The sequence below is a fragment of the Rhizobium sp. Rhizsp82 genome (assembly GCF_047325115.1).
Classification (GTDB): domain Bacteria; phylum Pseudomonadota; class Alphaproteobacteria; order Rhizobiales; family Rhizobiaceae; genus Rhizobium.
On sequence record NZ_CP168570.1, the window covers coordinates 1,838,870 to 1,891,902 of the forward strand.

General features: G+C 64.9%; 60 protein-coding genes (2 of these 60 running past the window's edge). 39 read left to right on the forward strand and 21 right to left on the reverse strand.

What is annotated here, in order from left to right:
• Positions 1 to 198 carry the final stretch of an MDR family MFS transporter gene (locus tag ACEN84_RS13860; RefSeq protein ID WP_413711181.1) on the forward strand. 1,257 nt of this gene lie to the left of the window's left edge, so only the last 198 of its 1,455 coding nucleotides appear in the window; its start codon lies beyond the left edge, outside the window; its stop codon occupies positions 196 to 198.
• A gap of 40 nt (positions 199 to 238) precedes the next feature.
• On the opposite strand, the gene ACEN84_RS13865 is transcribed toward ACEN84_RS13860, so the two are convergent.
• Together ACEN84_RS13865 and ACEN84_RS13870 are read right to left on the reverse strand one after the other, a co-directional pair.
• Positions 239 to 433 (reverse strand): hypothetical protein, encoded by a 195-nt coding sequence (locus ACEN84_RS13865; RefSeq protein ID WP_413711182.1) that lies wholly within the window; start codon positions 431 to 433, stop codon positions 239 to 241.
• Between the two features lie 11 nt (positions 434 to 444).
• On the reverse strand, positions 445 to 1,398 hold the full coding sequence (locus tag ACEN84_RS13870; protein ID WP_413711183.1) for a homocysteine S-methyltransferase family protein: 954 nt from the start codon (positions 1,396 to 1,398) through the stop codon (positions 445 to 447).
• A gap of 226 nt (positions 1,399 to 1,624) precedes the next feature.
• On the opposite strand from ACEN84_RS13870, the gene ACEN84_RS13875 reads away from it, so the two are divergent.
• Together ACEN84_RS13875 and ACEN84_RS13880 are read left to right on the forward strand one after the other, a co-directional pair.
• On the forward strand, positions 1,625 to 2,263 hold the full coding sequence (locus ACEN84_RS13875) for a TetR/AcrR family transcriptional regulator (RefSeq protein ID WP_413711184.1): 639 nt from the start codon (positions 1,625 to 1,627) through the stop codon (positions 2,261 to 2,263).
• Positions 2,264 to 2,336: 73 nt separating this feature from the next.
• Positions 2,337 to 3,257: an EamA family transporter gene (locus ACEN84_RS13880; protein WP_413711185.1), complete on the forward strand. Its 921-nt coding sequence runs from the start codon at positions 2,337 to 2,339 to the stop codon at positions 3,255 to 3,257.
• An 8-nt stretch (positions 3,258 to 3,265) separates the two neighbouring features.
• On the opposite strand, the gene ACEN84_RS13885 is transcribed toward ACEN84_RS13880, so the two are convergent.
• On the reverse strand, positions 3,266 to 3,844 hold the full coding sequence (locus tag ACEN84_RS13885) for a hypothetical protein (RefSeq protein ID WP_413711186.1): 579 nt from the start codon (positions 3,842 to 3,844) through the stop codon (positions 3,266 to 3,268).
• A gap of 137 nt (positions 3,845 to 3,981) precedes the next feature.
• Between ACEN84_RS13885 and ACEN84_RS13890 the strand changes: the two genes are divergently transcribed.
• Positions 3,982 to 4,743: a sulfite exporter TauE/SafE family protein gene (locus tag ACEN84_RS13890; RefSeq protein ID WP_413711187.1), complete on the forward strand. Its 762-nt coding sequence runs from the start codon at positions 3,982 to 3,984 to the stop codon at positions 4,741 to 4,743.
• 12 nt (positions 4,744 to 4,755) lie between these two features.
• Here the strand turns inward: ACEN84_RS13890 and ACEN84_RS13895 are convergent, their stop codons facing one another.
• Positions 4,756 to 5,487: a hypothetical protein gene (locus tag ACEN84_RS13895; protein WP_130278778.1), complete on the reverse strand. Its 732-nt coding sequence runs from the start codon at positions 5,485 to 5,487 to the stop codon at positions 4,756 to 4,758.
• A gap of 96 nt (positions 5,488 to 5,583) precedes the next feature.
• Between ACEN84_RS13895 and ACEN84_RS13900 the strand changes: the two genes are divergently transcribed.
• From ACEN84_RS13900 to ACEN84_RS13920, 5 genes are all read left to right on the forward strand, one after another.
• Positions 5,584 to 6,171: a TetR/AcrR family transcriptional regulator gene (locus ACEN84_RS13900; protein WP_413711188.1), complete on the forward strand. Its 588-nt coding sequence runs from the start codon at positions 5,584 to 5,586 to the stop codon at positions 6,169 to 6,171.
• Between the two features lie 154 nt (positions 6,172 to 6,325).
• Entirely contained in the window at positions 6,326 to 7,516 is a 1,191-nt protein-coding gene (locus ACEN84_RS13905) for an arabinose transporter (protein ID WP_413711189.1), read from the forward strand.
• 144 nt (positions 7,517 to 7,660) lie between these two features.
• A complete protein-coding gene (locus ACEN84_RS13910) occupies positions 7,661 to 9,064 on the forward strand; it encodes a DUF1254 domain-containing protein (RefSeq protein WP_413711190.1) in 1,404 nt (467 codons plus the stop codon).
• 42 nt (positions 9,065 to 9,106) lie between these two features.
• A complete protein-coding gene (locus tag ACEN84_RS13915) occupies positions 9,107 to 10,153 on the forward strand; it encodes a DUF1254 domain-containing protein (RefSeq protein ID WP_413711191.1) in 1,047 nt (348 codons plus the stop codon).
• Positions 10,150 to 10,566 carry a DUF1214 domain-containing protein gene (locus ACEN84_RS13920; protein WP_413711192.1) on the forward strand — a complete coding sequence of 139 codons (417 nt, stop codon included), beginning with the start codon at positions 10,150 to 10,152 and terminating at the stop codon, positions 10,564 to 10,566. Before ACEN84_RS13915 ends, ACEN84_RS13920 begins: the two co-directional genes overlap by 4 nt.
• Positions 10,567 to 10,579: 13 nt before the next feature.
• Here ACEN84_RS13920 and ACEN84_RS13925 read toward each other — a convergent pair whose 3' ends face one another.
• Positions 10,580 to 11,110, reverse strand: a complete 531-nt coding sequence (locus ACEN84_RS13925; RefSeq protein ID WP_413711193.1) for a DUF1697 domain-containing protein — start codon at positions 11,108 to 11,110, stop codon at positions 10,580 to 10,582.
• Positions 11,111 to 11,380: 270 nt separating this feature from the next.
• Entirely contained in the window at positions 11,381 to 13,489 is a 2,109-nt protein-coding gene (locus tag ACEN84_RS13930) for a S9 family peptidase (protein ID WP_413711194.1), read from the reverse strand.
• Positions 13,490 to 13,740: 251 nt separating this feature from the next.
• On the opposite strand from ACEN84_RS13930, the gene ACEN84_RS13935 reads away from it, so the two are divergent.
• Complete coding sequence (locus ACEN84_RS13935; RefSeq protein WP_112719198.1) at positions 13,741 to 14,130, forward strand: DUF930 domain-containing protein; 390 nt, start codon at positions 13,741 to 13,743, stop codon at positions 14,128 to 14,130.
• 31 nt (positions 14,131 to 14,161) lie between these two features.
• Here ACEN84_RS13935 and ACEN84_RS13940 read toward each other — a convergent pair whose 3' ends face one another.
• Positions 14,162 to 14,605, reverse strand: coding sequence for an RrF2 family transcriptional regulator (locus tag ACEN84_RS13940; protein WP_203429353.1), 444 nt, complete (start codon positions 14,603 to 14,605; stop codon positions 14,162 to 14,164).
• A gap of 173 nt (positions 14,606 to 14,778) precedes the next feature.
• Here ACEN84_RS13940 and ACEN84_RS13945 point away from each other — a divergent pair, with 173 nt between their 5' ends.
• Positions 14,779 to 15,756 carry an alpha/beta fold hydrolase gene (locus ACEN84_RS13945; RefSeq protein WP_413711195.1) on the forward strand — a complete coding sequence of 326 codons (978 nt, stop codon included), beginning with the start codon at positions 14,779 to 14,781 and terminating at the stop codon, positions 15,754 to 15,756.
• Positions 15,757 to 15,761: 5 nt separating this feature from the next.
• Here ACEN84_RS13945 and cax read toward each other — a convergent pair whose 3' ends face one another.
• The gene (gene cax, locus ACEN84_RS13950; RefSeq protein WP_203429351.1) at positions 15,762 to 16,913 is read right to left on the reverse strand and encodes a calcium/proton exchanger; all 1,152 of its coding nucleotides are present in this window, start codon (positions 16,911 to 16,913) and stop codon (positions 15,762 to 15,764) included.
• 163 nt (positions 16,914 to 17,076) lie between these two features.
• On the opposite strand from cax, the gene ACEN84_RS13955 reads away from it, so the two are divergent.
• Positions 17,077 to 17,535 carry a potassium channel family protein gene (locus ACEN84_RS13955; RefSeq protein ID WP_130278770.1) on the forward strand — a complete coding sequence of 153 codons (459 nt, stop codon included), beginning with the start codon at positions 17,077 to 17,079 and terminating at the stop codon, positions 17,533 to 17,535.
• 35 nt (positions 17,536 to 17,570) lie between these two features.
• On the opposite strand, the gene ACEN84_RS13960 is transcribed toward ACEN84_RS13955, so the two are convergent.
• Positions 17,571 to 17,981, reverse strand: coding sequence for a universal stress protein (locus ACEN84_RS13960; RefSeq protein WP_112719193.1), 411 nt, complete (start codon positions 17,979 to 17,981; stop codon positions 17,571 to 17,573).
• A gap of 281 nt (positions 17,982 to 18,262) precedes the next feature.
• Between ACEN84_RS13960 and ACEN84_RS13965 the strand changes: the two genes are divergently transcribed.
• Positions 18,263 to 19,123: a VOC family protein gene (locus ACEN84_RS13965; protein WP_413711196.1), complete on the forward strand. Its 861-nt coding sequence runs from the start codon at positions 18,263 to 18,265 to the stop codon at positions 19,121 to 19,123.
• Between the two features lie 18 nt (positions 19,124 to 19,141).
• Here ACEN84_RS13965 and ACEN84_RS13970 read toward each other — a convergent pair whose 3' ends face one another.
• Positions 19,142 to 19,630, reverse strand: a complete 489-nt coding sequence (locus ACEN84_RS13970; RefSeq protein ID WP_413711197.1) for an HIT family protein — start codon at positions 19,628 to 19,630, stop codon at positions 19,142 to 19,144.
• A 136-nt stretch (positions 19,631 to 19,766) separates the two neighbouring features.
• Between ACEN84_RS13970 and ACEN84_RS13975 the strand changes: the two genes are divergently transcribed.
• Together ACEN84_RS13975 and ACEN84_RS13980 are read left to right on the forward strand one after the other, a co-directional pair.
• Positions 19,767 to 20,033: a DUF2277 domain-containing protein gene (locus ACEN84_RS13975; RefSeq protein WP_112719191.1), complete on the forward strand. Its 267-nt coding sequence runs from the start codon at positions 19,767 to 19,769 to the stop codon at positions 20,031 to 20,033.
• 124 nt (positions 20,034 to 20,157) lie between these two features.
• The gene (locus tag ACEN84_RS13980) at positions 20,158 to 21,498 is read left to right on the forward strand and encodes an NAD(P)/FAD-dependent oxidoreductase (protein WP_413711198.1); all 1,341 of its coding nucleotides are present in this window, start codon (positions 20,158 to 20,160) and stop codon (positions 21,496 to 21,498) included.
• Here ACEN84_RS13980 and ACEN84_RS13985 read toward each other — a convergent pair whose 3' ends face one another.
• Both ACEN84_RS13985 and ACEN84_RS13990 read right to left on the reverse strand, forming a co-directional pair.
• Positions 21,499 to 21,993 (reverse strand): GNAT family N-acetyltransferase, encoded by a 495-nt coding sequence (locus ACEN84_RS13985; RefSeq protein WP_413711199.1) that lies wholly within the window; start codon positions 21,991 to 21,993, stop codon positions 21,499 to 21,501.
• A 56-nt stretch (positions 21,994 to 22,049) separates the two neighbouring features.
• Entirely contained in the window at positions 22,050 to 22,979 is a 930-nt protein-coding gene (locus ACEN84_RS13990; RefSeq protein WP_413711200.1) for an AraC family transcriptional regulator, read from the reverse strand.
• A gap of 97 nt (positions 22,980 to 23,076) precedes the next feature.
• Here ACEN84_RS13990 and ACEN84_RS13995 point away from each other — a divergent pair, with 97 nt between their 5' ends.
• Positions 23,077 to 24,072 carry an aldo/keto reductase gene (locus ACEN84_RS13995; RefSeq protein ID WP_413711201.1) on the forward strand — a complete coding sequence of 332 codons (996 nt, stop codon included), beginning with the start codon at positions 23,077 to 23,079 and terminating at the stop codon, positions 24,070 to 24,072.
• On the opposite strand, the gene ACEN84_RS14000 is transcribed toward ACEN84_RS13995, so the two are convergent.
• The gene (locus tag ACEN84_RS14000; RefSeq protein WP_413711202.1) at positions 24,050 to 24,991 is read right to left on the reverse strand and encodes a LysR family transcriptional regulator; all 942 of its coding nucleotides are present in this window, start codon (positions 24,989 to 24,991) and stop codon (positions 24,050 to 24,052) included. The genes ACEN84_RS13995 and ACEN84_RS14000 overlap by 23 nt on opposite strands.
• 155 nt (positions 24,992 to 25,146) lie before the next feature.
• Here ACEN84_RS14000 and ACEN84_RS14005 point away from each other — a divergent pair, with 155 nt between their 5' ends.
• Positions 25,147 to 26,652 carry an MFS transporter gene (locus ACEN84_RS14005; protein WP_413711203.1) on the forward strand — a complete coding sequence of 502 codons (1,506 nt, stop codon included), beginning with the start codon at positions 25,147 to 25,149 and terminating at the stop codon, positions 26,650 to 26,652.
• 3 nt (positions 26,653 to 26,655) lie between these two features.
• Here the strand turns inward: ACEN84_RS14005 and ACEN84_RS14010 are convergent, their stop codons facing one another.
• Complete coding sequence (locus ACEN84_RS14010; protein WP_413711204.1) at positions 26,656 to 27,819, reverse strand: MFS transporter; 1,164 nt, start codon at positions 27,817 to 27,819, stop codon at positions 26,656 to 26,658.
• Between the two features lie 81 nt (positions 27,820 to 27,900).
• On the opposite strand from ACEN84_RS14010, the gene ACEN84_RS14015 reads away from it, so the two are divergent.
• Positions 27,901 to 29,427 carry a PLP-dependent aminotransferase family protein gene (locus tag ACEN84_RS14015; protein WP_413711205.1) on the forward strand — a complete coding sequence of 509 codons (1,527 nt, stop codon included), beginning with the start codon at positions 27,901 to 27,903 and terminating at the stop codon, positions 29,425 to 29,427.
• A gap of 99 nt (positions 29,428 to 29,526) precedes the next feature.
• On the opposite strand, the gene ACEN84_RS14020 is transcribed toward ACEN84_RS14015, so the two are convergent.
• Positions 29,527 to 29,913, reverse strand: coding sequence for a DUF1236 domain-containing protein (locus ACEN84_RS14020; RefSeq protein ID WP_162708749.1), 387 nt, complete (start codon positions 29,911 to 29,913; stop codon positions 29,527 to 29,529).
• Positions 29,914 to 30,184: 271 nt separating this feature from the next.
• Between ACEN84_RS14020 and ACEN84_RS14025 the strand changes: the two genes are divergently transcribed.
• The 3 genes from ACEN84_RS14025 to ACEN84_RS14035 all read left to right on the forward strand — a co-directional run bounded on the left by ACEN84_RS14025 (position 30,185) and on the right by ACEN84_RS14035 (position 33,035).
• Positions 30,185 to 30,418, forward strand: coding sequence for a hypothetical protein (locus ACEN84_RS14025; protein WP_413711206.1), 234 nt, complete (start codon positions 30,185 to 30,187; stop codon positions 30,416 to 30,418).
• A 150-nt stretch (positions 30,419 to 30,568) separates the two neighbouring features.
• A complete protein-coding gene (locus ACEN84_RS14030; RefSeq protein ID WP_413711207.1) occupies positions 30,569 to 31,735 on the forward strand; it encodes an AI-2E family transporter in 1,167 nt (388 codons plus the stop codon).
• A gap of 7 nt (positions 31,736 to 31,742) precedes the next feature.
• Positions 31,743 to 33,035: an NAD(P)/FAD-dependent oxidoreductase gene (locus tag ACEN84_RS14035; RefSeq protein ID WP_413711208.1), complete on the forward strand. Its 1,293-nt coding sequence runs from the start codon at positions 31,743 to 31,745 to the stop codon at positions 33,033 to 33,035.
• 248 nt (positions 33,036 to 33,283) lie between these two features.
• Here the strand turns inward: ACEN84_RS14035 and ACEN84_RS14040 are convergent, their stop codons facing one another.
• Positions 33,284 to 34,084: a polysaccharide deacetylase family protein gene (locus tag ACEN84_RS14040; RefSeq protein ID WP_413711209.1), complete on the reverse strand. Its 801-nt coding sequence runs from the start codon at positions 34,082 to 34,084 to the stop codon at positions 33,284 to 33,286.
• Positions 34,085 to 34,295: 211 nt separating this feature from the next.
• Between ACEN84_RS14040 and trhA the strand changes: the two genes are divergently transcribed.
• Positions 34,296 to 34,958, forward strand: coding sequence for a PAQR family membrane homeostasis protein TrhA (gene trhA / locus ACEN84_RS14045; RefSeq protein ID WP_112719178.1), 663 nt, complete (start codon positions 34,296 to 34,298; stop codon positions 34,956 to 34,958).
• On the opposite strand, the gene ACEN84_RS14050 is transcribed toward trhA, so the two are convergent.
• Complete coding sequence (locus tag ACEN84_RS14050) at positions 34,959 to 35,435, reverse strand: hypothetical protein (protein WP_413711210.1); 477 nt, start codon at positions 35,433 to 35,435, stop codon at positions 34,959 to 34,961.
• Between the two features lie 127 nt (positions 35,436 to 35,562).
• On the opposite strand from ACEN84_RS14050, the gene ACEN84_RS14055 reads away from it, so the two are divergent.
• Positions 35,563 to 36,069, forward strand: coding sequence for a GNAT family N-acetyltransferase (locus ACEN84_RS14055; RefSeq protein WP_112719176.1), 507 nt, complete (start codon positions 35,563 to 35,565; stop codon positions 36,067 to 36,069).
• Positions 36,066 to 36,575 (forward strand): AAA family ATPase, encoded by a 510-nt coding sequence (locus tag ACEN84_RS14060; RefSeq protein ID WP_413711211.1) that lies wholly within the window; start codon positions 36,066 to 36,068, stop codon positions 36,573 to 36,575. Before ACEN84_RS14055 ends, ACEN84_RS14060 begins: the two co-directional genes overlap by 4 nt.
• 4 nt (positions 36,576 to 36,579) lie before the next feature.
• On the opposite strand, the gene msrB is transcribed toward ACEN84_RS14060, so the two are convergent.
• On the reverse strand, positions 36,580 to 36,990 hold the full coding sequence (gene msrB / locus ACEN84_RS14065; RefSeq protein ID WP_112719174.1) for a peptide-methionine (R)-S-oxide reductase MsrB: 411 nt from the start codon (positions 36,988 to 36,990) through the stop codon (positions 36,580 to 36,582).
• Positions 36,991 to 37,177: 187 nt separating this feature from the next.
• Here msrB and ACEN84_RS14070 point away from each other — a divergent pair, with 187 nt between their 5' ends.
• The 9 genes from ACEN84_RS14070 to ACEN84_RS14110 all read left to right on the forward strand — a co-directional run bounded on the left by ACEN84_RS14070 (position 37,178) and on the right by ACEN84_RS14110 (position 44,640).
• Positions 37,178 to 37,417, forward strand: a complete 240-nt coding sequence (locus tag ACEN84_RS14070) for a hypothetical protein (protein WP_413711212.1) — start codon at positions 37,178 to 37,180, stop codon at positions 37,415 to 37,417.
• A 58-nt stretch (positions 37,418 to 37,475) separates the two neighbouring features.
• Positions 37,476 to 39,842 carry a putative monovalent cation/H+ antiporter subunit A gene (locus tag ACEN84_RS14075; RefSeq protein WP_413711213.1) on the forward strand — a complete coding sequence of 789 codons (2,367 nt, stop codon included), beginning with the start codon at positions 37,476 to 37,478 and terminating at the stop codon, positions 39,840 to 39,842.
• 184 nt (positions 39,843 to 40,026) lie between these two features.
• Positions 40,027 to 40,446: a Na+/H+ antiporter subunit B gene (locus ACEN84_RS14080; RefSeq protein WP_413711214.1), complete on the forward strand. Its 420-nt coding sequence runs from the start codon at positions 40,027 to 40,029 to the stop codon at positions 40,444 to 40,446.
• The gene (locus ACEN84_RS14085) at positions 40,443 to 40,823 is read left to right on the forward strand and encodes a Na+/H+ antiporter subunit C (RefSeq protein WP_413711215.1); all 381 of its coding nucleotides are present in this window, start codon (positions 40,443 to 40,445) and stop codon (positions 40,821 to 40,823) included. The genes ACEN84_RS14080 and ACEN84_RS14085 overlap by 4 nt, the downstream gene beginning before the upstream one ends.
• A 238-nt stretch (positions 40,824 to 41,061) precedes the next feature.
• A complete protein-coding gene (locus tag ACEN84_RS14090; RefSeq protein ID WP_413711216.1) occupies positions 41,062 to 42,612 on the forward strand; it encodes a Na+/H+ antiporter subunit D in 1,551 nt (516 codons plus the stop codon).
• Positions 42,609 to 43,082: a Na+/H+ antiporter subunit E gene (locus ACEN84_RS14095; RefSeq protein ID WP_112719168.1), complete on the forward strand. Its 474-nt coding sequence runs from the start codon at positions 42,609 to 42,611 to the stop codon at positions 43,080 to 43,082. The genes ACEN84_RS14090 and ACEN84_RS14095 overlap by 4 nt, the downstream gene beginning before the upstream one ends.
• Entirely contained in the window at positions 43,079 to 43,441 is a 363-nt protein-coding gene (locus ACEN84_RS14100; RefSeq protein ID WP_413711217.1) for a cation:proton antiporter, read from the forward strand. Before ACEN84_RS14095 ends, ACEN84_RS14100 begins: the two co-directional genes overlap by 4 nt.
• Positions 43,438 to 43,770: a monovalent cation/H(+) antiporter subunit G gene (gene mnhG, locus ACEN84_RS14105; RefSeq protein ID WP_112719267.1), complete on the forward strand. Its 333-nt coding sequence runs from the start codon at positions 43,438 to 43,440 to the stop codon at positions 43,768 to 43,770. The genes ACEN84_RS14100 and mnhG overlap by 4 nt, the downstream gene beginning before the upstream one ends.
• A 438-nt stretch (positions 43,771 to 44,208) precedes the next feature.
• Entirely contained in the window at positions 44,209 to 44,640 is a 432-nt protein-coding gene (locus tag ACEN84_RS14110; protein WP_112389884.1) for a MucR family transcriptional regulator, read from the forward strand.
• A 64-nt stretch (positions 44,641 to 44,704) separates the two neighbouring features.
• Here ACEN84_RS14110 and ACEN84_RS14115 read toward each other — a convergent pair whose 3' ends face one another.
• Together ACEN84_RS14115 and ACEN84_RS14120 are read right to left on the reverse strand one after the other, a co-directional pair.
• Positions 44,705 to 45,904: an MFS transporter gene (locus ACEN84_RS14115; protein WP_413711218.1), complete on the reverse strand. Its 1,200-nt coding sequence runs from the start codon at positions 45,902 to 45,904 to the stop codon at positions 44,705 to 44,707.
• A gap of 418 nt (positions 45,905 to 46,322) precedes the next feature.
• Positions 46,323 to 47,219, reverse strand: a complete 897-nt coding sequence (locus tag ACEN84_RS14120; protein ID WP_413711219.1) for an AraC family transcriptional regulator — start codon at positions 47,217 to 47,219, stop codon at positions 46,323 to 46,325.
• A gap of 98 nt (positions 47,220 to 47,317) precedes the next feature.
• On the opposite strand from ACEN84_RS14120, the gene ACEN84_RS14125 reads away from it, so the two are divergent.
• The 6 genes from ACEN84_RS14125 to ACEN84_RS14150 all read left to right on the forward strand — a co-directional run bounded on the left by ACEN84_RS14125 (position 47,318) and on the right by ACEN84_RS14150 (position 52,774).
• A complete protein-coding gene (locus ACEN84_RS14125) occupies positions 47,318 to 48,070 on the forward strand; it encodes an SDR family oxidoreductase (RefSeq protein ID WP_413711220.1) in 753 nt (250 codons plus the stop codon).
• A 244-nt stretch (positions 48,071 to 48,314) separates the two neighbouring features.
• Positions 48,315 to 49,244: an IS110 family transposase gene (locus tag ACEN84_RS14130; RefSeq protein WP_413710052.1), complete on the forward strand. Its 930-nt coding sequence runs from the start codon at positions 48,315 to 48,317 to the stop codon at positions 49,242 to 49,244.
• 238 nt (positions 49,245 to 49,482) lie between these two features.
• Positions 49,483 to 49,923, forward strand: coding sequence for a helix-turn-helix domain-containing protein (locus ACEN84_RS14135; protein ID WP_413711221.1), 441 nt, complete (start codon positions 49,483 to 49,485; stop codon positions 49,921 to 49,923).
• Entirely contained in the window at positions 49,916 to 50,719 is an 804-nt protein-coding gene (locus tag ACEN84_RS14140; protein ID WP_413711222.1) for a DUF6456 domain-containing protein, read from the forward strand. Before ACEN84_RS14135 ends, ACEN84_RS14140 begins: the two co-directional genes overlap by 8 nt.
• A gap of 52 nt (positions 50,720 to 50,771) precedes the next feature.
• Positions 50,772 to 51,740, forward strand: a complete 969-nt coding sequence (locus ACEN84_RS14145; RefSeq protein WP_413711223.1) for an ornithine cyclodeaminase family protein — start codon at positions 50,772 to 50,774, stop codon at positions 51,738 to 51,740.
• Between the two features lie 269 nt (positions 51,741 to 52,009).
• On the forward strand, positions 52,010 to 52,774 hold the full coding sequence (locus tag ACEN84_RS14150) for a siderophore-interacting protein (protein ID WP_413711306.1): 765 nt from the start codon (positions 52,010 to 52,012) through the stop codon (positions 52,772 to 52,774).
• 43 nt (positions 52,775 to 52,817) lie between these two features.
• On the opposite strand, the gene ACEN84_RS14155 is transcribed toward ACEN84_RS14150, so the two are convergent.
• A protein-coding gene (locus tag ACEN84_RS14155; RefSeq protein ID WP_413711307.1) for a LysR family transcriptional regulator crosses the window boundary here: on the reverse strand, positions 52,818 to 53,033 show its final stretch. It continues 639 nt past the right edge of the window; only the last 216 of its 855 coding nucleotides appear in the window; the start codon falls outside the window, past its right edge; its stop codon occupies positions 52,818 to 52,820.

Here is a 53,033-nt window from a genome sequence, read left to right on the forward strand (position 1 = left end):
GCCCTGGCGCTGCACGGCTCGATGACGATTTCAGGCAGCGAGCAGCCGAAGCTCCACGACTTCTCCACCGCCTTCATCGTCGTGACGATCATTTCGCTCGCCGCCACCATCTGGAACCTGCGCTTCGCCCCGAACGCCGGCTCGGAAATCAGCGGCCACCGGCGCAAGGATGCCGCTGCGGCAGCAGCCGAGCACTGACACCCCGGGCGCACCGCGCCCGGAACTACTCGCTATTCGCTCACTCACACGTCGATCGTCGCCCATGCGGCCCTATGCCGATGTCGCGCAGCAGATGGCTGTCGACGGCTTCGAAGGGCATCATGCCAGCGTCGGCGCATTGGCGGGCCTTGCTTTTGGTCTTCGGCCAGATCGGATGATGCGTCATCATCCGTATCAGCCGTCTCGGGGTCAGTTTCTTTTTCAGGCTGGTCATCGCTTTCTCCCTCAAGCGCTCATTGCCTGCGGCAGGCAGGCTTCGCAGATTGCTGCGACATGGCGGTGGTCGGTGCCGCAGCAGCCGCCGAGCACCCGTAAATGCGGCAGGGCGGCGATCAGCTGCCGGTAGCGGCGGCCGAGGTCTGCGGGGTCGCCCGCATCCAGCACCTCGCTCTCGTCGAGCTCGGCATGGCTCATCATCGAGGCATTGGCGCGGATGCCGGCGATCCGCTTCACCCAGGCGCCGCCTTGCGCCAGCACGGTGTCGAAATGCGCCGGGTGGGCACAGTTGATCATGTAATAGGCCGGCGCGCCGCCGGTTGCCGCATCGGTCGTCTCGATCGCTTCTTCGATGCTGCGGCCGGTCACCAGCCGCCCGTCGGTTTCGACGGTAAACGAGATCGCGCAGGGCATGCCGTGAGCGCGGGCGGCCCGCGCAATGCCGATTGCCTCGTCGATATTGGTGAGCGTGAAGGCGCTGACCATGTCGGCCTCGGTCCCCGCAAAGGTGGCGATCTGCTCGCCGTGATAGTCCTCGGCCTCCGCGGCATTCATTGCGCCCGCCTTGTAGCCGTCGCCGCGCGGGCCGATGGCGCCGCCGAGCACAATCGGCATGCCGCGCCGCTCATAGCTTTGCCGCAAACCCGAAATCAGCTCGATCGCCGCCTCGTTCGCCGCCTTCAGCTTGTCGGGCGAATAGCCGAGACGCGCGCCCCAATCGGCATTGGCCCGCCATGTGGCGCTGTCGAGCACGAAGCCGGTGCCGTGGCGTTTGGCGATCTCGAGATAGCGCCGGTAATAGTCTCTCAGCCTGCGCCGCCCCTCTTCGGAGGCAAGCAGCGTGAAGGCTGCAAAGTGCGGCAGCTCGACGTCCTCATGGAAGATCAGCACCGTCTCCATCCCGCCATCGGAGATGAAGGTACCGCTGCCGAGCTGCGGCAGTTTCTGTCTGTATTGTGCCATTTCAAAAGCCCGCCCCTATAGAGGCCGGTGTCACCTCTACTTGGTGCCGGCAATAGAGTTCTCGCGCTTAATTGCATGGAAAACTAGGCGACTTGCGGTATACTTCGGATTGGTCGCCGACATTGCCTATTGAAATCATGATCTTGCTCGCGTTTTCCGATTGCCGGGTTGCGGTCAGTAAAACGTTTCGGCAACTGAAAACTGTACCGGCGGTACAGGAGGGCGCATGAAAAAGGGCATCGAAACGAGGACGCGCATCCTCGATGTCGCCGAAGCTGCCGTGCTCCAGAAGGGTTTCGGCGGCACGTCGATCGAGGAGCTGATCGCCGAAACAGGCATCACCAAGAGCGGTTTCTTCTACCATTTCCGGGACAAGAACGAGCTCGCCAAGGCGCTGCTCAACCGCTACATCGAAAATGACGAGCGCATCTATGACGAGATCTTCAGCCGCGCCCGAGACCTGACGGACGATCCGCTGCAGGCCTTCCTGCTCGGCCTCAAGCTGCTCTCCGAACTGCTGGCCGATCTGCCGAACGGTCATCCCGGCTGCCTCGTCGCCACCGTCTGCTATTACGAGCGCATCTTCGACCGCGAGATCCAGGAGACCAACCGCAATGCCGTGCTCGCCTGGCGCCGCCGCTTCGGGCGGATGTTCGAGGAGATCATGGCGGTCTACCGGCCGCGCGAACCGCTGGAAGTCGATCAGCTCGCCGATATGGTTTCCACCGTTCTCGAAGGCGGCATCGTGCTGTCGCGGGCGCTGAAGCAGCCGAACAGCCTTTCCCAGCAGATCCTCGTGCTGCGCTCGCTGATCAAGCTGCTGTTCCAGCCGCAGGCAGGCGCGGTCACGGCCTTCCGGCAATAAAAGCAATTGCTAAGCAATGCATTGACAGGGCGCGGACCGGCAGCCATGGATGCCTCCCGTCCTGGAGCCCCCTATGCTGATTTCCGAAGCGCTTGCCCTTGGTTCCGCCATCTGCATGGCCCTGAGCTCGATGTTCATCAACGAGCTGAACGGCCGGGTGCCGCTGATGCGCCTTGCCCGCTGGCAGATCACCGCCGCCTTCCTGATGACGGCGCTTGCAGCGACGGCGCTCGGCGGCTGGGCAACGCTCGGCACCTGGCAGTTCTCGGCGCTCGCCGGTTCCGGCCTGTTCGGCATCGTGCTCGCCAGCACCACCTATTTCGCGGCGATCTATGCCGCCGGTCCGCGGGTCACGGCGCTGCTCTTCTCGCTGGCATCGCCCTTCGCGCTCGCCATGGGCTATGTCGTCTTCGGGGAGACCATCAGCGCCATGCAGGGCGCCGGCGTCGCCCTCATTCTCTGCGGCATCGTCATCGCCATCGGCGTGCGCCGGCGCCGCCCGGCGCCGATGATCCCGCTTGCCGATGGCGAGCCGATCGAGGCGCCCGCGCCGCAGGAAAGCCCGTCGCTGAAAGGCATCGCGCTCGGCGTCGTCACCGCCTTCGGCCAGGCCGTCGGCAGCCTTCTCGCCCGCCCGGCAATGGCCGCTGGCGTCGAGCCCTTCGCCGCCATGGCCGTCCGCTCCGGCCTTGCCGTCATCTTCTTTTGGGCGCTGCTTTTGCTGCCCGCCATCCGCCGCCAGACCGGCGAGGTCGAAAGGCGGGATTTCCCGCTCGCCGTCATCTCCGCCTTCTTCGGCACGGCGCTCGGCATGTCGCTGCTGATGGGCGCGCTGAAAACCGGCAGCGTCGGCATTGTCTCGACGCTCTCCTCCATGACCCCGATCGTCATCCTGCCAATGGTGTGGCTGAGAAGCGGAAAGATGCCGCAGCCCTATGCCTGGGCCGGTGCTGCCATGGCAATCGCCGGAACGGCGCTCGTCAGCCTCGGCTGACCGGCCCCTCACGAATCCGGTATCAGCGGATCCTGCACCAGAAAGAATTCCGGCACCGGCGTCACGTCGGTGACGAAGAAGCCGAAGCTCGCCTTGGTCTTCGGGTCGGCATGGCCTTGGTCGAAGCGCAGCCGGTCGAAGCTCTCGAACTGATTCTGGAAATGCGCAAACCGGTCGGAGGAGATGAAATCCGGATTGGGATTGGTCTGCCCGAAGGACAGGCCGTCGTAGAAGTCGCTGGGCTTGCCGCGGATTTCCTCCAGCTCGAATTCGAAACCGATCCAGGCGAGCTTGCTCTCGTTCACCGTCACCATGCGCAGGTGCATGGAGTTCTGCCGCAGCGTGTCGAGCGTGGTCGGGTTGGCGGCGCGGATGATCAGCGTCACCGGGTCGGAAGAGGTCATTGCCTCGGTGATCTCGATCGGATCGTCCCGCGTGCCGCTGCCTGAAATGGCCAGGATATGGAAGCCGCCGAGCTCGTCGGAAAAGGAGAAGTCGCCGGCATACCATCGGCCGTCGTCGGCCGGACCGGCGCTGACGAGCGCCAGTGAAAGCAGCGCAGTCAGGATCCGCCAGTGACGCCCCATCGCTCTCTCCTGAGGCGATTATCGCATTGCCGCGGCAAATCTCAAAATCGGCCTGCGGCAGAACCGTTCGCCGCCAGCAGCGGCTTGGCGGCGCGGCGCGAGACGGCTAGCAAGGGCGGGGGGATGGGGAGCCGCCGATGAGCCTGGAGATCGCAATTCTGCTGTTTGCCGCAGGCATTGCCGGCGGTGTGATCAACGCGCTGGCGGGCGGCGCAACGCTGCTCACCTTTCCCGCCATGCTGGCCGCCGGCCTGCCGCCGGTGACCGCCAACGCCTCCAATGCCGTCGCCATCGTGCCCGGACATCTGCTCGCCGTGCTCGCCGATCACCGCAAGCTGCAGCCGCTCGATCTCAAACTCGGCCTCTCGGTTCTGATCTGCCTGATCGGCGGCATTCTCGGCGCCCTTCTGCTGCTGGCCCTGCCGGAGCGGCTGTTCGTGCTGCCGGTACCGGCGCTGATCGGTGCCGCGACGCTGCTATTGCTGTTCTCGCCGCAGATCGCCGCCTGGGCGGAGCGCCGCCGCGGCGGCAGCGAGCCGTCGCAGCTTGCCGGTTCCTCGGTGCTGGCGCTGGCCTCTATCTATGGCGGCTTCTTCGGCGCCGGTCTCGGCGTCATCCTGACCGCGGTTCTGGCGATCGGCGATCCCAACGACATCCGCCGCGTCAAGGCGCTGAAGAACCTCTTGGCAACCGCCGTCAGCATCGCCGCCGTGACGATCTTCATCCTCGAGGGCGCCGTCAGCTGGCCGCAGACGCTGGTCATGCTCTCGGGCGCTCTGTTCGGCGGCTATCTCGGCGGCTACCTCGTCCGCATCCTTCCCGCCACCATCGTCCGCTGGTTCGTCATCGTCACCGGCGCGGTGATGGCGGTGGTCTATGCGGTCAAGTATTGGCTCTGAAGGCGGTCGCCCTCAGCCCTTCGTGCCGTGGAAGACGAGATCGACATAGTCGAGCAGGAAGATCGTCGTGCGCCCCGCCTGCAGCGGTCCCATGTCGACCGGGCTGACGACGCGCCTGACGATCGGCACCATGATGCCATCGAAGGAGCGGTAGTCGTAGCAATAATGATTGGCCGGTCCGCCGCCGAGAACGTCGACCGAATAGTCGAGCCGCCGCAGCAGGTGGTCGGGGCCGAAATAGAGCGTCTGCGTCGCGGTATGAACCGGGATGTCGCCGGGATAGCTGACCTCGAGCTTGCGCCAGGTCTCGCCCGCTTCGGCATGCGTGCCGAGATCGCGAAAGCGCATGCCGGGTTCGGCAAAGGTGAAGGGCACCGTCAGGTAGTTCCGAAGCGCATAGCCGATGAAATAGGTGAGGTGCAGCGCATGCCAGGGCTCCTCGCGCGGCACCTGCTTCAGCGCCTCGCGCGGCGCATCGAGCGCTGCCGTCACCGTACCGTCCGGCCGCTCGCTCCAGACCCGGTCCGGCGTATAGACGCAGAGCTCGTCGGGCGCGCCGATCCCCTGGATGACGACGCGCTGGCTGCGCAGGTCGATGGCGCAATGCGGCCGCAGGTGCCGCGGAAAGCCCTTCATTTCCAGAACGATGCCGGAAAAGTTGAGATCGAGCTCGGCCGAGCTCAGCCGGTTCCAGCGCTCCAGTCCGCCATGGGCGTCGATGATGGCCTGTAGAAATTCCTGCATGACAGTCCTCGTGATTATTGATTGCGATCGCAATCATTTGACTTTGATTGCAAATGCAATTAAAAATCCGGCCTGTCAATAGGCGGGGGAATGCAGATGGTCAGGGTGTCCAGGGAACAGGCAGCGGCAAACCGCGAAACGCTGGTGGATGCCGCCGGCCGGCTGTTCCGCGTCAGGGGTGTCGATGGCGTCGGCGTTGCCGAAGTCGCCAAGGAGGCGGGGCTCACCCACGGCGCGCTCTACGCGCATTTCCCGTCCAAGGAGATGCTGGCCGCCGAAGCGCTGAAATCCGGCATGCAGAAGAGCCTGAGCGATGTGAAGGCATCGGCAGGCGACGCAGAGCCGACGCTTGGCGGCTATCTCGATTTCCTGCTGTCGCGGCACATGCGCGACGCGATGGAGGAGGGCTGCCCGATGACCGCTTCCGGCAGCGAGATCGCCCGCGGCAGCGCCGAGGTCAGCCGCTCCTTCGCCGAAGGGTTCGAAAACATGGTGGCGGCGCTTGCCGCCGCCGCGCCGCCGCAGATGGCCGACGGCGAGCGCCGCACGCTGGCGATCACCGCGATCGCCGCCGAACTCGGCGCCATCGTCATCTCCCGCGGCATCCTGAAATCCGACCCCGCGCTTGCCGATGGCGTGCTCGACACCGTCCGCGCCAGGCTAGGCGATGTTCTCGGCGCCTGAGCCGCATTGACACCGGCCGCAATCTTTATTAGGCCATGCTTATGCCGGTTCGCTGGCCGTAAGCGTTTGACGTCAAGCAACGCACTTATCGATCCTTTGCCGGTCGGAGTGCGTTTTTTTGTGCCCGCCGCCAAGGAATAGCCAGGAGGATATCATGGCTTTCCGCATGACCCGCGATCCCGAGCAGCGCCGTCTGCTGCTTTTGGCCGCCATTCTGTTCATCTCCTATCTCTGCGTCGCAGTCGCCCTGCCTGTCGTTCCCGTTCATGTCACGGCGACGCTTAGCCTTGGCAATGGCTGGGCCGGTTTCGGCGTCGGCGTCGCCTTTCTCGCCACCATACTCAGCCGCGGTTATGCCGGGGCGCTCGCCGATAAAGAGGGCGGCAAACGCGCCGTCCAGCGCGGCCTCGGGCTCTATGTGATCGGCGCGCTGGTCTCGCTTGTCTCCGGGCTGGCGCTCGGCTCGCCCGTCCTCTCCTTCGCGGTGCTGGTCGCCGGGCGCTTGCTGATCGGCCTCGGCGAAAGCATGGTCGCCGTCGGCGTCATCTCCTGGGGCATCGGCATCGTCGGGCCGCAGAATTCCGGCCGGGTGCTGGCGCTGGTGGGGGCGGCGATCTACGGCGCGCTCGCCGTCGGCGGGCCGGTCGGCCTGCTGCTGCTCGACCGCTTCGGCTTCACCGGCACCATGGCGGCAAGCGCCATCCTGCCGCTGCTCGGGCTTCTGGCGATCCGCCCGATCCCGGCCGTCGCCGTGCATGCGGTGGCAAGCCGTCCGCCGCTCTGGAGCGTCATCGGCCGCATCTGGCCGCATGGCCTCGTCGTCTGCCTGCAGGGCATCGGCTTTGCGGCGATCGGCTCGTTCTTCACGCTCTATTTCCGCGATCAGCACTGGGCCTATGCCGGTCTCGGGCTGACGGCCTTTGGCACCGGCTTCGTGCTGGTGCGCATCCTCTTCGGCCACCTGCCGGACCGCTTCGGCGGGCTGACGGTCGCCGTCGTTTCGATGGCGGTGGAAGCGGTCGGCCAGATACTGATCTGGAGTGCCGGCAGTCCCGACCTCGCGCTTCTCGGCGCCTTCATGACCGGCCTCGGCTGCTCGATGATCTTCCCGGCCATGGGCCGCGAGGTCGTCCACCTCGTCGCCCCGCATCTGCGCGGCACCGCACTCGGCGGCTTCTCGGCCTTCCAGGATCTCGCCTATGGGCTGACCGGCCCGCTCGCCGGGCTCCTGGCCGACCGCGCCGGCTACAGCGCCGTCTTCCTCACCGGCAGCCTCACCGCAGCCTTCGGCTTCATCATCGCCGTCCTCCTGCGCAGCAGGCAGGCGGCGACTGCTGCGTCCTGAGAGAAACGGCCGCCCGCGTTCTCGCGTGGGCGGCTCCCGTTCGCCATCATGGCGGGCAATTTACGCGGCACGTTTACCGTAACGTACTTCCTTTTACGCCAAGGCGTCGCTCAACCTCCCGGCCATCTCGAAGGGGGTCCCGCGATGCGACGTTTGCCGTTTCTCCTTGCCGCCGCTGCCATCAGCCTTGTGCCAGCGCATGTCTGGGCTCTCACCGCGCAGGAGCTCCGTGACCGCTCGGTCGAGCGCCGCGCCGTCGAGGCGGTCATCTGGGGCATGCCCGCCGTCAATGCCGATCTGATGCTGCAGGAAATGCTGTCGAAAACGAAGGCCAAGGTAAACGAAGTCGTCTACTGGTCGCGGCCGGTGAACTGGCAGAACCAAACCCTGACGCCCAATCCGGATTCGATCTACCTCATGTCGTTCTGGAACGTGAAGGACGGGCCGCTGGTCATCGACGTCCCGTCGGCCGAGGGCGGATCCTTCGCGGGTAATATCGTCAATGCCTGGCAGATGCCGCTGGAAGACGCCGGCCCCGAAGGCGCCGACAAGGGAAAGGGCGGCAAATACGTGATCCTGCCGCCCGGCTATACCGGCGTGACGCCACCCGGTTACATCGTCCTGAAATCAGATACGTTCAGCGGCTTTGCCCTGCTGCGCTCCAATCTGAAGAGCCACGCCGATGCCGATATCGAAAAGTCGGTGACCTATGGCAAGCGCCTGAAGATCTATCCGCTGAAACAGGCGGCCAATCCGCCACCCACCCGATTTACCGATGCCTTCGGCACCCTGTTCGATGCGACGATCCGCTATGATGCGAGCTTCTTCGTCAATCTTGACCGGATCGTCCAGACCGAGCCGTGGCTCGACCGTGACCGCGCGATGATCGATCAGTTGAAGACGATCGGCATCGAGAAGGGCAAGCCCTACACGCCGGAACCATCGGAGAAGAAGATCCTCGATACAGCGGCCGAAGAGGCCCACGCGCTCCTTTCCGCCCGCTATGACGAGGGCTTCCCAGCGCTGAACGAGGGAATTCGCTGGTTCCCTGCCGCCATGGCCGAAATGGTCAAGGCCGCTCAGGGCGGCTACGCCGATCCCAACAGCTATCCCGTCGATGTCCGGGGCGTCACCTATACGCTCGGCTTCACCGGCATCAAACGCATCGGCACGGCGCAATTCTACCTCATGGCCAACAAGGACAAGGACGGAAACGCCTTCGACGGCGGCAAGACCTACCGGCTCGTCGTGCCGGCAGATGCGCCCGTCAAGCAATACTGGTCGGTCACCGCCTATGACCGCGAAACCCACGCCCTGATCCGCAACATGGACAAGGCAAGCGTCGCCTCGATCACCCCCGGAGTGCAGAAAGCCGCCGATGGCTCCGTCGAAGTCTTCTTCGGCGCAAAGGCTCCGGCAGGCAAGGAAGCGAACTGGGTGCCCGTCGATCCGCAGCGGAAGTTCGAGCTGCTGTTTCGCCTCTACGGCCCGGAAAAGCCGCTCTTCGACAAGAGCTGGAAACTCCCCGATGTCGAGAAGATGCCATAGCCGCAAAGCCTTCCCATCAGCTCAAGAACGGAGATCAACGTGATGCGCAGCATTTGCAGGCCTCTCTTGCTAACCGGTGCCATCCTCTGGCTCGGCGCCATCCAGACGCCCGCCATCGCGGCCGAGGCTTCACCCTACAAGTTTTCGAAGGGCTATCCGGCCGCCGAGGCCAGTACAAAAGCCCGTGACGATGCCGACCTGCAGCGCGCCATCACCGCCTACCGCTTCTGGTATCCGACGGTGTCAGTGGAAGGCATCTTCAACGGCAACCGGCAGGCCGGGCTGAAGGACAACGAGGCGGTCGGAGCCGCAGCCGCAGGCCCGAGACAGGTAGGCTTCACCCTCAATTCCGACACCCCCTATGGCTCGGCGACTCTCGACGTCGCCAAGGAGCCGATGGTGATCGAACTGCCGCCCGGCGGCTATATCGGCCTCGCCAACGATCACAATCAGAGCTGGATCCTCGATATGGGCATCCCGGGCCCGGATGGCGGCAAGGGCGGCAAGCACCTTATCGCCGGCCCTGATTACAAGGGCGCGATCGCGGACGGCTATTTCGCCGGTCACTCCGCCACCAACAAGGTGTTGATGGCCGTCCGCGCCCTGCCTGTCGGCGGCGATCAGCAGAAGGCGCTGGACGCCCTGCATGCCATCAAGATCTACCCGCTCTCCACTGCCGCCGATCCGAAGCCGATGAAGATCGTCGATACCACCAATACGGATATGGACAGCACCTCGCTCGCCTGGGAGGACAATATCAAGTTCTGGGAAGTGCTCGATCGCGTCATCCAGGAGGAGCCGCAGGTTACCAAGTTCGAGCCGATGTACGGCCTGCTCGCCACGGTCGGCATCGAGAAGGGCAAGACCTTCAAGCCCGACGCGCGCATGAAGGCAATATTGGAACGGGCGGCACGCCAGGGGCGCGACCAATTGCTGGTTTCGGCCTTCGACAGCAACCGTCCCGATCGCTTCGCCTGGCCGGATCGCAAATGGGAATGGGTAGGGCTCGTGCCCGATACCGCACAGTTCGAGACCACCGCCGGCATCGATCTCGAAGCGCGAGACCGCTGGTTCGCGCAGGGATCGTGACCTCGCCCGCCATGTTCCGCCGCAGCGCCGGCGCCGGTTCGCTCTATTGGCTCGGCGTGCGCGACCGCAAGGGCGCCTATCTCGATGGCGGCAAGACCTACAAGCTCTCCATTCCCCAGCCTATTCCGGCCAAGCTCTTCTGGTCGGTGACCGCCTATGATGCGCAGACCCGCTCGGAGGTGCAGACGGACCAGAACAAGGCCGCGCTCCGCTCGCTCTTCGAACTGAAGGACGTCAAGCCATCGGGCAACGTCGATCTCTATTTCGGCCCCAAGGCGCCGAAAAACAGCGAGGGCCGCTGGATCAAGACCGTGCCCGGCCGCGGCTGGTTCGCCTATATCCGCATCTACGGCCCCGATGGCCCGGCCTTCGAGGGCAGCTGGAAACCGGCGGATTTCGAACAGGTGAAATAGCAGGGCTGCGGGGTCAGCCCGGCCCCGCGTCCTCCAGCGCCGCCGCCATCTCCACAAGCTTGCGCACCGTGTTGATATTGCGCGACGTTCCGGCCTTCAGCGCCGAGAGCTTCAGCTTCGATTTGCCGGAGCCTATGGGATAGTGGACATAGATCTCCCGGCCGGAAACCACTGCCTCCTCGCCATCCGGTGCGCTCATCTTGTCGAGCGCATCTTTCGGTGCCGCTTCCGGCAGGAAATGCACCAGCACGAAACTCGGCTTCGCATCGGGGAAGGGGGCGTTTTCGGCGATCTCCTCCATCTCCCTGCGGCTGCGGATCATCACGCCCGGTTTCTTGCCGAGCTTCTCCCCCAGCGCCGCGTCGAGCTTCTCGCCTGCTGCCTTTTCGCCGTCAGCGGAGCGGAAGACGACGTTGCCGCTCTGGATATAGGTCTCGGCGTCCTCGAACCCGAGCGCATCGCAGATCACCTTCAGTTCCGCCATCGGCAAGGCGCCGGTGCCGCCGACATTGATGGCGCGGATGAGGGCGATGTAAACGGGCATGGGTGGTGTCCTCCATCTTGAACGCTGCGGCCAGCCGGCCCCCCTCTGCCCTGCCGGGCTACCGGCGTCGAGCCACGTGTCTCGACGCGCTCTTCGAGCCCCCCACAGGTGGGGAGATTGGGTGGGCTTAGCCGCTCGCCCGACCAGCAACAGTGGAGCACGCCGTGACGTTAATTAAAGCGCGGGGAGCCAACCACAAGCCGATCTCCCCCCTTGTGGGGGAGATGCCCGGCAGGGCAGAGGGGGGTAACCCCCACGCCCACCAACGCCCTACATCTTCCCCGCAACCTTGATCGCAAACGCATATTCGAACGCAATCTCCTCCAGCCGCTGGAAGCGTCCGGATGCACCGCCATGCCCGGCATCCATATTGGTCTTCAGCAGGATCGGCGCGTCGCCCGTCGTCTTCTCACGCAGCTTGGCCACCCATTTCGCCGGTTCCCAATAGGTCACCCGCGGGTCGGTCAGGCCGCCGAGCGCGAGCAGCGGCGGATAGGCCTTGGCGCCGATATTGTCGTAGGGCGAGTAGGCGGCGATCTGTTCGTATTCTTCCCGGCTCTCGATCGGGTTGCCCCATTCGGGCCATTCCGGCGGGGTCAGCGGCAGGGTGTCGTCGAGCATGGTGTTCAGCACATCGACGAAGGGAACGGCGGCGATGACGCCGGCGAATTTCTCCGGGGCCATGTTGGCGATCGCCCCCATCAGCATGCCGCCCGCCGATCCGCCCTCGGCGATGATACCAGCGTAGGAGGTGAACGTCTGCTGATTCAAATAGTCAGCCGCGGCGATGAAGTCCTTGAACGTATTGGTCTTGAATTCCATCTTGCCGTTTTCATACCAGGCAAAACCCTTGTCCTTGCCGCCGCGGATATGGGCGATGGCATAGACGAAGCCGCGGTCGGCGAGCGACAGGCAGTTGGTGTTGAACCCGGCCGGGATCGTAATGCCGTAGGCGCCGTAGCCATAGAGCAGGCACGGCGCCGAGCCGTCGAGCGCGGTGTCCTTGCGGTAGAGCAGGGTGACCGGCACGGTCTCGCCGTCCCAGGCGGGCGCGAAGACACGGCGGGTGACGTAATCGTCCGGGTTATGGCCCGACGGCACTTCCTGCGTCTTCAGGAGCGTCCGCTCGCGCGTCACCATGTTGTAGTCGTAAAGCTGCGAGGGCGTCGTCATCGACGAATAGGAGAAGCGGATGACGTCGGTGTCGTATTCGGCAGCACCCGAGAGACCCAGCGAATAGGCCTCCTCGGCAAAGGCGATCGCATGTTCCTCGCCCGTCTTGCGGTCGCGGATCATGATCTGCGGCAGGCCGTCCTTGCGCTCCAGCCACAGGAGATGGCGGGCAAAGGCCATGTGGTTGATGATCAGCGTGCCCGGCTTGTGCGGCACGATCTCGCGCCAGTTTGCCTTATCAGGTGCATTGACCGGCGCTTCCACGATCTTGAAATCCTTGGCATCGCCGTCATTGGTCAGGATGTAGAAGACGTCGCCGCCCTCGGTCAGCGTATATTCGATGCCTTCCTCGCGCTCGGCGACAATCTTCGGTTCGGCCGTCAGATCCTTGGTCGAGAGCAGCCGGTATTCCGAGGTCTCGTGGTCGTGGATGTCGATATAGATGAAGTCGTCGAGCAGCGAGCCGCCGACGCCCATGAAGAAGCCCGGATCTTTCTCCTCGTAGACCAGCCGGTCCTCGCTCTGCGGCGTGCCGAGAATGTGGTGGAACACCTTCGAGGGGCGGTGGTTCTCGTCGAGCGCCGAGTAGAAGAAGCTCTTGCCATCGGGCGCCCAGACGCCGCCGCCGCCGGTATTCTCGATCACATCTGCGAGATCTTCGCCGGTTGCGAGATCGCGAACCTTCAGCGTGAAGAATTCCGAGCCCTTGTCGTCATAGCCCCAGATGCCGCGGCTGTGATCGGTGGAGTGGTCGAGGCCGCCGAGGCGGAAATAGCTCTTTCCGGCGGCTTCCTTGTCGCCGTCGAGCAGCACGGCGCGGATCGTCTCGTCCTTGGTGTCGCCGTCGCGCGGGATGCGGAAATAGTGCGGCTGTTCGCCGCCGGTGACGAAGAACGTGCCATAGGCGAAACCGCCATCCTTCATCGGCACCGAGCTGTCGTCTTCCTTGATGCGCCCGCGCATCTCGGAAAACAGCACCTTCTGCAGCGGCTTGGTGTCTTCCATCGCCGCGTTCATATAGGTGTTTTCGGCTTCCAGATGCTTGCGGATCTCGGGGTCGAGGATCTCGGGATCCTTGAACATCGCCTGCCAGTTGTCGGCGCGCAGCCAGGCATAATCATCCGTCCTGGTAATGCCGTGGCGCGTGTCTGTCACGGGCTTCTTCGGGGCGGCGGGCGGGTTCGGCAGGTTCTTGAAAACGGACAAATGAAAAGCTCCGGATCGGTATTGCGGTGGGGAAGAGATAGAGGTGCTGCGGGATGCAATCAAGCGCCGCGCAAGCATCGGTGGATAAGCTCCTGCTAAATCGAAGTCTTCCTCACGTTGCCTTGATGTCACCACATTGTTTAAGAAAGTCCGCTACCATCGCGCGGGACCTGCGCTTGGCCAGACGGAGATGACGGGGGCGTCTGGCGGAGACTCGTTCCGGATTGAGCAGATAGAGGGATTATTCCTAAATGCCGAAATGCCTGGTCCTGTCCGTATCGCTTCTCAGCCTTGCCTCGTCCGCCTTCGCCGTCGATCCCGCCATCAAGAAGCAGCTTGAAAAGCTCGATCCCGCGACCCGCCTCGAACAGAGCTGCGATACCGAAGCGATGAGCCGCATCAACAGCGACAAGACCGGCTTCAAGCCGGACAAGGTGATCGCCTATACCTTCAAGGACCCGGTCCCGAGCGACGACCGCCTCGTCGCCCCCGGCGCGGTCTTCCGCAGCAAGGGCGACTGGTACCATCTCTCCTACACCTGCATCACCGGCCCGCAGCACATCAATGTCCGCGAGCTCGAATACCAGATCGGCGAAAAAGTGCCGAAGGATACCTGGACGAAGTATTACCTCTACGATTGAGGCAATCGGCCCATCGGCCTGATTTTACGGATCACGCAAGCTTCGGCGGCACCTTGCCCTGATCGACGATCGCCATGTCGGCGATCTCCCTGAGCGTCGTCGCCGCGTAGCGCGCCAGCAGCTCTTTCTCGGCCGCCGCATGCGCCATCTGCAGCACGGAATTCGAGGCGCGCTCGACAGGGCAGGAGGGGTGATCGCGCGAAAGCGGCGCCGGCAGGATCGCTCCCTCGTTCAGCGCCCGCTGCACATCCAGCACCGTCACCTCATCCAGCGTCCGCACGAGCTTCCAGCCGCCGCCGCGCCCGCCTTCCGATTCCACGATCCCATGTTCGCGCAGCGCCCCCAGCGTCCGGCGCACGACGACGGGATTGGTGTTCAGCATCTGGCTGATCCGTTCCGACGTCTCCCTGCCGCCGAGCAGGCCCATATGCACCAGCACATGCAGCATCCGGGAAAGCCGGCCATCGGTCTTCATCGCGAACCTTTCCGCAACAATTATTGTTACGCTATCTTGACGGCCTCGCCTATCTGTAACAGATATTGTTACGGATAAAAGGAGCACTCATGCTGCGCCGCCAGTTTCTACTCGCCGCACCGGCCTTGGTTATCTCAGTTTCCGGCGCCAAGGCAACAAATCAGGAGCCCATCATGAATGAGACAGTCATCGAGACGAGAACGATCAGGACGGGCATCCTGGAGGCGGGCTCCGGGCCGCTCGTGCTGCTCTGCCACGGCTTTCCGGAAAGCAAGCATGCCTGGCGCCATCAGGTCGCCGCCCTTGCCAGGGCTGGCTATCGCACCGTGGCGCCGGATTTGCGCGGCTACGGCAAGACGGCGGCGCCAGAGCGCATCGATCAATACACCGTCTTCCACGCCGTCGGCGATCTCATCGCGCTGATGGATGCGCTCGGCGAGGAGAAGGCGGTGATCGCCGGTCACGACTGGGGCGCGACGATCGCCTGGCAGGCTGCCCTCCTGCGGCCCGACAGGTTCAAGGCCGTCATTGCGCTGAGCGTGCCGATGATGGGCCTGCCGCCAGTGCTGCCCTCGAAGATCTTTCCGCAGAATGACGAGGCGCTGTTCTACACGCTCTATTTCCAGGAGCCGGGTCTCGCCGAAGCCGAATTCGAGCGCGACCCCGCGCTGACGCTGCGCAGGATCCTCCATGCGGCGAGTGGCGAGGCGGGTCCGAGAAAGCCCGGCGATACCACGCCCAATCCGTTCTCGATGGTCAGCCGCAGCACAGGCCTGCTCGCCGCGCTGCCCGATCCGGCGGAACTTCCCGCCTGGCTACCCCCCGCCGATTTCGAGAGACTGGTCGCGGATTTCAAGGCGTCGGGCTTCACCGGCGGCCTCAACTATTACCGTAATCTCGACCGCAACTGGGAACTCCAGCAGGCCAATGCCGGCCAGCGCGTCGCGATCCCCGCGCTGTTCATGACCGGCGAACGAGACCCCGGCCTCGCCATCCCCGGCATGCCCGAAATCATCGCCGCCATGCCCGCGCTGGTGCCGCAGCTCCGCGGCTCTCACATCCTCCCCGGCGCCGGTCACTGGCTGCAGCAGGAACGCCCCGCCGAGGTGTCGGAGCGGATGATCGCTTTCCTCAAGCAGCTGGATGCCTGAAGGCTTCAGGGAGAGGCGGGCGGCAGCAGGAACAGCGTCAGCCCGAAGACCGAATAGACGGCGAGCGCCAGCACGCCCACATACCAGGCGCCGCGTCCGCCATTCGAAAGCAGGCTCGCCGCCATCGTCGAGATGAAGATCATGGCGACGGCGCCCGGCCAGAATTCCAGCGACATCGGCTCGGGACCGATGAAGTAGCTGAGGATGACGAGGACGGGGGCGACGAAGAGGGCGATCTGCGAGGCGCTGCCGAGCGCGATGCCGACGCTGAGATCGAGCCGGTTGGCGCGCGCCGCGGAAAAGGCCGCCGCCATCTCGGCGGCAGCGCCGACCAGGGCCACGACGATGAAGCCGACAAAGGCCGGGCTCATGCCCATGCTCTCGGCCGCCGCCTGCACCGAGCCGACGAAGACCTCGCTGATCAGCGCCACGAACAGCGTCACGACGACAAGCACCGTGATGCTGGTCGAAAGCCGCCAGCCGCCATGCTCCTCCGCCGCCTCGCCGACACTGGCGAAGAGCTCGCGATGGGTCTTCAGCGAAAACAGCATGCCCATCGCATAGACGGCAATCAGGATGATCGCCAGGCCGAGGCTGAGCTGATGCAGCGTCTCCGGCTTCTGCCCGTTATTGCCGATCAGCGACGGCACGAGCACGGCGACGGTCGCCAGAAACAACAGGCAGGCCTGGAACCGGGCGCTGACGCGATTGAACTCCTGCACATGATGCTTCAATCCCCCGAGCAGGAACGAGCCGCCGAGCATGAACAGCGTATTGGTGACGATCGCGCCTGCAATCGACGCCTTGACCAGCAGATATTCGCCCGCCTGCAGCGCGGCGAGCGCGATCACCAGTTCGGTGAGATTGCCGAGCGTCGCGTTCAGCAGTCCGCCGACGGCGTCACCCGTGCGCGCCGAAACCGCTTCCGTCGCCCGGCTCAGAAGTGCGGCCAGCGGCACGATCGCCAGTACCGAGAGTATGAAGAGCAGCGTATGCGCCTCGGGTGCAGCCATCTCCGTCAGGATCACCACCGGCACGAAGACGAGGAGGGCGAGCAGCGGCATGGCGCGAAGCTCGGCGATCGCGGCAGCCAGGATGCCCGAGGGCCGCGAATGTCCACCCGTCTGCTGAACGTTCTGCACAGCCGCCTCCGCCATATTTCGAAACGTCCCACGCTACGGCGCAGGCAGCCTTCATGCATTGACCGCGATCAAGCCTCGCGATGCCGGTGGCGGATTTTCAGTCTTTGCAGGGCGGGGTGATTGATCCTCTTCAATGCAGCCTCGGGCAGAGCTGTTATCGTGAAGCGAAGGCCGCTCCATGCGGGCCGCATCCATCCCGGGAGGCACAGTGTTCGCCAAGCTTCTCCTCGCGACGGCGCTGATTGCCGCCACGGTCGCCATCCAGGCAATCTTCATGGCTGCCGGCCTCAGGGTCTTCCGGCGCATCGACCCGCATTATCTGACCCGCCACGCCACTTTGGCGACCGTCGTCTGGGTCAGCTACCTGCTGGTGCCGATCATCCTCGACATCTGCCTCTGGGCGCTGGTCTATTATCTCATCGGCGCGCTGCCGAGCTTCGAGGATGCCGTCTATTTCTCCACCACCACCTTCACCACCGTCGGCTACGGCGACATCGTCCTCGGCCAGGACTGGCGCCAGGTCTCGGTCTTCGAAGCGGTCAACGGCTGGATCATCTTCGGCTGGGCCACAGCCCTGATCATGGCCATCATCCAGAGGCTCTATTTCCAGGAGGATGGAGAAAAGGGCAGGGGGTGACTGCCCCTTTCCTCCTGTCCGGGAAGAACGGGTTCCTACCTATCCACCAGCACCGAGCATTTCGCGTGCCGCACCACGCGGTCCGCGGTGGCGCCGATGAAATAGTTGGAGAAATCGGGGATATGCGAGGCGACGATGATCAGGTCGGCCCCGTGGGTTTCGGCGGCCACCAGAATGCCGTTGGCGGGCGGGCCGCGGCCGATCTCGATGCTGGCGGGGATGCCGGTCTTCAGCCGCAGGGTTTCCAGCCGCGCCCGGCCGTCCTTCATGGCGTTCTCGACGAGTTCGGCCGGAAGGTCGATCGCCACATAGGTCGGCACGTCCTCGACGACGTTCAGCAGGATGATCTCGCCGCCTTCGTCGAGCAGCGTCGCCGCCTTGCGCAGCGATTTCTCGCCGCGGTCGATACTGCCGATTTCGATGGGAACGAGGATTTTCTTGTACATGATCTGCTCCGGTATGAACTGCATCCACTCTACCGGAGGATAGATAAGGCGCTTTGATACGGATCAAGCGGCGGCGCCCACTGCGTCAACAGATGTTGAACGATTTATCCGCAAAAACCCGTCTTCTGCGAACAATCGGAATGCGCCATATAGGATGCAAGTACAGCGGCCGAGGGGACCATGAGATCATGAACCGGCGAACATTCCTCGAGCTTGCCACAGGCGGCGCCTTCGCCGCCACCGCCGGTACACCTTCGCAACTGATGGCGGGAGAGAGACCGATGACATCTGAGACTTCCTACGCGCTGACGCGCCCTGCCCATGTCGGCCATTCGCATCTGGTCGTGAAGGACCTCGCCGCCGTTTCCGGCTTCTACCAGTCGATGCTCGGCCTCAAGGTCATCGAGAAGACCGCGAGCGGCGAGGTGCTCGGCGTCGCCGGCCTGCCGCTTCTGACGCTGACGACGGATAGCAACGCGCAGACCGCGCCGCGCAACGCCGCCGGCCTCTTCCACACCGCCTTCCTGATGCCCGACCGTACCGAGCTTGCCCGCTGGCTGCGCCATGCCGCGCATAACAATGTCGTGCTCGACGGCGCTTCCGACCATCTCGTCAGCGAGGCGATCTACCTCTCCGACCCCGAAGGCAACGGCATTGAGATCTATGCCGACCGCCCGCACGACGTCTGGAAATTCCATCAGGACGGCCAGGTGGAAATGGCGACCAACCGCCTCGACCTCCAGGCGCTCTATGACAGCGCCCCTGATGATCGCTGGAACGGCATGGCTGACGGCACGGCGATCGGCCACATCCATCTGCAGGTCGGCAATATCCCCGAAGCCGACGCCTTCTACCGCGACGTCCTCGGCCTGAAGATCATGGCCCGCTATCCCGGCGCCAGCTTCTTCGCCACCGGCGGCTACCACCACCACGTCGCCGCCAACATCTGGAACAGCCGCGGCGCCGGCACCCGCAGCGAGACGATGACCGGCCTTGCCGACTACTCCCTGCACTTCAACGACAAAACCGCCCTCGACACCGCCAAGACCGCGCTCGACAAGCTCGAGATCAAGGCCGAAGCCCGCGACGGCGGCGTGTTCCTGAGGGACCCCTGGGGGATCGGCCTGACGCTGACGGCGTGAGCGCCTCGCACCTTGCCTTCAGAACTGAAGGGTCCGGCGCAGCATAGAGATCGTCTCGGTCACAGGCGGACCCTTGATCGGCGGCGGGTCTTTGCGCTCGCAGAACTCGCGCCAGACGAAAAGCGTCAGCTCCGCGCCATCGGTCGGCGTCTCTCCCGGCCCATCCGCGAAGCGCTCGAGCACCCGGTAGCGCGCATCGCTCCAGAAGAGCTCCTCGACCCAGCCATAGATCGGGATGGCATGGAAATGGATCGGATAGCCCGGCGAATGCCCGTAGCGGCCGATATAGACCCGCTCGGCGCCGAGGACATCGCTCAACGCCCGCTGCACCTTGGCAAAAACCATCCCCATCGCACTCAGCGCGTCGGCGGATAGGTCGCTCAGACTGCTCGTATCGGCAGTCGAACTGATCATCAGATAGCCTGGCAAGGCCGAATTGATCCGGTGGTTGACGCTCCAATCGGAAGTCCCGCCGATGAGATAGTCTGAAGGGATGGCGCTGGTCATGCCTGAGCTTAACAGGCTGTCCGCTCAGACTGAAAGCCACCCGGGACACCCGATCCGTTGTAATTGCCGCCGATACCGCTAGCTTTCCCTTGTGCCGCGGCGCTTTCGCGGCGCCGAGACGAGGAGGATGCGGGCCATGTGCCGGAATATCAAACCGCTGTTCAATTTCGATCCGCCGGCCACGGAGGCGGAGATCCATGATGCGGCGCTGCAATTCGTGCGCAAGCTGAGCGGCAGCAACAAGCCGTCGAAGCGCAACGAAGCGGCCTTCGAACATGCCGTACAGTCGATCGCCCGATGCGCCGCCGAATTGCTGGAGTCGCTGGAAACCTCGCAGCCGCCGCGCGACCGCGAGGAAGAGGCAGCCAAGGCGAAAGCGCGCTCGGCGCTGCGTTTCGCCTGAGGAAAGCAATGCGCCGCAAAGATCGTTCCGGGCACTGCCAAAACGCAGCATAACCATGCTTGAACGGATGCTAACGGAAGGCTAGGGATCGGCTGACACTCCTCATGCAGCAAGATCCTCCCTGATGTTTCCCTTCTCCGAAGCCGATCCTGTCAACCATTCCAGCCCGGTGCCTGAAAGCTCGGAGGTGGTCATCGTCGGTGGCGGGGTGATCGGCGTCAGCACCGCGCTCTTCCTGGCGGCGCGCAATATCCAGGTCACGCTTCTGGAAAAGGGGCGCATCGCCGCCGAGCAGTCGTCGCGCAACTGGGGTTGGATCCGCAAGCAGGGCCGCGATCCCGACGAGTTGCCGATCGTGATCGAAGCCTGCCGTCTGTGGCAGCAGCTCGCGGACGAATGCGGCGAGGATATCGGCCTGCGGCAGGCCGGCGTCACCTATCTGGCCCGCACCGACAAGGACATGGCGAAGTTCGCGAAATTCATGCAGATCGCCGCCGCCCACGATCTCGATACCCGGCTTCTCGATGGCGCGGAGGTTGCCTCGCGAATCGGCGGCATGGCGCGCCGCTATGCCGGTGCGATGACGACGCCGTCGGATATGCGCGCCGAGCCCTGGCTCGCCGTTCCGGCGCTGGCGCGGCTTGCCGCCCGCAAGGGTGTCAGGATCATCGAGAATTGCGCCGTCAGGGCGCTCGATACCGCGGCCGGCCGCATCGCCGGCGTCTGGACCGAGGGCGGCAGGATTTCCACATCGACGGTGCTGGTCGCAGGCGGCGCCTGGTCGTCGCTGTTCCTGAGGAAGCATGGCGTCTCGATCCCGCAGCTCAGTGTGCGCGCCACCGTGGCGGCGACGGAACCGCTGCCGGAATTTCATGCAGGCGCGGCGATCGAGGACGATATCGCCTTCCGGCGCAGGCAGGACGGTGGCTATACGCTGGCGCCGGGCGGCAGCAATCTGCTCTTCGTCGGCCCCGATGCCTTCCGCAACGCCACCAAGTATCTCCCGGCGCTGCTCGACCATCCCTTCGGCACGCGCTATCTCCCGGCCGCCCCCGCGGGCTTTCCCGACAGCTGGTCGACGCCGCGCGACTGGACGCCCGACAGCAAGAGCCCCTTCGAGCGTATGCGTGTGCTGAACCCGGCGCCCGGAGCGTCCGATCTCGCCTCGATCAGGCGCGGCTTCACCACGCTCTTCCCGCAATTCAAAGACTTGCGCCTGAAGACGACATGGGCAGGGATGATCGATGCGATGCCCGACGTCGTGCCTGTCGTCGATCGCATCGCTGCCATCGGCGGCCTCTTCGTCGCCACCGGCATGAGCGGCCACGGCTTCGGCATCGGCCCGGGCATCGGCCGCGTCATGTCCGACCTGATCCAGGGCAACGACACCGGCCACAGGCTCGACCGCTTCCGCTTCGCGCGCTTCTCCGACGGCAGCCCGATAAGGCTTGGCCCGGCAATCTGATCAGAGCTCCATGGCCATCTCATGCCAGGCCATGCCGCCGTGATCGGAGGCGGAGGGCCTGGTGTAGCGATAGCCCATCCTGGCATAAAGCGGCACATGCGCCTCCTTGCACATCAGGTGGATGGTCTTCTTGTCCATCGCCTTCATCCGCGAGATGAAATGCTGCATCAGGAGCTTCGAATAGCCTTTGCCCTGTTCGGCGGGGTCGACGACCACCGACATGATGACGGCGTTGGGCGCCGCGGGATCATGCCCGACCAGCTCCTTGAACGCCTCGTCCGACATGACGACCTCGAAGGCGCAGCCGCTATTGATGAAACCGGCAATCTTGCCGTCCGCTTCGAGAATGACGAAGCCCTCGGGATAGAGCGCGATCCGCGTCGCGATCTTCTCCAGCGTCGCCGCCTCATCGCCCTCATAGGCTGAGGTCTCGATCTCGAAGCATCGCGCGGCATCGGCAGGGGTGGGCTGGCGGAAGGAGATTTCGGCAGGCATCGCGGCATCCATGTTTGACTGCCGCAGCCCTATCATGCGCGGATCGCCCCGTCAGCCTATTCCGCCGCCACGGCCATGGCGCGCGTGTCGTTCCGGTAAAACTTCGGCGCGCGGCCGGTGACGCGCTTGAAGGCGTTGGAGAAGGCGCTTTCGGAGGTGTAGCCGAGTGTGCGGGCGAGCGTCGCCACCTGCACGTCGTCTTCGCGCAGTGAGCGCTCGGCAAGCCGCATGCGCCATTCCGTGAGATAGGCGAGCGGGGCGATGCCGGCCACCTGCTTGAAATAGACGGCGAAGGTGGTGCGCGACATCGCGGCGGCGGCCGCAAGTTCTTCCAGCTGCCAGGCGCGGCCGGGCTCGGCATGCATCAGCCGAAGCGCCGGCGCGATGCGGCGGTCGCTGACGGCGCGCAGCAGGCCGGCGGAGAGCGAACCGGCGTGGTCGAGATGGGCGCGCAGCAGCTGCACGAACAGCAGTTGCGCCAGCTGCGCCGAGGCGACCGAACCGCCCGGCAGGTCCGCCGTCTGTTCCGAAACGATCTGCGCCACCACCCATTGCAGCACGGCCGCCTGCGGCGACCCGGCCTTCGCATGGATGAAGGGCGGCATGACGTCGGTCAGCAGCGCGCCGCGCTCCGGATCGAGCCCGGCATGGCCGCCCATGATTTCGACGTCAGTCTCTTCGGTGAGCTGCTTGACGCGGCCTTCGAAGGTGGCAAACAGCGGCTTTGCCTCGACCGGCGTGAGCGACAGATCGGTCGAGAGCACGAAGTCGCGGGTGGTGACCAGGAACGTATCGCCGGCCTCCAGCCGCACCGGCCCGGCGCCGCCCTCGACATCCAGCCAGCAGCTGCCCTTCAGCAGCGCATAGAACTTGATCTGCTGCGGCCGGAACTGCAGCGACCAGGCGCCGCCGATCTTGAAGCCGCCGGAGATGACGGATTGCGCATTGGTGAGCGTCAGCAGGTCTGAAAAGGGATCGTTCGACATTCTCGAATTTTCGCGCATGTAATCGGAATTTACAAGTATTTGAAATTCGGCCGTCCGGGCGCAGTCTCCAGGCGCAATCACGAATGGAGAATGCATCATGAGCCTCAAGAAGCGCAAACTCGGCAGCCAGGGTCTGGAAGTCTCGGAAATCGGCCTCGGCTGCATGCCGATGAGCCAGTCCTATGGCCCGGCCGATCAGGACGAGGCGATCCGCGCGCTGCACCGGTCGGTCGATCTCGGCTGCACCTTCTTCGACACCGCCGAAGTCTATGGACCGCACACCAACGAAGACCTGCTCGGCCGCGCCTTCAAGGGCCGCCGCAGCGCGGTGACCATTGCCACCAAGTTCGGCTTCAAGATCGTCGACGGCAAGCAGGTGCCCGGCGAAGTGACCAGCCATCCCGACAATATCCGCAAGGCGGTCGACGGTTCGCTGAAACGGCTGCAGACCGATCATATCGATCTCCTCTACCAGCACCGCGTCGACCGCACCGTGCCGATCGAGGACGTGGCGGGCACCGTCAGCGAGCTCGTCAAGGAAGGCAAGGTCAAGTATTTCGGCCTGTCGGAAGCCGGTATCGCCAACATCCGCAAGGCCCACGCGGTCTTCCCGGTGACGGCGCTGCAGAGCGAATATTCGCTGTGGGAGCGCAATCTCGAGCCGGAGATCATCCCGGTCCTGCGCGAACTCGGCATCGGCCTCGTGCCCTTCTCGCCGCTCGGCCGCGGTTTTCTCACCGGCAAGGTGATGCGCGCCGAGGAATATCCGGAAAACGATCACCGCCATAACGACCCGCGCTACCAGGGCGAAAACTTCGACGAAAACGTCAAGGCCGCCGAAGTGGTCCACGCGATCGCCCGCGACAAGCAGGCAACCCCGGCGCAGATCGCGCTCGCCTGGCTGCTGCACAAGGGCGACGACGTCGTGCCGATCCCCGGCACCAAGCGCCAGAGTTATCTGGAAGAAAATGTCGGCGCCGCCGCCATCGCGCTTACCGCCGCCGACATGAAGAGCCTCGACGCCGCGCTGGCTCCGGAAAAGGTCTCCGGCGACCGCTACGCCTCCTGGATCATGCCGACGGTCGACCGGTAACGGAAAGGCCGGGCGCTGCGGGTTCGTCGCAGCGCTCGGCAAACAGTGTGTCGATCAGGTAATCGACCAGCACCCGAACCTTCGGCGACAGGTGCCGGTTCGACGGCCAGATGACATGGAACTGGCCGGGGCCATCGATATGGTCGCCGAGCACGCTGCGCAGCGTCCCATCGGCAAGCGGCCGCCGCGCCAGAAAATCCGGCATGCAGCCGATGCCGAGACCGGCAAGCACGGCGCCCCGCAGCGCCTCCATATTGTTGCAGGTCATCAGGCCGGGCGGCGCCAGAGCCGCGCCGCCTGCCTCCATCAGCGGCCAGTCCTGGATCTTGCCGCTGTTTGGAAAGCGGAAGCGGATGGCGAGATGACCGGCCAGATCCTGCGGCGTCTCCGGCGTGCCGTGTTTTTCGAGATAGCCCGGTGCGGCGCAGAGCAGCATCTGGAATGGCCTGAGCGCCCGCGACATCAGCCTCGAATCCTGCAAATCGCCGCTGCGGATCGCCACGTCCACGCCTTCGTCGATCAGATCGACGATCCGGTCGTTGAAGTCGAGATCGAGCTCGACCTCGGGATAGCGGCGGATGAATTCCGGCAGCACCGGCAGCAGCAGATGGTAGCTGACCAGCGGCGCGCTGAGCCGCAACCGCCCACGCGGCGTCGCCACCGCTGCCGCAAGCGAGGCCTGCGCATCTTCGAGATCGTCGAGCACGCGGCGGCAGCGCTCGTGGAACAGGCGGCCTTCCTCCGTCAGCCGGATGCTGCGCGTCGAGCGCTGGAAGAGGCGCACGCCAAGCTGCTTTTCCAGCGTCGTCACCGCCTTGCCGACTGCGGATGCCGAAAGGCCGAGCACCCGGCCCGCGGCAACGAAACTGCCGAGATCGGCGGTTCTGACAAAGGCCGAAAGCCCGCTCAGCTGATCCATCTCATTCCATCCATTCGAGCGAATCTTTCCATTATGCCAGGAGAGATAGCGAGCTTATCGCATGATTGAAGCGAATTTATCCTGTTTGCGTTGCCGCCGATAGACCTCCCAAGCTCAAGGCGGCACGCCCTCTCTTTCGAACAGGCGGAAACCTCATGACCAAACCTGACATGTCCAAGCGGATCCTGGCGCTCGCCGGCATCTGCTCTGCGGCGGCGGCAATGCCGCTCACCTTTACCGGCCCCGCGGTGGCGCTTCCGGCAATCGCCCATTCGCTCGGCGGCAGCCCGATCGCGCTGAACTGGGTGACCAATGCCTTCATGCTGACCTTCGGCAGCAGCCTGATGGCGGCGGGAACGCTGGCCGATACCTATGGCCGCAAGCGGCTGTTCCTCAGTGGGCTCACGGCCTTCCTCATCTTCTCCGTCATGCTCGCCTTCGCCCCCGATATCCTCTGGTTCGATATCCTGCGGGCGTTGCAGGGGCTGGGGGCGGCCGCGACCTTCTCGAGCGGCATGGCCGCTTTGGCGCAGGAATTCGAGGGCAATGCGCGGATGCGGGCCTTCAGCATCGTCGGTGCCAGCTTCGGCGTCGGCCTCGCTTTCGGGCCGATCGCCTCCGGGCTGATGGCCGAGAGTTTCGGCTGGCGGTCGATCTTCGCGCTGGTGGCAGTCCTCGGCCTGATCGCCTTCGTGCTCGGCGCAAACTTCCTGCATGAAACCCGCGATCCCGATGCCGCCGGTCTCGACTGGCCGGGCGCTGCAAGCTTCACCCTGGCGCTGGCACTCCTGACCTATGGCGTGCTCCTGGCGCCGGAGCAGGGCTGGGCGAGCTTGCCGGTTGCCACGCTGCTTGCAGGCGCCGCGGCGCTTCTCGTCGCCTTCTGGCGGATCGAGCGCAGTGTCGCCCGCCCGATGCTCGATCTCTCGCTGTTCCGCTACCCGCGCTTCGTCGGCGTGCAGCTGCTGGCGGCCGCACCCGCCTATGCCTTCGTGGTGCTGCTGATCCTGCTGCCGGTGCGCTTCGTCGGCATCGACGGCATGAGCGAGGTTCAGGCCGGTCAGATGATGGTGGCGCTGTCCGGGCCGCTGCTGGTGCTGCCGGTCGTCGCGGGCATGCTGACCCGCTGGTTCTCGGCGGCGGTCATCTGCAGCGGCGGCCTGCTGATTTCGGCGGGCGGTCTGTTCTGGCTGTCGGCCACGCCGTCCTCCGATCCGGCGCTGCTGATCGCGCCGCTGATGATGATCGGCACCGGCATCAGCCTGCCCTGGGGCCTGATGGACGGGCTCGCCGTCAGTGTCGTGCCGAAGGAGCGGGCGGGCATGGCGACCGGCATCTTCAGCACCACGCGCGTTGCCGGCGAAGGCGTGGCGCTGGCGGTTGTCAGCGCCGTGCTCTCGGCCCTGATCGGCACCAGGCTCGGCGGCGATGGCGCCGCAGCCGCAGCGCGACGGCTGGTGACCGGCGATCTCCGGGCCGCTGGCGCATCGATCCCCGGCATGACCGGCGAGGCGCTTGCCGCAGCCTATGCACAGGCCTTCAGCTCGCTGTTGGTGCTGCTTGCAGGCGTCACGGTCTTCACCGCGGTCATCGTCATCGCCTTCCTCGGCCGCCGGCCGGCGGAGACGGCAGAGGCCGCCTGCGCCAGCCCTGCGGAATAGGGCTCACGCCGCCTGCACCCGGCGCAGGCCGATGCTGGCGGCGATGGCGAGTTCGGCCAGCGCTGCGGCGAGCAGGATCGACAGAAAGACTTCCCGGCCGAGATGGACGAGCACCCATCCACCCACGGCCGGGAAGCCGAAGATGCCGACGAAATAGGACATCACGAACCAGGTCAGCGCCGCATGGCGATAAAGCGGCTCGGTGTTGTTGACGGCCCAGGTCTGGATCACCGAATAGACGAGACCGTAGCCGATGCCGGTCAGGATCGCCGAGACGATCTGGAAGGCCGGATGGAGGCCGACGCCGAACATCGCGGCAACTCCGAGGCACATCGAGGTCAGCAGAGCCGAGGCAAGCTGCGCCTGCGGCAGCGTCGCCAGGAAGCGGGCAAGCAGAAGCCGGGCGGCAACGACGGTGACGGCATAGACGGCGAAGAAGGTTGCGGCCGTCGCACCCGTGCCCGCCACCAGCGAGGACTGGAAGGTCAGCAGGCCGGAGAAGACGCAGGCGCCGAGCGCCACCATCAGGATCGGCCTGATCGAGGCGCTGCGGGCAATCACGCCGATATCCCGCACCCAGGGGCGCAGTGCCGATGTTCGCTGCCCACCCGGCGCCATCGAGCCGAAAATCCAGAGCAGCAGCGAAGCGGCAAGGCAGGCGGCGCCGACCAGCATGAAGGTCGCCTCGACCGAGAGCCCGGCCTCGCTCAGCACCAGATTGAGAATGACCGGACCGCCGCCGATGCCGGCCATCTGGAAGGCGCCGAAGCGGGTGAACCAGAAGCCGCGATCGGCATCGGTGACGCGCTCGGACAGCGCCATCGGCGCGCCGATATAGAACATTCCCCAGCCGAGCCCGATCAGGAAGCCGGAGACCAGCGGCAGGCCGAGACCGCCGCCCGCGGCAAAGGCGAGCAGCAGGAAGCCGAGCGCCACGGCAGCACTCGCGATCGCGCTCATCCGTGCCGCATCGATCCGCCCGGAAAGCCAGCCGACCAGCGGCACGCCGGTAAAGGTTCCGGCCATGGCGGCGGCGAGCGTCAGCCCGGTATCGACATCGCTGCCGCCATGGGCGCGGTAATAGGCCGAAAACAGGAAGGTGGCGCCATAGCCTGCCGCAGCAAGCATGGTGCCGGTGAAGAGAAAGGGTGCAGCAGACGGGCGCATGGGCATTTCCGGACAGTGGTTGAAAGTGGTTCGATAAAAGTGAATAATTGAAGATATATCCAGAGCCACTTTGAGCCAGCCATGCAAGCCACTTCACCCCGCAAGACAAGTGCCGCGAAGACCAGCGCCCGCACCCTGCGCCGCGAAAGCGCGGCCGCCGGCTTCCTGCCGGATATCGACGCGTCCTCCTCCGTTCCGGCGGTGCGCCAGCTCTATCTGCAGCTGCGTGATGGCATCGTCGCGGCCGTGCTGCAGCCGGACCACCGGCTGCCCTCGACGCGCACGGCATCGTCGGAATGGTCGCTGTCGCGCGGGCTGATCGCCGAAGCTTATGAGATGCTGATCGCCGAGGGATACGCGGAAGGGCGGCATGGCTCCGGCACCTATGTCGCCTCCGGCCTGCCGCCGATGCCCACAGGAAGCACCGGCGCACGCGAATCCGCCGACAACAGCGCGCGGCGCGGCATATCGACGGCGGCACGGCTGGCGATACGCACCGATCTTGCACCGCCCGCCCAGGTCGCCTTCGCCACCGGCCGGGTGATCCATGACGAGCGTACCGCCGGGCTCCTGAAGCGGCTCGCCCATCGCCATATCGATTATGCCAGCGACCGTTACCGCGATCCGCAGGGCGAGCTTTCGCTGCGCCAGGCGGTGGCAGCCCATCTTGCGGCCTCGCGCGGGGTGCGCTGCGATCCCGGCCAGATCTTCATCACCTCAGGCACGCAGCAGGCGCTGGATTTCGCCATCCGCGTTCTCGTATCGCCCGGCGAAACCGTGATGATCGAGGATCCCTGCTACCCGCCGGCGCGGCTCGCCTTCCTGCTGAACGGTGCCGCGATCACCGGCCTGCCTGTCGATGGCGAAGGCCTGATCACCGGGCATCTGTCCCTCTACGACGGCCCGGCACCGGCGGCGATCTACGTCACACCGTCGCACCAATATCCCTCGGGATCGGCCCTGCCGCTGGCCCGGCGGCTGGAGCTGCTCGCCTTCGCGCAGGCCCGCGGCAGCTGGATCATCGAGGACGATTACGACAGCGAGTTCCGCTACGAGGGCCATCCGATCGCCTCGCTGCAGGGCCTCGATGCGACGCGCCGCGTCATCTATGCCGGCACCTTCAGCAAGGCGCTGCTGCCGGGCTTCCGCGTCGGCTATCTGATTGTCCCCGACGACCTCGTTCCCGCCTTCCGCGCCGTGCGCCCGATCATCGACCGCTTCCCGGCGCCGCTCCACCAGCTCGTCGTCGCCGATTTCCTCAACGAGGGCTATTTCCCCGCCCATCTGCGCCGCCTGCGCGAAAGCCACCGCGCGGCCCGCGACAATCTCGCTCTCCTGTTGAAAGACCGGCTCTCCGAACACCTGATCGCCCCTGTCCCCGAACAGGGCATCCACTACACCGTCAAAAGCACCGGCACATGGACGGACGACCGCGCGTTCGCCGAAGCGGCGCTGAAAGGCGGCGTGGTCGTCATCCCGGTCTCGCCGATGCATGTCTCCGCCTCCAGCGAGCCGCGCCTGCTGCTCGGCTTCTCCGGTTTGACGGCTGCCGAGGCGGATGTGGCGACGGCGCGGCTGGCGAAGGTGTTTGCGAGCATCGCGAGATAGCGCGCAAAACGAAACAGGCGTTGACCGAAGCCAACGCCTGCACCGCGCATCCGCAGGGAGTTTTCACTCTGGAACCAGGGCGGATGCACTACTGGGATATTACTGGATGACCTGGACCACCTTGCGGGTCTGCGGTTCGACGATGACGCGCTCCTGGCCCATCACCACATAGCCGTATTTGGGGTTCTCAGGCACCGGCGTCACCACGACATCGGCGGGCAGGGCCGCGCCCACCTGGACCGGCTGCTGCACCACGACGGTCTGCTGCGGAACCGGGGCCTGCTGGACATAGGTGACGACTTCGCGCGGCGGCGGATCGATGACGCCGCCGGCAATGCCGCCGACCACAGCACCGACGCCGGCGCCGACAGGGCCGCCGACGATGGCGCCCGTGGCTGCCCCGCCGACCATGCCGGTGACGGCGCCGTCGGCATAGGCGGAAGCTGCGAAACACGTCATTGCTGCTGCGATAAGAACTGTTTTCATGACCAAATCTCCTTCTGTCTGGTGGGGTGGGAAAAGCCGCGGCGGCGAGTTTGTTCCGCATATCGGACTTTGGTCGGATAGGGCGCGGCGGCTGCCGGGAGAGGCGGCAGAGGTAGGACTTCGGTCCGATACCGGCGCGTTGCGAAAGCCCTATCTCATCAGCAGACCTTGTGCGCGCTGGCGACCAATCTATCGCACGACGGGGTTCGAGGGTTCGCCGTCGTCGCGCGTGGCGAACCCTCCTTTGATCTACCGAATGAAGGAGACGCGGATGGACAGGCTGGCACGCATCGCCGAACTCTCGGGCGAGATCAGATCGCGGCGCCTCTTCTGCGAATTCATCGAATCCGGCGGCCGGGTGATCGCATCGGAAAGCGACGGCGCTCCCTGGAAGGACGTCACCGCCGCAACCGTTGCCCGCGAATGCCGGCGCATCGAAGCGCTGGAGCGCACGCGGCGCAGGCTGATGCCGCAGGAGCCGGCGCGTCATGACCGGGGCCGTTGAGGCGCCGGACCACGTCCTGCCGCATAGGCTGTCCACCGTCTTTCGTGGTCTCCGCGCCACACCTTCGATCGCGCTGAAACCGCTGCGGAACCGAATCCGCCGCTTTGCGTTTCCGTGGCGAAGCAATGGGGTTTCCGGGGACAGATCGACATGGGCATAGCCAACGGCATCCGCAAGCAGGCAAGGAAGATCGCGATCGGCGGCTCGCACAAGAGCGCCTGGGCCGAGACGCTTTCGGCAGCCACCGAACAGATGCCGCAGGCGCCGGTTCGCCGGGTCGAGAAGGACGGCCTCGATATTTCGATGGCCTGGGCGATCATCGGCATTTTCGGCATTCTCGGGCTGGCCGCCGTCTATCAGATGTCGCTGATTCTGATACCGCTGACACTGGCGATCGTCGTCGGCATGATCCTCGGCATGCTCGCCGAGAAGCTGTCGCGCATGGGCGTGCCGCGCATCACGAATGCGGTGATCCTGTCGAGCTCCGTGGCGCTGGTCATCTTCCTGGTTTCCAATGCGCTGGCCGGGCCGGTGACTACGCTGCTCGATGAAGGGCCGGCCTTCATCGAGAAGACCACCGACCGGCTGATGCCCTATCTCGAAAAGATCCGCTGGCTGCATATCACCCCCGAGACCTTCCAGAGCGGCCCGATGTCGGCCGACAAGCTGCTGGAAAACACCGGCAATGTGCTGCATCTCGTCACCGCCAACCTGACGCCGGCGCTGGTGCAGGGGTTGATCTTCTTTGCCGCGTTGCTGCTCTTCCTGATCGGCCGGGTCAATCTCCGCAAGACGATCATCATGACCTTCCGCGAGCGGCCGCAGCGCCTCGCCGCAATCCGCGTCATCAGCTCGGTCGAGCAGGTGCTCGGCTTCTATTTCGCCACGGCGTCGATCATCTATGCCGGGCTCGGCGTGATCATGACGCTGATCGCTTGGGCAGGCGGGCTCTCGGCGCCCGTGCTCTGGGGCTTCTTCGCCTTTCTCTCGAGCTTCATTCCCTATCTCGGCATCACCATGATGACCTTCGCGGTCGCCGTAGCTGGCATTCTCACCCACGATGGCATCGTCATCGGCCTGCTGCCGGCCGCCTGCTTCTTCGTCGTCCACCTGTTGATGGAAAACCTGATCTTCCCGGCCGTCATGGGCCGCCGCCTGGAGATCAATCCCTTCGTCGTCTTCCTCGCCATCATCTTCTGGACTTGGATGTGGGGTGCGGTCGGCGCCATGCTGGCGCTGCCGCTGTCGCTGATCGTCATGACCATCGTCGACGAGCTGTTCCTCGAAGAGCGCGTCCAGCCGCAACTGCCGAAGTGAGGTGACCATGGCCGGTGGCGTCGAATTCAATCCTGAAAGCCAGGACGCGTTGCGCAGCGGCGCCAGCCCGTGGGGACGCGGCGCCCGCGGCCCGGCCTACGAGCCGCTGACGCAAAGCTACAGGACCGACGCGCTGGTCATCGGCGGCGGCATAACCGGCGCGCTCGCCGCCGAGCACCTGACGGCCCGCGGCCTCTCGGTGATCGTCATCGACAAGGAAGAGCCCGGCCTCGGCTCGACCGCCGCCAGCACCGCCATGCTGCAATGGGAGATCGACAGCACGCTGACAGAGCTGGAGCATTACTACGGCTTCGAGCGGGCGGCGGGCATGTACAGGCGCAGCGCCGCCGCCGTATCCGGCCTTGCCAAGTTGATCGCCGCCCATGCGCTGCCCTGCGCTTTCCAACCGCGGCAGACACTCTATCTCGCCCAGAACCATGAGGGCGCCCGCGATCTCTTCGAGGAACGCCAGCTGCGCCGCCGCGCCGGTCTGCCGGGCGTCTATCTCGAACATTGCGACCTTTTCACCCAGTTCGAGCTCGACCGCGATGCCGGCATCCTGTCGCCCGGTTCGGCCGAGGCCGATCCGCTGCTGCTCGCCTGGGGCCTGCTCGAGATCGCCATCGCACGCGGAGCCATGCCGGTACGCGCCACCGTGAAGCGGCTGCACAGCGAGGGCGGCAAGGTCACCGCCGAGCTCGACGGCCCCTTCGTCATCGAAGCCGATACCGCCGTGCTCGCCACCGGCTATTCGATGCCCGAGATCGACATGCCGAAGCTGCACAAGGTGAGCTCCAGCTTCGCGATCGCCACCGTGCCGCAGAATCCGGCAACGCTCTGGCGCGACCGGGCGCTGATCTGGGAGGACGCCCATCCCTATCTCTACGTGCGCACCACCCCCGACCACCGGATCATCGCCGGCGGCGAGGACGACGCCACAGTCGACCCCGACAGGCGCGATGCCGAACTCGCCGGCAAGGCAAGCATCATCCGCGACAAGCTGCAGCGCCTCTGGCCGCAGGCCAACACCGAAATCGCCACCGCCTGGTGCGGCACCTTCGGCGAAACAGCCGACGGCCTACCCCTGATCGGCCCGGTCCCCCGCCTGCCCAACGTCTACGCCGCCTACGGCTACGGCGGCAACGGCATCACCTTCTCCTTCCTCGCCGCCCAGATGATCGGCGCGATGGTGGCCGGCGTTCACCGCGACTGGTTTGACGATTACGCGCTGGATCGCGACGGGCCGGGGTTCCGGAGCTTTCGGGCTGGGGAGTATGGGGTGGAGACGGTGTTGCGGTAGTTCTTCGCGTGGCGCTTCACCCGGGGCCACCCCCCTCTGCCCTGCCGGGCATCTCCACCACAAGGGGGGAGATCGGCTTGGGGGCGGGCACCCGGGCTACGTTGATTGGGCGAACGCATCTCTCTCCTACCTTGTCCATGTGACGAGCATAGGGACCCGGTGGTCGAGCGGCTCACCCCCAGGCGATCTCCCCCCTTGTGGTGGAGATGCCCGGCAGGGCAGAGGGGGGTGGCCTCACGGCACAACGACTAATTCGTCGTCTGATCATCCCCCAGATCCTCAGCATCCTGCAACTTGACGAACTCCACACCGCGAGCCTTCAGATCGACGATCGCCTTGGCAACCCCGGCACCCGCCGCATGCGTCGGCTGGTTGATATGCGAGATCACAACATCACCATCCCTGGCCGAGCTGATGCGTTTCTCGGTCACCGCAGCCCCGAGCAGCGACCCACCATCGCCATTCACCGAATAGCCGGCGATCTTGTAGCCCATGGCGCGGATCTGCGCGATTGCCGGAAGGTCGTATTTCGCCGTCGAGCCGCGGAACCAGTGCGGTGCTGCAATCCCCGCCGCCAGCATCGCATCGGCGCCGCCCTGGACCTCCTGATGCACCGCCTCGGGCGAACCGGCCGCCGCAATACCGTAGATCAGCGCCGGCTTGTCGACCGCCGGAATATGGTTCTGCCCGTGGTTCTCGAGCTCGAACAAATCGGGGTTCTTCAGGAACACCGCCAGCGCCTCCGGATTGCGCTTCAGCCAGCGCGCCGTGACGAAGATCGTCGCCGGGATGCGCTCGGACACCAGCGTCGAAATGATCCGCTCATCGGCCTTGCCCATGCAGGCATCGAAGGTCAGCGCCACGCGCGGACGTCCGGGAACACCCGAGCGCACCACATGCAGCTCCGGCTCCACCAGCTTCGGCCCCTTCACCTTCGGCGCCGGCTTTGCGGCGGCTGGAGCAGCAGGCGCCGGAGCGGGAAGCTCCGCCGCAGAAGCAGCGCAAAGCGAGGCTGCAAGCAGCGCGGAAGCAAGAACAATACGGATCATGGGAGACGAGTTTCTATAATTTCGATGAAGGAATTCTATTCCGGCCGGCGAGGGATCGCGATGCGTCCTGATGCCGCTCGTATAGCGGCTGCCATCGCCGCTGTCCTGCCATATTCGCTCCGCCCGAGTTTAAGCCTCTAACACCTTGGTACCGGTTGCGCCGATACCCATTCGATGCCAGCATTGGCACCAACAGAAACGGGTGTGCGCAATGGCAGAGTTCAACGGGATCCGCTGGGCTTATGACAAATACGAGTTGATCGCTGACGGCATCGTTCATGGTGTCGGGCTGGCGCTGGCGCTGGTCGGCGCCACGGTGCTGATCTTTTATGCCACCGTCTGGAGTTCGCATGGCGAGCTGGCCGCGGCCTGGGTCTATGGCATCGGGCTCGTCATGACGATCGGCATTTCCTTCACCTACAATGCCTGGCCCGTTTCCCGCACCAAGTGGTTCCTGCGCCGGCTCGACCATTCCTCGATCTTCATCCTGATCGCCGCCACCTATACGCCCTTCCTGGAGCGTGGGTCGGATGATCCGCTGCTGTTTTCGATGCTGATCGGCATCTGGGTCGTGGCGATCGTCGGCATTCTCCTGAAATGCGTCTTTCCCGGGCGCTACGACAAGCTGGCGATCCTGCTCTATCTCGCCATGGGCTGGAGCGGAGTGCTGGTCGCCGAGCCCGTCGCCTCGCGCATTCCCTTCGCCTCGATGCTGCTGATCGTCATCGGCGGCCTCATCTATTCGGCGGGCGTCATCTTCCATGTCTGGGAGAAGCTGCGCTTCCAGAACGCCATCTGGCACGGCTTCGTCGTTGCCGCTGCCGCCGTGCATTACTCGGCGGTGCTCACCTGCTTCAGCATGAGCGCGCTCTAGTCAGCGGCAGTGCGGCGGTCCCGAGAGCGTCTTGACGAGATGCGCGACGATGGGATCGTAGAGCTTCGCATCGGCCTTCGGATAATCCAGAACGAAATAGCCGCCGGCATCCTGGCAGAGCGAAACCGCGCGCACATAGAGGATGCGGTCCTTGCGCGTGCCGGAATAGCTGGCCCAGCCCTTGGCCGATTTGTCATAGGAGATCGCCCAGCCGGCATCCTTGTCGGATTGCTTGCGCTTGGCTGTATCGGCAGCGAAATTCTCTTCGGTGAGATTGGCGCCGAAGACCAGAAGCTTCGCCTTGCCGTCCTTCGATTGCAGCGTCATGCCGTCGCCATTGTCGGCCGCGCTGACGGTGGCGAAATCGCTGGGCAGGTCGATGACATAGCCGAAGCGCGGATTGGCATAGGGCTTCCAGTCGGCGGCCAGCGCAGGCGAGGCGGCAAGAAGCAGCAGCAGAGCAAGGGACAGGCGCATCGGATCCTCCGGTCAGGCGTCGGAAACTAGCGCAAACCGCGCCGCCGGTCGCGGCAAATCTATCGGGTTTACATCGCCTGGGCGCCAGCGTATCGCTGCCCTATATTTTGCCGAAATGGAAGAAGACATGACCGACGCCGTCACCATCCGCGACGCCACCGAAGCCGACCTTGCCGCGATCCGCGATATCTACAACCACGCCGTCGAGCACACGACGGCGATCTGGAACGAGACGGTCGTCGATCTCGACAACCGGGTCGAGTGGTTCAGGGCGCGGCAGGCGAGGGGCTTTCCGGTTCTGGTCGCCGAGCGCAATGGCGCCATCGCCGGCTACGCCTCCTATGGCGACTGGCGCGCCTTCGACGGCTTCCGCCACACGGTCGAACATTCCGTCTATGTCGAGAAGGACAATCAGGGCGCCGGCATCGGCAAGCTCTTGATGCAGGCGCTGATCAAGCGCGCCGGCGAAAACGGCATCCACGTCATGATCGCCGGCATCGAGGCCAACAATGCGGCGTCGATCGCCCTTCACGAAAAGCTCGGCTTCCGCAATGGCGGCACCTTCTTCGAAGTCGGCAAGAAGTTCGGCCGCTGGCTCGACCTGACCTTCATGGAACTGAGGGTGCCGAATTGACCCTCGTCGTCCTCACAGGCGCCTCGGGCGCAGGCAAGACCGCGATCTCCGATCTGATCGCCGCCGAGCATGGCGCGGACATCGACATCCGCTTCTTCGATTCGATCGGCGTGCCGCCCGTCGAGGAAATGAACGCGCTGTTCGGCTCGCCGGCCGGCTGGCAGCAGGCGATGACGGCGGAATGGATGGCGCGGCTCGCCGGAACGATGCAGCCCGGCCGCCCGGTCCTGTTCGAAGGCCAGATGCGCATCGGCTTCGTCGTCGATGCCGCAGCCGCCATGGGCCTTGCCTGCCACATCATCCTCGTCGATTGCGACGACGCGACCCGGCGCCACCGCCTGACGTCCGATCGCAACCAGCCTGAACTCGCCAATGACGACATGATGAACTGGGCAGCCTTCCTGCGCCGCGAGGCTCAATCAGCAGGCTGCGAAATCCTCGACACATCGAACCTGCCGATCGCCGAGGCCGCGGCGATCGTTCTCCAGCACTTGCGCGGCAGCTGAGCTTCTACCGCCCGGCCTCGAACACCATCGCGTGCCCGTTGATGCAGTAGCGCAGCCCTGTCGGCGGTGGTCCGTCGGGGAAGACGTGGCCGAGATGGGCATCGCAATTGGCACAGCGGATCTCGGTGCGCACCATGCCATAGGTGGTGTCGCGGTGCTCGGTGATCGCCTCGGGCGATACGGCCTCGAAATAGCTCGGCCAGCCGCATCCGGCATCGAATTTGGTATCGGAGCGGAACAGCGGCTCGTTGCAGCAGACGCAGCTGTAGAGCCCCGTCTCGAAACTATCCCAATAAGGCCCGGTAAAGGCCCGCTCGGTGCCGTGATGGCGGGTGATGCGGTATTGCTCGGGTGTCAGCTGAGCTTTCCACTCGTCATCGGTCCTGTGAAACTTCGCAATGTCGATATCGGGCATGGGGGCTTGCTCCTTCGGCGCCAAAGAAGACAGATTTTCCGACGCCGCGAATGTGGAGCGGAAATTGGGCGGTATCAAGAGTGATGCGTCTATAGCCTGAAAGCTTTAGTCCGTTTTGCCGGTTTGCGGGCGTTGGCGCTTCTCCGGTATTCTCCTTGCAACGGGGAGTACCAGGGGGGACTTCGACGTGCTGACTATCCTCGCTTTCGCAATCTACGGCGCCATCTCGATCGCCTGTCTCGTCATCACCTTTCTGGAAGGCTGGGCGGAGCATGATCGCTATACGCCCTCCCGAATTGCCGGTCTTGCCGCCTGCACCGTCTGGCCGCTGATTCTTCTCGCGCCATTGGTGCATACCGCGCTCGGCCCGCGCTTTGCCTGTGCACCCATCCCGAAAAGGCTTGAGGCCCGGCGCCGATTGACCTAGGTCTTGGAAACGCATCCGGTTTTCCGGATTTCCGAGGGGTTTCCATCAAGGAGAGCATATGGCCGGTGTCACGGGTCTGACATTTCTTGCCCTGTGCCTGCCGTTCATCGGCGCCCTTGCCGCACCCTTTGCCGTCAGGCTGTTCGGCGCCAATGCCGCCTGGTTCCTGGCGCTGTTCCCGCTGCTCTCATTCCTGCATTTCCTTGGTTTCCTGCCGGAGATCGCTGCCGGTGAAGTCGCGACCGGCGGCTATGTCTGGGTGCCCAGCTACAATCTCAGCTTCTCCTGGTTTCTCGATGGCCTGTCGCTCACCTTCGCGCTGCTGATCACGGGCATCGGCACGCTGATCGTGCTCTATGCCGGGGGCTACCTGAAGGGGCACAGGGATCACGGCCGCTTCTTCTCCTTCATCTTCCTGTTCATGGGGTCGATGCTGGGGCTGGTCGTCTCCGACAGCTTCCTGATGCTCTTCATCTTCTGGGAGCTGACCTCGATCACCTCCTTCCTGCTGATCGGCTTCAACCACGAGCGCGAGGCGGCGCGAAGGGCAGCCCTTCAGGCGCTCGTCGTGACCGGTGGCGGCGGGCTCTGCCTGCTCGCCGGCCTGCTGTTCATCTGGAACATAACGGGCGTCACCCAGCTGTCGCTGATCATGGAAGCGGGCGATCTGATGCGCGAGAGCCCGTTCTATCTGGCGACGCTGCTCCTCGTCCTCGGCGGCGCTTTCACCAAGTCGGCGCAGTTTCCCTTTCACTTCTGGCTGCCGAACGCCATGGAGGCGCCGACGCCGGTCTCCGCCTATCTGCATTCGGCAACCATGGTGAAGGCAGGCGTCTATCTACTCTTGCGCCTGCATCCGCTGCTCGGCGAAACGCCCGCCTGGGAAATCCTGCTGCCCTTCTTCGGCGGCATGACGCTGGCAACCGGTGCCGCGCTCGCCATCCGCCAGACCGATCTGAAGCTGAAGCTCGCCTATACGACCGTCTCCTCGCTCGGCCTGCTGGTGCTGCTCACTGGCTTCGGCTCGGAATATGCCATCGAGGCGGCGGTGCTCTATCTCGTCGCCCATTCGCTGTTTAAGGGCGCGCTCTTCATGGTCGCCGGCATTCTCGATCACGAGACCGGCACGCGCGATATCACCCGGCTGAGCGGTCTCGCCTCCGCCATGCCGCTCACCTGCGCCGCGGCCCTTGCCGCCGCCTTTTCGATGGCCGGCCTGCCGCCTTTCTTCGGCTTCCTCGCCAAGGAGGAGATCTATGCGGCGCTGGCGATCGGCGACCTGCGCTCGATCGTCTTCACATCGGTCGCCATCTTCGGCAATGCGCTGATGTTCGCGATCGCCTTCGCCGTCGGCCTGAAACCTTTCATCGGTAAACGCTCGGAAACCCCGAAGCCGCCGCATGAGGCGCCCGTTCTCCTATGGATCGGCCCGACGCTGCTGGCGCTGCTCGGCTTCGTGGCCGCCATCTTCTCCGCTTCCGTCCACCGCTATATCTCGACGCCGATGGCCTCGGCCGTCGAGCACCGCCCGGTCGAGATCACCATTTCGCTGATGCCGCATGTCGGCGTGCCGCTGCTGCTCTCGGTGCTGACCATCGCGCTCGGCTTCGCCATCTATTTCCAGCTCGACCGCAGCCGCCGTCTCGCCGATGCCTTCTTCCGCGCTGCCGGTCCCGGCCCGGATACGGGTTTCGACATCTTCATCTCCGGCCTCGTGCGCTTCGCGCACCGCATTACCGGCATCCTGCAGCCGGGGCGCCTGGAAATCTATGTGACGGCGACCTTCATCCTGCTTGCCGCCATCCTGCTCGTGCCGCTCTATCTCTATGGCGAACTGCCCGCCGGCATCGCCTGGCCGGATCATGTCCGGCTGCATGAATGGGCGGTGCTGCTGCTGGCGGTGATCGGCCTTGCCGCCGTGCTGACCGCCCGCGACCGGCTGACGGCGATTGCCGCGCTCGGCATCCAGGGCTTGTCGGTCGCGCTGATCTTCCTGATGTTCGGCGCCCCGGATCTCGCCTTCACCCAGTTCATGGTCGAGACGCTCGCGGTCGTGATCCTCGCGCTCGTCATGACACGGCTGCGCCTTTCGCCCACGGATCGGCGCCCGCGCGGCCAGCGGCTCCTCGATGCCACGATCGCGCTCGCCTGCGGCCTCGGCCTGACGCTGCTCCTGCTCCGCGCCACCTCCGGCCGCTTCGACACGGCGCTCTCGGATTTCTTCAACACCTATTCGAAGACCATCGCCCACGGCACCAATGTCGTGAACGTCATCATCGTCGATTTCCGCGGCACCGATACACTCGGCGAAATCGCCGTCGTCGCCATCGCGGCGCTGGCCATCATCGCCCTCATCCGCATGCGCGCCGGCACCGAACGCAAACTGGCGCCGCCCAACCCGAAACAGCCGGGGAGGGGGACGTGATGGTGAGGCTAGTTTCTCCCTTCTCCCCAGCGGGGAGAAGGTGCCCGATAGGGCGGATGAGGGGGCCGCTGGCTCGGCGCGCACCGTCTCGTCCGCAACCGTTTTACCGCATGGCCCCCTCATCCGACCCTGCGGGCCACCTTCTCCCCGAGGGGAGAAGGGAAGGCAACAGGGAGGCTCGCCCATGAACACGCTGATCTTCCGCACCATCGCCCCGTTCCTCACGGCCCTGATGCTGCTCTTTTCGGTCTTCATCCTGCTGCGCGGGCATAACGAGCCGGGCGGCGGCTTCATCGGCGGGTTGATCGCGGCCTCGGCGCTCGCGATCTACGGGATCGCCAATGGCGTTCCTGCGGTGCGCCGTGCCATCCGGTTCCACCCGCTCGCCATCGCCGGAGCAGGGCTCTTAATGTCGTCGGTTGCCGGCCTGATCTCCATCTTCGCCGCCGTGCCCTTCATGACCGGGCTCTGGATCTATCCTATGATCCTCGGCGTCGAGGTGCCGCTCTCCTCGGTGATGCTGTTCGATTTCGGCGTCTATTTCGTCGTGCTCGGCGCCATCACCGCCATTGCCCTGACGCTCGAGGAAAGGGAGGTGGAATGATGGAGCCGTTGCTCGCCATTCTCTCCGGGCTGTTCTTCACCGCCGCCATCTATCTGATGCTGTCGAAGTTCTCGATCCGCATCATGCTGGGGATCGCCATCCTCGGAAACGGCGTCAACCTGCTGCTGTTCACCGCTGGCCGCCTGACCCGCGAGGTGCCGCCGATTATCCCCGCCGGTCTCGACACGCTGCCGCAGGGCGCTGCCAATCCGCTGCCGCAGGCCCTGATCCTGACGGCGATCGTCATCTCCTTCTCCTTCCTGGCCTTCCTGCTGGTGCTGACCTACCGCGCCTATCAGGACATCGGCACCGACAATACCGACGAGATGCGGCTTGCCGAGCCGCGCGACGAGCCGGTTCCGCCGGTGGGGTATTGATGATGGGCGTTGTGTGGATCGAAGGCCCTCTCTGCCCTGCCGGGCATCTCCCCCACAAGGGGGGAGAAGACTCGTGGCGGGCTCACCACTCCCTTATCAAGCAGGGCGGCAGCTTCACGCTTCCGGATGACTGCCGGGCGAGCGGACGCGCCCAGCGTTTCTCCCCCCTTGTGGGGGAGATGCCCGGCAGGGCAGAGAGGGCCTTTTTCCAGGCCACAACGCCGCGAGAGGCGCGCTGATGGCGACGCCCACCACTGCAATCGACCTCTCCACCGCCATGCTCACCGCCGCCGTTCCGGCGGGCCACTGGCTGGTCATCCTCCCCGTCGCGCTCTGCATCGTCCTCGGCGCCCTGCTGCTGACGCTGCGCGCCCATGTCCGCCTCCACGCCCCGATCGCCGTCACCGGCCTCGCGGCCCTCGTCGTCATCGACGGGCTGCTGCTGCAGAAGGTCATCGCCGAAGGTCCGGTCACCATGGTGATGGGCCGCTGGCTGCCGCCGTTCGGCATTGCCTTCACCGCCGATCTCTTCGGTGTGCTGATGGCGCTTGCGGCGGCGATCGCAGCACTTGCAGGCAGCCTCTATGCGCTTTCCGATACCGATGCCGGGCATCGCCGTTTCGGCTTCTTCCCGCTGCTGCTTCTCCTGATGGCCGGTGTCAGCGGCGCCTTCCTGACGGGAGACGTCTTCAATCTCTATGTCTGGTTCGAGGTGCTCTTGATCTCGTCCTTCGGCCTGCTGATCCTCGGCTCCGAGCGCCGGCAGATCGACGGCGCGATGAAATATGCGGTGCTGAACCTGATCGCCACGACGCTGTTCCTGACGGCCGTCGGCTATCTCTACGCCATCTTCGGAACGCTCAACATGGCCGACGTGGCGCAGAAGGCGGCAGGCCTTCGCGACAGCGCGCCGCTGGTGACGCTTGCCGCACTCTTCCTCTTCGCCTTCGCCATGAAGGCCGCCGCTTTCCCGGTGAATTTCTGGCTACCCGCCTCCTATCACACGCCGCGCATCGTCGTTTCCGCGCTGTTCGCCGGTCTGCTCACCAAGGTCGGTATCTACGCGCTGATCCGCGTCATGGTCATGCTGATGCCGGTCGAGCGTGAGGAGCTCAGCCTGCTGATCGCCGTGCTCGGCGCCGCAACGACGCTCGCCGGTGCGCTCGGCGCGCTGGCGCAGACCGATATCCGCCGCCTGCTCGGCTATGTCGTGATCTCAGGCATCGGCAATATGCTGGTCGGCATATCCATCGGCACGCCGGGCGGCGTCAGCGGCGCGATCTTCTATGCGCTGCATTCGATCGTGCTGATGGTGGCGCTCTATTTTGCCGCCGGCATTGCCGGTCGCCTCGGCGGCAGCTTCTCGCTCGCCTCGCTCGGCGGCCTTTACCGGGCCCGCGGCTGGTTTGCCGCCGTCTCACTCATCCTGTTCTTCGCCGCCTCCGGCCTGCCGCCGTTTTCCGGCTTCTGGCCGAAGCTGATGCTGGTCAAGGCCTCGCTCGATGTCGGCGCATGGTGGCTGGCGGCATCGCTGCTGGTCGGCGGCTTCCTCACCACCATCTGCTTCGGCCGCGTCTTCCTGCTCGCCTATTGGCGCCCGGCCGGCGAAGCGGCCGCACCCGCAGCAATCGGCTGGACCATGACCGTGCCGCTGCTGCTCCTGACCGCGCTCGTCGTCGCCTTCGGCATCCTGCCGGAACAGCTCCTGTCGCTGACGCAATCGGCGGCCGAAAGCCTCGCCGATCCCTCCGCCTATATCCACTCCGTCTTCCCTGGAGGCGTGCCATGATCGCCTTCCTCTTCAATCTGCTGCTCGCCATTGCCTGGGCCGCCGTCTCCGGCAGCGCCTCGCCGCACAATCTGCTGCTCGGCTTCGTGCTTGGCGCCATCGCGCTCGCGATCGTGCGCCAGTCGATCGGCCGCGGCGCCTATGTCTTCCGTGCCGGCCGCATCCTGTCTCTGGCACTGCTCTTCCTGAAGGAACTGGCGCTCTCGGCCTGGACGGTGGCGCTCACCGTCCTGAAGCCGAGGATGGATATCAAGCCCGGCATCTTCGCCTTTCCGCTCACAGTCGACCGCGATTTCGAAATCACGCTGCTCGCCAATCTCATCACGCTGACGCCCGGCACGCTCTCCGTCGATGTCAGCGACGACCGCCGCACGCTCTATGTCCACGCGCTCGACTGCTCCAACCCGCAGGCCGCCCGCAAGGCGATCGCCGAGGGCTTCGAGCGCAAGATCATGGAGGCCTTCCGTTGATGGAACCGTCAGCCATCGTCGCGCTCGCCGCCAATGTCGCGCTCGCCGTCCTCGGCCTGGCGCTGCTCTTGACCGCCTGGCGCATCATCGCCGGGCCGACGCTATCGGACCGTGTTGTCGGCCTGGATATGCTGACCGGCATCGCCATCGGCTTCATCGCCGTCGTCGCGGTCAAGACCGGATTCACGCTTTATATCGACATCGCCATCTCGCTCGGCCTTGTCGGTTTCCTGGCCACCGTCGCCTTCGCACGCTTCGTGCTGTCGCGCGGCGAGCAGCAGGCGCCGCCCGCCGTCAAAAAGTCCAAGCCCAAGGGCAAGCCGAAACGCAAGACCGCCAAGCCGGGGAGGGCAGGCTGATGGATTATGCGATCGCGATCCTCGTCTCGCTTCTGATGCTCGGCGGCGCCTTTTTCGCGCTCGCTGCGGCGATCGGCGTGCTGCGTCTGCCCGATCTCTATTCGCGCATGCATGCGGCGTCCAAGGCTGGCACAGTCGGTTCCGGACTGCTGCTTCTGGCGGCCGGCACCTATTCCGGGGAATTTGCAATCTTTGCGCGAGCGCTAGCCGGCATCGTCTTCCTTCTACTGACCGCTCCGGTTGCCGCGCACCTCCTGGCGAAGGCCGCGCATGCGACCGGGCACAAATTGTGGGACGGTTCCGTACGTGATGAGATGCGCAAACGATGAGAGTATAAAATACAGGGCGTTAAGCAGTTTTACGCAAATTTTGCCTTCGCTTATGGACTAAAGTCGGGTGCTTGCTTGCAAAATCTTAATGTGCGTCGATTTTTTACGTAGAAATCACGCAAATAAGAATTGGACTTTCGGTAAAACGATGATAATTGAATTGCAAGTAGAGTTCTGATTTCGAATTAGAATCGTTTCGCTTTTCCATCCTTAACATTGATATCCAATGTCTAATTAGGGCTGCGGTCGAAGAGTGCGACGGTATGATTCGGATTCAGGCAGTATTGGGACAGAATTCGGCGGCAAGAATCTAGGGGTGGATTCGCGTTTTAGGACATGCTGCCTTAGGCTGGACTTCTGCTGTTAGCCTCTACGAAGGCGATCTTTTTGCTTCTCGAAGCATAGATCATCCATGCATGCGAACAGGAGAAACAAAATATGACGGATACCGCGACCGGCACTGGGCCGGAATTGCTGGTAGAGCTGACTGCCGATATCGTAGCGGCCTATGTCAGCAATCATGTAGTCCCGGTCACCGACTTGGCCAATCTGATTTCCGACGTGCATTCCGCCCTTAGCAACACGTCCGTACCTCAACCCGCCGCAGCGATCGTAGAAAAGCAGAAGCCTGCTGTTTCTGTCCGCAAGTCCGTTCAGGACGAGCAGATCACCTGCCTGGAATGCGGTGGCAACTTCAAGTCCCTGAAGCGCCACCTGATGACCCATCACAGCCTTTCGCCGGAAGAATACCGCGAAAAGTGGGATCTTCCCGCCGACTATCCGATGGTCGCTCCCGCCTATGCCGAAGCGCGCTCGCGCCTCGCCAAGGAAATGGGTCTCGGCCAGCGCCGCAAGCGCGGCCGCGGCTGATATCAGCGCGCTGTCGATGCCAAGAGCCGGGCTCCCGCCCGGCTTTTTTCGTTTCTGGGCGTTACTATGCGGCGACTGCCGCCTCAACCGGCCGCCGCCCGCGCAGCAGGCAGAGCATGACGATGGCCGAAAGCGAGCAGAACAGGCAGAGCGACAGCACCGCGCCATTGCCGTACTTGCTCATCAGCCAGATGAGAACCGGCGGCGAGGCGGCCGAAATCCAGTTGAGCGGCAGAGCGATCCGCGACAACGCCCTGGCAAATTCGCGCTTGTCGTAAAACACCAGCGGGATCGTCGAGCGCGCCACGGCGAGAGCGCCGCTGCTCGTGCCGTAGAGCACCAGGAAGACGCCGACCGCGACCGGTGAACCCTGCACCGCAAGTAGGATCGCCAGCGACAGGCACAGCATCGCCGACGAGCCGATGCCGATCGCCACCCCATCCCATTTGTTGTCGGCGACGAAATTCACACCGCGCGCCGCGATCTGGATGATGCCGAGCGCCGAGCCGAAGGTCAGCGCCTGCGCCGCACTGAGGCCTTCGCCTTTCAAGAGCTCGATCAGCACCGAGCTGAAACCATAGGTGATGAAGGCATTGAAGACGATGGCCGCCACGATCAGCGCGAAAGTCCGGTCATGGCTGCGCGCCGCAACTGGCGCCGCCGCCACGCCTGAAGGGGCCGCTTCGATGCGTCTGCGCGGCAGGCCGAAGACATAGAGCGGCAGGCAGACGAAAGCCATGACAAGCGCATAGACCTCGCAGGCGCCGCGCCAGCCGATCTCGGCCTGCAGAAACGAGGTGAGCGGCCAGAAGATCGTGCTCGACAGGCCCGTCACCAGCATCAGCGTGCCGATCGCCCGCGCCGCCTTGCGCCCGGCAATCTCGTTGAGCAGGATATGCGCCGGCGTCGTCAGGCTGGCACTGCCCGCGGCGCCGATGATCAGCCATCCCAGGAAATAGCCGGCCGGCGAATGCGCCAGCGACAGGAGAAGAAGCCCGGCCGCCGACCCGGCCGTCCCGGCAATCATCACGGGCCGCGCCCCAAGGCTCGCAAACACCCGCGACAACAACGGCGAACACGCCCCCATCACCACGTAGAAAACCGTCGTCCCGGCAAAGACTTCAGGCATCCCGATCTGAAGATCCGCCGCCATCTGCGGCGCGGCGACAGCCGGAAACCCGACCGCGCCCCAGCCGATCAGCTGGGCGATGGAGAGAACGGCGAGGGGAAGGAGAATACTGGTCTCGATATGGTCTTCGGTCATCAGTGGTATCCGGTCTGCAATTGCAAATCATTAGCAAGTGAAGTGTATCGGTTTGATGACAAGGGAGGGTGGGGGGTGAGAAGGGAGGAGGGAGAGGTGAGTGGGAAGCGTGGAGAGCGGAGAAATTTACATCTCGATTCCCTGTCGCGATGTTCCGGGCGGCTGTGCCTGACGGAGTCGATAGCTTGTACGATGCCTCGCCCACCGCCCTTCACCCGGAGCCCCCTCATCCGCCCTTCGGGCACCTTCTCCCCGCTGGGGAGAAGGGAGGTCGCTACTGGCGCTCCCTTGGGCTACCAGCAGATGGGATCGTCCCTTCTCCCCCGCGGGGAGAAGGTGCCGGCAGGCGGATGAGGGGGCCACACCCAACACCCTTTCCGTCTCACGACGGCATCCTTCCCCCCTCAGCCACGCAACCTCACCCACCCCGCGCATACCGCGCCGGAGGCACCCCCGCATAGCGCGCGAAGGCAACGCTGAACGTGCTTGCCGAGCCGTAGCCGACCCGCTCCGCCACCTCGTCCATTCCCATCTCCCGCCTGCGCAGCAGCTGTTTGGCCAGCGCCATGCGCCAGGCGAGCAGATACTCCATCGGCGGCAGCCCGACGACGCGCTGGAAGCGGGCGAAGAAGGCCGAGCGCGAAAGCGCTGCTTCCGCGGCAAGATCGGCCACCGTCCAGGGGTGGGCCGGGCGCGCATGCAGCGCGTGGAGGGCGGCCGCCAGGCGCTCGTCGACAAGGCCGCGGCTGAGGCCGGGGGCATCCGTTGTTTCCGTCCCGGAGCGCAGGGCCTCGATCAGCAACACTTCGAGCAGCCGCTCCAACACCAGTTCGCGGGCCGGGCGCTTTGCGCGCGTTTCCTCGCCGACCAGCTGCATCAGCGTCGCCAGCCGCGGCTCACCGCGAACGATGACGACGTCTGGCAGCAGCGACACCAGCAGCGCCGCATCCGGCGCGCCGAAGCTGCAATGGCCGATCCGCATGCGCAGATCCGCCGGCCCTTCGAGGCGCCCGGCGCGAAAGCGGCCGTCGCTCAGCTGCGCCGGGATCGTATCCGGCAGATCGGCTGCTCCCTCAGGGCTTTCGTTCACCAGCTCGCGCATCGCCGGCACCAGCACGAAGTCGCCGGCCTCCAGGATGAACGGCGGATCGTCGCCGAATCTGACGCGGCAGGAACCCTCCAGGATGGCGCAATAGAAGGGCTCGCCGGTGGCCTCGCGCCGGATGCGCCAGGCGCCGGCGCATTCCACCAGCTTGGAAAAGCGCGCTGCCGGCTGCAGCAGGGTGACGATGTCGGCAAGCGGATCGATGCTCATGATCAGGACTAACGCTAAAGAAATAGAGACTTCAGCCTATAGTAAGTCTTGTTCCCGGTCACTAGCATCACGGCATTCCTTTTCACATGGAGAAGATTATGCCTACGATTTTGATCACCGGTTGCTCCTCCGGTTTCGGCCTGGAGACCGCTAAACTCTTTCTCGAACGCGGCTGGGACGTCATCGCGACGATGCGCACGCCCGCTGCCAGCCTGCTCCCGGCGTCCGATCGCCTGCGCGTCCTGGCGCTCGATGTCACCGATCCCGCAAGCATCGCGGCGGCGGCTGCGAGCGCCGGGCCGGTCGACGTGCTGGTCAACAATGCCGGCTTCGGCGCCCCGGCGCCGATCGAGCTGACCGACCCCGAAACGGCGCAGTCGCTGTTCCAGACCAATGTGATCGGCACGCTGGCGATGATCCAGGCGGTGCTGCCGCAGATGCGCCAGCGCCGGGCGGGCGTTATCGTCAACGTCACCTCGACGGTGACGGTCAAGACGCTGCCGGTCATCGGCGTCTACCGCGCCAGCAAGGCGGCGGTGAACGCGCTGAGCGAATCCCTCGCCGTCGAAGTGGCGCCCTTCGGCCTGCGCGTCCATATCGTGCTGCCGGGCCGCTCGCCCGAGACCCGCTTCGGCCAGAACGCCCGCCCGCACCTGCGTGGCGCCGATGATCCCGATTACGCGCCGCTGCTCCAGCAATTCGTGAAAAGCGTGCAGGAGGATACCGGCCCGGTGACCCATGCGCCCGATGTTGCCGCAGCCATCTGGCGCGCTGCCACCGATCCCGCCGCGCCGCTGCGCATTCCCGGCGGTGCGGATGCGGAGATCTGGATGGCTGAAGCGGGGTTGTAGGTCGACCGATTGAGCGTCTCACCCGCGGCCCCCTCATCCGACCCTATCGGGCCACCTTTGTAACTTCCCTTTATCCGCTATCGAGGCTGTAATGCCTATCGCGGTGGCGGATGGAAGACCGATGCACCTTTGGGACACCAAGCCCGTGGGAGAGCCTGGGTCTCCGTCCGCCGTTCCATTGAACCCGAACAGTCGCCAGGGCCGCTTGCGCAGGCAAAGCCCGCTTAGGCAAGGATGGGATCCGATGGAGACGATAGTAGGCATCGATGTTTCGAAAGACCGGCTCGACGTGGCGGTGCTTCCGCAGGGCGAGGCTTTTGCGGTGGACAACGACGATGCCGGCATTGGCGAGCTGACCGGCCGACTGAAGGCGATCGGGGCCGATGCGATCGCGCTTGAGGCGACTGGCGGGTTCGAGACGCAAGCTGTGGCCGGACTGTCATCGGCAGGCCTGACGGTGCTCGTCGTCAATCCGGCGCAGGTGCGTGCCTATGCCAATGCCATTGGCCGCAAGGCCAAGACCGACCCGATCGATGCGGCCGTCATTGCCGCCTTCGTGCTGGCGACCAAGCCCGAGATCCGGCCTCTGCGCGATGCCGAGACGCAGGCTCTTTCGGAACTCGTCGCCCGCAGGCGCCAGATCGTGCAGATGATCGTTGCCGAGGAGAACCGGCTGCGTATGGTGTTGGCAAGACAGGCGCAGAAAAGCATCAAGCGCTTGCTTGCGGCCTTGCGGCGCGAACTCGAAAGCCTCGATGCCGATCTCGACGACCATATCCGCAAGTCGCCGATATGGCGGGTGCGCGAGAGCCTGCTGGTCTCCGTGCCAGGCGTCGGGTCGACAACGGCCCGCACGCTGCTGGCCGAACTGCCGGAGCTCGGCAGCCTCGACCGGCGCCAGATCGCCTCACTGGCAGGATTGGCGCCCTGGACGCGGCAGTCGGGCAAATGGAAGGGCAAGAGCTTCATCGGCGGCGGCAGAGGCAAGGTGCGCGCCGTTCTGTTCATGGCCGCCCTCGTCGCAAGCCGTCACAACCCAGGCCTCAAGGCCTTCCGCGACCGGCTCGTCGCCGCGGGCAAGCCGAAGATCGTCGCCATCGTCGCAACCATGCGAAAGCTCCTCACCATCCTCAACGCTATCATCCGGGACGCAAAACCATGGCAAAACGCTTGACGCCAAAGACAGTCGCTCTCCCCTCGGGGAGAAGGTGGCCCGTAGGGCCGGATGAGGGGGCTCCACACTCGAGTCCTGCCGTGACCGCAGTATATAGGAAAATAATCCACAATCTATTTCAACTGGTTAAGCCACCGCGACCCCAAAACCCACCAATCCTCTCCCAACCCACTCTTCCCGCCCCATCATTCTTCAGCTACGGTATATGAATTAATTCCTATTACCCAGGAGTTTTCAAATGCCGCTCAATCAAATCCCTTTGCCCCGCCACCGTCTCGAAACCGCGCTTCGTCCGCTGATCGACGACGAGCCGCCGGCGCCGCCTCCGCCGCCGCGCCCGCCATCGGTCTCGCTCCCCATCCGCACCGTCTGCCGCATCGCCCAGAAGATCACCGCCGAGATGGTAATGATCACGGGCAGCCGTATGCTGGAGCGGCGCGACCGGCGGCGCATGCTCTGCCATGTCCGCCAGATCGCCATGTATGCCTGCCACACCGCGCTGCAGCTCACGCAACAGGACATCGCCGGCGGCTTCGGGCGGCACCGGTCGACGGTGGCGCATGCCTGCATGGTCGTCGAGCAGCGCCGCGATGATGCCGCCTTCGACGATTTCGTCTCGGCGATCGAGCGCACCGTCGTCTCGGTCTTCCGCTTTCCGGAGGTCTCGTCCCATGAGTGAGGCGGCGAACAACAAGGCGATGCTGAAGCTCCTGCGCTTCCTTTCCTGCGGCGAGGCGAAGGTGGAAGGGCAGGGGACGCCGGCACCGGTCCTCCATCGCTCCGGCAGCCGCCAGGCGCTTCCGGCCGCCGTGCTTGCCGAGGCGATCTCCCGCGGCCTCGTTACCGAGACCCAGTCCCGCCTCAGCCTCGCACCCCCGGCCCGCGCCTATCTGCGGCGCGCGCTCGCCGCCCGCGAGGAGGCCTTCCTCGAACAGCACGGCGAGATCGCCACGGCGGTCCGCGATATCGACGGCTCGCCGCAGACTTTACGCGTCAACGAAGCGGAATCGCCGCTCGCGGCGCTCGCCCGCCTGAAGGACAAGGGAGGCGAACCTTTCCTTCCCGCCGAGGCGCTGGCCGCCGGCGAGCGCCTGCATGCCGATTTCACCTGCGCGCAGCTGCAGCCCCGCGTCACCGCCTCCTGGCAGCCGCGCCTTTCCGGCCGCACCAAAGGCGAGCGCGGCGGCATGGCCGATCTCGCCGACAGCGCCATCGCCGCCCGCATCGCCGTCAACCGCGCCATCGAGGCGATGGGACCGGAGCTCGCGGGTGCGGCGCTTGATATCTGCTGCTTCATGAAGGGCCTGGAAACCGTGGAGCGCGAACGCCAATGGCCGGTCCGCTCCGCCAAACTTATGCTCCGCACCGCCCTCCTGGCGCTCGCCCGCCACTACAACCCGCCGCGGCGCAGCGCGCGGATGCAGCATTGGGGCGAGGAGGGGTTCAGGCCGGGGATGGAGACCTGGCCCGCTTGACCTCAACCTAGGTTGAGATGCCAGGCTTTCGCCGATTGGCGCGGAGGCGGAAATGATTGTTCTTGGTGACGAGCAGCTGGCGGCGATGCCGGCAATGGCATTGGCGATCGAGGCGGTCGAGGAGGCCCTGGCGGCAAAGGCCGCTGGTCTCCTCATCGCGCCGCCGCGGCATGCGGTTCCCTTTGCGGGGGCGGGAAGCCTCGTCTTCACCGTCGGAGGGTCGATGGGGGAGCGGGCTCTGGCCGGTTTCCGCGCCTACGAGACCTTCGCCGGGAGCAGGCAGGATCAGGTCGTCGCCGTCTGGTCGATCGCGACCGGCAGGCTGGAAGGCGTCGTCGTTGGCGAACAGCTCGGCGCGATCAGAACCGGTGCGATCGGCGGCGTCGCCATCCGCCGCATGTCCGCCGGGAGCGCGGCGAACGTTGCCGTGATCGGCAGCGGTCTGCAGGCCCGGACACAGCTCGAAGCCGCCTCGATCGTCCGGCCTCTCCGGCAGGTCCGCGTCTTCAGCCGCAACAGCGAAAGATGCCGCGCCTTCGCTGCCCGGATGGGAGCCCGGTTGAAGCTGCCCATCTTGCCCGAGAGTTCGGCGCGCGAGGCCGTAGCAGGTGCCGACATCGTCATCTGCGCCACGGATAGCAGGGTTCCTGTCATCGAGGCCGCCTGGCTGAAACCCGGCGCGCATGTCAATTCCGTCGGCCCCAAGACGGTGGATGGCCACGAGCTCGACCTCGATATCGCCCTCAAGGCGGCGATGGTCGCCACCGATTCCATCGAGCAGACGACAGCCTATGACGCACCGTTCTTTCTCTCCAAGGCTGCTGCTGCCGTGCCGCTTGCCGATCTGAGCGCGCTTGCCGGCAGTTCATCCGCAAGACCGGTGGGGGAGGGCGAAACGACCCTGTTCTGCTCCGCCGGTCTGGCCGGAACGGAAGTCTTCGTCGCCGCCAAGCTGATTGCCGCCTATCGCGATCGGCTGGAAGCGGGCCGCTCAAATACCTGGGGCAGTCATCTTTTTTGATCCGCCATCGCATCCTATATTGCCATTCAGACCATCACCGGACCCACCCGCCTTGCATAAGTTAAATCTTAGCAACACTGGATATTCCTCTCGCGCGGCCTCTTGCGCCGGGGGGCACTGTCGGTTTAAGCCGGTTCGTCACTGTCCGGGCGCCTGCCCGGCCACGTAAGCGTTAACGTCACTCAACGCGTATGATCGAACGGCTCTGCGGCTTCGATCTGCGCGACTGTGTCCTGCGGATCGAGCTTTATGAGCCCCTGAAGGACAAGATGGATACCAACGCCAAGGATATTTCTGCCCCCGAAATCGAACGTGTCAGGCATGAGCTGCGCCGCCGCTCGCTGGTCGCCGAGAGCGTCACCGACATCACGCCCGGCATGCGCCGCCTCGTGCTCACCGGCGAAGACCTCGCCGATTTCGTCAGCCTCGCGCCGGATGACCATATCAAGGTCATCGTTTCAGGCGCCGATGGAGAGGAAGAGCGCCGCGACTATACCCCGCGCCGCTATGACAACGCCGCCCGCAGCCTGACCATCGATTTCGCCTTGCACGAGTCTGGCCCGGTCACCCAATGGGCGATCGATGCCAAACCCGGCACGACGCTCGAAATCGGCGGCCCGCGCGGCTCGGCTGTCATCTCCGACAAGGTCAGGCGCTGGCTGCTGGTCGGCGACGAGACCGCGCTTCCGGCGATCGGCCGGCGCATCGAGGAAAGCGGTGAGGGCACCGTCGTCACCGTGCTCGGCGCCGTTACGGGGCCGCAGGAGCAGCAGAGCTTCGAAACGGCGGCTGAGCTCACCACCCGCTGGGTTCACCGCCCGCTCGATGCTGCGACGGATGCCGCACCGCTGATCGCCGCGCTGAGCGGCATCGATATCGCGCCGCAGACCCTCGTCTGGGTCGCCGGCGAAGCCTCGGTGGTCCGCGCCATCCGCGCCTATCTCACCGAAGAGCGCGGCTACCCGCTCGCCTGGATCAAGGCCTCCGGCTACTGGGTGAAGGGCAAGGCCGATACGACCGAAAAGTTCGGCTGAGACACCGGCTGAGGGGCGGGCGCCACGCTCGCCCCTGCCGTTTCTAGGGTGCCAGATTGCCGGTCAGGAATTCGCCGAGCGATTTCGCTTCCGCCGAAAGCCGTGCCCGCCCTTTCACCAGCGCCAGTTCCGATGCCGGTTGCGGCTCGAAACCATCGGCGGCCGAAAGCGGCCGGTGCTCCGGCAGAACCGCATCCGATGGCAGCAGGCTGATGCCGAGACCGGAGGCGACGGCCGCCTGCACGCCCATCAGCCCCTG

What these genes read in the sequence shown, in the direction of transcription:
- ACEN84_RS13865 (WP_413711182.1), bottom strand. Translation starts at nt 433, where the DNA reads ATGACCAGCCTGAAAAAGAAACTGACCCCGAGACGGCTGATACGGATG.
- ACEN84_RS13870 (WP_413711183.1), bottom strand. Translation starts at nt 1,398, where the DNA reads ATGGCACAATACAGACAGAAACTGCCGCAGCTCGGCAGCGGTACCTTC.
- ACEN84_RS13875 (WP_413711184.1), top strand. Translation starts at nt 1,625, where the DNA reads ATGAAAAAGGGCATCGAAACGAGGACGCGCATCCTCGATGTCGCCGAA.
- ACEN84_RS13880 (WP_413711185.1), top strand. Translation starts at nt 2,337, where the DNA reads ATGCTGATTTCCGAAGCGCTTGCCCTTGGTTCCGCCATCTGCATGGCC.
- ACEN84_RS13885 (WP_413711186.1), bottom strand. Translation starts at nt 3,844, where the DNA reads ATGGGGCGTCACTGGCGGATCCTGACTGCGCTGCTTTCACTGGCGCTC.
- ACEN84_RS13890 (WP_413711187.1), top strand. Translation starts at nt 3,982, where the DNA reads ATGAGCCTGGAGATCGCAATTCTGCTGTTTGCCGCAGGCATTGCCGGC.
- ACEN84_RS13895 (WP_130278778.1), bottom strand. Translation starts at nt 5,487, where the DNA reads ATGCAGGAATTTCTACAGGCCATCATCGACGCCCATGGCGGACTGGAG.
- ACEN84_RS13900 (WP_413711188.1), top strand. Translation starts at nt 5,584, where the DNA reads ATGGTCAGGGTGTCCAGGGAACAGGCAGCGGCAAACCGCGAAACGCTG.
- ACEN84_RS13905 (WP_413711189.1), top strand. Translation starts at nt 6,326, where the DNA reads ATGGCTTTCCGCATGACCCGCGATCCCGAGCAGCGCCGTCTGCTGCTT.
- ACEN84_RS13910 (WP_413711190.1), top strand. Translation starts at nt 7,661, where the DNA reads ATGCGACGTTTGCCGTTTCTCCTTGCCGCCGCTGCCATCAGCCTTGTG.
- ACEN84_RS13915 (WP_413711191.1), top strand. Translation starts at nt 9,107, where the DNA reads ATGCGCAGCATTTGCAGGCCTCTCTTGCTAACCGGTGCCATCCTCTGG.
- ACEN84_RS13925 (WP_413711193.1), bottom strand. Translation starts at nt 11,110, where the DNA reads ATGCCCGTTTACATCGCCCTCATCCGCGCCATCAATGTCGGCGGCACC.
- ACEN84_RS13935 (WP_112719198.1), top strand. Translation starts at nt 13,741, where the DNA reads ATGCCGAAATGCCTGGTCCTGTCCGTATCGCTTCTCAGCCTTGCCTCG.
- ACEN84_RS13940 (WP_203429353.1), bottom strand. Translation starts at nt 14,605, where the DNA reads ATGAAGACCGATGGCCGGCTTTCCCGGATGCTGCATGTGCTGGTGCAT.
- ACEN84_RS13945 (WP_413711195.1), top strand. Translation starts at nt 14,779, where the DNA reads ATGAATGAGACAGTCATCGAGACGAGAACGATCAGGACGGGCATCCTG.
- cax (WP_203429351.1), bottom strand. Translation starts at nt 16,913, where the DNA reads ATGGCGGAGGCGGCTGTGCAGAACGTTCAGCAGACGGGTGGACATTCG.
- ACEN84_RS13955 (WP_130278770.1), top strand. Translation starts at nt 17,077, where the DNA reads ATGCGGGCCGCATCCATCCCGGGAGGCACAGTGTTCGCCAAGCTTCTC.
- ACEN84_RS13960 (WP_112719193.1), bottom strand. Translation starts at nt 17,981, where the DNA reads ATGTACAAGAAAATCCTCGTTCCCATCGAAATCGGCAGTATCGACCGC.
- ACEN84_RS13965 (WP_413711196.1), top strand. Translation starts at nt 18,263, where the DNA reads ATGACATCTGAGACTTCCTACGCGCTGACGCGCCCTGCCCATGTCGGC.
- ACEN84_RS13970 (WP_413711197.1), bottom strand. Translation starts at nt 19,630, where the DNA reads ATGACCAGCGCCATCCCTTCAGACTATCTCATCGGCGGGACTTCCGAT.
- ACEN84_RS13975 (WP_112719191.1), top strand. Translation starts at nt 19,767, where the DNA reads ATGTGCCGGAATATCAAACCGCTGTTCAATTTCGATCCGCCGGCCACG.
- ACEN84_RS13980 (WP_413711198.1), top strand. Translation starts at nt 20,158, where the DNA reads ATGTTTCCCTTCTCCGAAGCCGATCCTGTCAACCATTCCAGCCCGGTG.
- ACEN84_RS13985 (WP_413711199.1), bottom strand. Translation starts at nt 21,993, where the DNA reads ATGCCTGCCGAAATCTCCTTCCGCCAGCCCACCCCTGCCGATGCCGCG.
- ACEN84_RS13990 (WP_413711200.1), bottom strand. Translation starts at nt 22,979, where the DNA reads ATGTCGAACGATCCCTTTTCAGACCTGCTGACGCTCACCAATGCGCAA.
- ACEN84_RS13995 (WP_413711201.1), top strand. Translation starts at nt 23,077, where the DNA reads ATGAGCCTCAAGAAGCGCAAACTCGGCAGCCAGGGTCTGGAAGTCTCG.
- ACEN84_RS14000 (WP_413711202.1), bottom strand. Translation starts at nt 24,991, where the DNA reads ATGGATCAGCTGAGCGGGCTTTCGGCCTTTGTCAGAACCGCCGATCTC.
- ACEN84_RS14005 (WP_413711203.1), top strand. Translation starts at nt 25,147, where the DNA reads ATGACCAAACCTGACATGTCCAAGCGGATCCTGGCGCTCGCCGGCATC.
- ACEN84_RS14010 (WP_413711204.1), bottom strand. Translation starts at nt 27,819, where the DNA reads ATGCGCCCGTCTGCTGCACCCTTTCTCTTCACCGGCACCATGCTTGCT.
- ACEN84_RS14015 (WP_413711205.1), top strand. Translation starts at nt 27,901, where the DNA reads ATGCAAGCCACTTCACCCCGCAAGACAAGTGCCGCGAAGACCAGCGCC.
- ACEN84_RS14020 (WP_162708749.1), bottom strand. Translation starts at nt 29,913, where the DNA reads ATGAAAACAGTTCTTATCGCAGCAGCAATGACGTGTTTCGCAGCTTCC.
- ACEN84_RS14025 (WP_413711206.1), top strand. Translation starts at nt 30,185, where the DNA reads ATGGACAGGCTGGCACGCATCGCCGAACTCTCGGGCGAGATCAGATCG.
- ACEN84_RS14030 (WP_413711207.1), top strand. Translation starts at nt 30,569, where the DNA reads ATGGGCATAGCCAACGGCATCCGCAAGCAGGCAAGGAAGATCGCGATC.
- ACEN84_RS14035 (WP_413711208.1), top strand. Translation starts at nt 31,743, where the DNA reads ATGGCCGGTGGCGTCGAATTCAATCCTGAAAGCCAGGACGCGTTGCGC.
- ACEN84_RS14040 (WP_413711209.1), bottom strand. Translation starts at nt 34,084, where the DNA reads ATGATCCGTATTGTTCTTGCTTCCGCGCTGCTTGCAGCCTCGCTTTGC.
- trhA (WP_112719178.1), top strand. Translation starts at nt 34,296, where the DNA reads ATGGCAGAGTTCAACGGGATCCGCTGGGCTTATGACAAATACGAGTTG.
- ACEN84_RS14050 (WP_413711210.1), bottom strand. Translation starts at nt 35,435, where the DNA reads ATGCGCCTGTCCCTTGCTCTGCTGCTGCTTCTTGCCGCCTCGCCTGCG.
- ACEN84_RS14055 (WP_112719176.1), top strand. Translation starts at nt 35,563, where the DNA reads ATGACCGACGCCGTCACCATCCGCGACGCCACCGAAGCCGACCTTGCC.
- msrB (WP_112719174.1), bottom strand. Translation starts at nt 36,990, where the DNA reads ATGCCCGATATCGACATTGCGAAGTTTCACAGGACCGATGACGAGTGG.
- ACEN84_RS14075 (WP_413711213.1), top strand. Translation starts at nt 37,476, where the DNA reads ATGGCCGGTGTCACGGGTCTGACATTTCTTGCCCTGTGCCTGCCGTTC.
- ACEN84_RS14080 (WP_413711214.1), top strand. Translation starts at nt 40,027, where the DNA reads ATGAACACGCTGATCTTCCGCACCATCGCCCCGTTCCTCACGGCCCTG.
- ACEN84_RS14085 (WP_413711215.1), top strand. Translation starts at nt 40,443, where the DNA reads ATGATGGAGCCGTTGCTCGCCATTCTCTCCGGGCTGTTCTTCACCGCC.
- ACEN84_RS14090 (WP_413711216.1), top strand. Translation starts at nt 41,062, where the DNA reads ATGGCGACGCCCACCACTGCAATCGACCTCTCCACCGCCATGCTCACC.
- ACEN84_RS14095 (WP_112719168.1), top strand. Translation starts at nt 42,609, where the DNA reads ATGATCGCCTTCCTCTTCAATCTGCTGCTCGCCATTGCCTGGGCCGCC.
- ACEN84_RS14110 (WP_112389884.1), top strand. Translation starts at nt 44,209, where the DNA reads ATGACGGATACCGCGACCGGCACTGGGCCGGAATTGCTGGTAGAGCTG.
- ACEN84_RS14115 (WP_413711218.1), bottom strand. Translation starts at nt 45,904, where the DNA reads ATGACCGAAGACCATATCGAGACCAGTATTCTCCTTCCCCTCGCCGTT.
- ACEN84_RS14120 (WP_413711219.1), bottom strand. Translation starts at nt 47,219, where the DNA reads ATGAGCATCGATCCGCTTGCCGACATCGTCACCCTGCTGCAGCCGGCA.
- ACEN84_RS14125 (WP_413711220.1), top strand. Translation starts at nt 47,318, where the DNA reads ATGCCTACGATTTTGATCACCGGTTGCTCCTCCGGTTTCGGCCTGGAG.
- ACEN84_RS14130 (WP_413710052.1), top strand. Translation starts at nt 48,315, where the DNA reads ATGGAGACGATAGTAGGCATCGATGTTTCGAAAGACCGGCTCGACGTG.
- ACEN84_RS14135 (WP_413711221.1), top strand. Translation starts at nt 49,483, where the DNA reads ATGCCGCTCAATCAAATCCCTTTGCCCCGCCACCGTCTCGAAACCGCG.
- ACEN84_RS14140 (WP_413711222.1), top strand. Translation starts at nt 49,916, where the DNA reads ATGAGTGAGGCGGCGAACAACAAGGCGATGCTGAAGCTCCTGCGCTTC.
- ACEN84_RS14145 (WP_413711223.1), top strand. Translation starts at nt 50,772, where the DNA reads ATGATTGTTCTTGGTGACGAGCAGCTGGCGGCGATGCCGGCAATGGCA.
- ACEN84_RS14150 (WP_413711306.1), top strand. Translation starts at nt 52,010, where the DNA reads ATGGATACCAACGCCAAGGATATTTCTGCCCCCGAAATCGAACGTGTC.